Annotated in this window: 47 protein-coding genes (1 of these 47 only partly in view); 23 read left to right on the top strand and 24 right to left on the bottom strand. The window is 73.5% G+C overall.

Features of this window, described 5'->3' with window-relative positions; genetic code table 11:
- A protein-coding gene (locus FKN01_RS11545) for a LysR family transcriptional regulator (RefSeq protein ID WP_143619270.1) crosses the window boundary here: on the top strand, positions 1-220 show its final stretch. The gene continues 743 nt to the left of window position 1, outside the view; only the last 220 of its 963 coding nucleotides appear in the window; its start codon lies beyond the left edge, outside the window; the stop codon is at positions 218-220.
- Positions 221-230: 10 nt separating this feature from the next.
- Here the strand turns inward: FKN01_RS11545 and FKN01_RS11540 are convergent, their stop codons facing one another.
- Positions 231-536 (bottom strand): 4a-hydroxytetrahydrobiopterin dehydratase, encoded by a 306-nt coding sequence (locus FKN01_RS11540; RefSeq protein ID WP_143619268.1) that lies wholly within the window; start codon positions 534-536, stop codon positions 231-233.
- A gap of 63 nt (positions 537-599) precedes the next feature.
- Here FKN01_RS11540 and FKN01_RS11535 point away from each other — a divergent pair, with 63 nt between their 5' ends.
- On the top strand, positions 600-1,409 hold the full coding sequence (locus FKN01_RS11535) for a helix-turn-helix domain-containing protein (RefSeq protein ID WP_143619266.1): 810 nt from the start codon (positions 600-602) through the stop codon (positions 1,407-1,409).
- Between the two features lie 50 nt (positions 1,410-1,459).
- On the opposite strand, the gene secD is transcribed toward FKN01_RS11535, so the two are convergent.
- From secD to FKN01_RS11505, 6 genes are all read right to left on the bottom strand, one after another.
- Positions 1,460-3,757: a protein translocase subunit SecD gene (gene secD, locus FKN01_RS11530; protein ID WP_143619264.1), complete on the bottom strand. Its 2,298-nt coding sequence runs from the start codon at positions 3,755-3,757 to the stop codon at positions 1,460-1,462.
- A 44-nt stretch (positions 3,758-3,801) separates the two neighbouring features.
- Positions 3,802-5,037: a hypothetical protein gene (locus tag FKN01_RS11525; RefSeq protein ID WP_143619262.1), complete on the bottom strand. Its 1,236-nt coding sequence runs from the start codon at positions 5,035-5,037 to the stop codon at positions 3,802-3,804.
- A complete protein-coding gene (locus tag FKN01_RS11520) occupies positions 5,034-5,846 on the bottom strand; it encodes a rod shape-determining protein (RefSeq protein WP_260696851.1) in 813 nt (270 codons plus the stop codon). Before FKN01_RS11520 ends, FKN01_RS11525 begins: the two co-directional genes overlap by 4 nt.
- A gap of 163 nt (positions 5,847-6,009) precedes the next feature.
- A complete protein-coding gene (gene ligA / locus FKN01_RS11515; protein ID WP_185992813.1) occupies positions 6,010-8,109 on the bottom strand; it encodes an NAD-dependent DNA ligase LigA in 2,100 nt (699 codons plus the stop codon).
- Positions 8,110-8,174: 65 nt separating this feature from the next.
- Positions 8,175-10,262 (bottom strand): phage holin family protein, encoded by a 2,088-nt coding sequence (locus FKN01_RS11510; protein ID WP_143619260.1) that lies wholly within the window; start codon positions 10,260-10,262, stop codon positions 8,175-8,177.
- A gap of 91 nt (positions 10,263-10,353) precedes the next feature.
- Positions 10,354-10,758, bottom strand: coding sequence for a hypothetical protein (locus FKN01_RS11505; protein ID WP_143619258.1), 405 nt, complete (start codon positions 10,756-10,758; stop codon positions 10,354-10,356).
- Between the two features lie 231 nt (positions 10,759-10,989).
- Between FKN01_RS11505 and FKN01_RS11500 the strand changes: the two genes are divergently transcribed.
- Positions 10,990-11,772 (top strand): MBL fold metallo-hydrolase, encoded by a 783-nt coding sequence (locus FKN01_RS11500; RefSeq protein ID WP_143619256.1) that lies wholly within the window; start codon positions 10,990-10,992, stop codon positions 11,770-11,772.
- On the top strand, positions 11,769-12,395 hold the full coding sequence (locus FKN01_RS11495) for a DedA family protein (RefSeq protein ID WP_143619254.1): 627 nt from the start codon (positions 11,769-11,771) through the stop codon (positions 12,393-12,395). Before FKN01_RS11500 ends, FKN01_RS11495 begins: the two co-directional genes overlap by 4 nt.
- Positions 12,396-12,458: 63 nt before the next feature.
- On the opposite strand, the gene FKN01_RS11490 is transcribed toward FKN01_RS11495, so the two are convergent.
- The 3 genes from FKN01_RS11490 to FKN01_RS11480 form a co-directional block, all read right to left on the bottom strand.
- Entirely contained in the window at positions 12,459-13,490 is a 1,032-nt protein-coding gene (locus tag FKN01_RS11490; protein WP_143619252.1) for an MBL fold metallo-hydrolase, read from the bottom strand.
- Between the two features lie 71 nt (positions 13,491-13,561).
- Complete coding sequence (locus FKN01_RS11485; RefSeq protein ID WP_143619250.1) at positions 13,562-14,812, bottom strand: aminotransferase class I/II-fold pyridoxal phosphate-dependent enzyme; 1,251 nt, start codon at positions 14,810-14,812, stop codon at positions 13,562-13,564.
- 73 nt (positions 14,813-14,885) lie between these two features.
- Positions 14,886-15,659 (bottom strand): IclR family transcriptional regulator, encoded by a 774-nt coding sequence (locus FKN01_RS11480; RefSeq protein ID WP_143619248.1) that lies wholly within the window; start codon positions 15,657-15,659, stop codon positions 14,886-14,888.
- A 116-nt stretch (positions 15,660-15,775) separates the two neighbouring features.
- Between FKN01_RS11480 and FKN01_RS11475 the strand changes: the two genes are divergently transcribed.
- From FKN01_RS11475 to FKN01_RS11465, 3 genes are all read left to right on the top strand, one after another.
- Positions 15,776-17,272 carry a bifunctional phosphatase PAP2/diacylglycerol kinase family protein gene (locus tag FKN01_RS11475; RefSeq protein WP_143619246.1) on the top strand — a complete coding sequence of 499 codons (1,497 nt, stop codon included), beginning with the start codon at positions 15,776-15,778 and terminating at the stop codon, positions 17,270-17,272.
- Between the two features lie 164 nt (positions 17,273-17,436).
- Positions 17,437-18,246, top strand: a complete 810-nt coding sequence (locus FKN01_RS11470; protein ID WP_143619244.1) for a class I SAM-dependent methyltransferase — start codon at positions 17,437-17,439, stop codon at positions 18,244-18,246.
- A 55-nt stretch (positions 18,247-18,301) separates the two neighbouring features.
- Positions 18,302-18,655, top strand: a complete 354-nt coding sequence (locus FKN01_RS11465; protein WP_143619242.1) for a VOC family protein — start codon at positions 18,302-18,304, stop codon at positions 18,653-18,655.
- 10 nt (positions 18,656-18,665) lie between these two features.
- Here FKN01_RS11465 and FKN01_RS11460 read toward each other — a convergent pair whose 3' ends face one another.
- Both FKN01_RS11460 and FKN01_RS11455 read right to left on the bottom strand, forming a co-directional pair.
- The gene (locus FKN01_RS11460) at positions 18,666-19,202 is read right to left on the bottom strand and encodes an ATP-binding protein (RefSeq protein ID WP_143619239.1); all 537 of its coding nucleotides are present in this window, start codon (positions 19,200-19,202) and stop codon (positions 18,666-18,668) included.
- Between the two features lie 15 nt (positions 19,203-19,217).
- Positions 19,218-21,185, bottom strand: coding sequence for a DUF5107 domain-containing protein (locus tag FKN01_RS11455; protein WP_143619237.1), 1,968 nt, complete (start codon positions 21,183-21,185; stop codon positions 19,218-19,220).
- 185 nt (positions 21,186-21,370) lie between these two features.
- Here FKN01_RS11455 and FKN01_RS11450 point away from each other — a divergent pair, with 185 nt between their 5' ends.
- Positions 21,371-21,706: a DUF6204 family protein gene (locus FKN01_RS11450; RefSeq protein ID WP_143619235.1), complete on the top strand. Its 336-nt coding sequence runs from the start codon at positions 21,371-21,373 to the stop codon at positions 21,704-21,706.
- Positions 21,707-21,814: 108 nt separating this feature from the next.
- Positions 21,815-23,683: a transketolase gene (locus FKN01_RS11445; RefSeq protein ID WP_143619233.1), complete on the top strand. Its 1,869-nt coding sequence runs from the start codon at positions 21,815-21,817 to the stop codon at positions 23,681-23,683.
- A 14-nt stretch (positions 23,684-23,697) separates the two neighbouring features.
- Here the strand turns inward: FKN01_RS11445 and FKN01_RS11440 are convergent, their stop codons facing one another.
- The 7 genes from FKN01_RS11440 to FKN01_RS11410 all read right to left on the bottom strand — a co-directional run bounded on the left by FKN01_RS11440 (position 23,698) and on the right by FKN01_RS11410 (position 30,928).
- Positions 23,698-24,246 carry a GNAT family N-acetyltransferase gene (locus tag FKN01_RS11440; protein ID WP_143619231.1) on the bottom strand — a complete coding sequence of 183 codons (549 nt, stop codon included), beginning with the start codon at positions 24,244-24,246 and terminating at the stop codon, positions 23,698-23,700.
- A 68-nt stretch (positions 24,247-24,314) separates the two neighbouring features.
- Entirely contained in the window at positions 24,315-24,554 is a 240-nt protein-coding gene (locus FKN01_RS11435; protein WP_143619229.1) for a DUF1049 domain-containing protein, read from the bottom strand.
- 121 nt (positions 24,555-24,675) lie between these two features.
- Positions 24,676-25,620: an LD-carboxypeptidase gene (locus tag FKN01_RS11430; RefSeq protein ID WP_143619227.1), complete on the bottom strand. Its 945-nt coding sequence runs from the start codon at positions 25,618-25,620 to the stop codon at positions 24,676-24,678.
- A complete protein-coding gene (locus tag FKN01_RS11425) occupies positions 25,617-27,605 on the bottom strand; it encodes a prolyl oligopeptidase family serine peptidase (protein WP_143619225.1) in 1,989 nt (662 codons plus the stop codon). The genes FKN01_RS11430 and FKN01_RS11425 overlap by 4 nt, the downstream gene beginning before the upstream one ends.
- A 24-nt stretch (positions 27,606-27,629) precedes the next feature.
- Complete coding sequence (locus FKN01_RS11420; protein WP_143619223.1) at positions 27,630-28,973, bottom strand: M20/M25/M40 family metallo-hydrolase; 1,344 nt, start codon at positions 28,971-28,973, stop codon at positions 27,630-27,632.
- Entirely contained in the window at positions 28,966-29,799 is an 834-nt protein-coding gene (locus FKN01_RS11415) for a M55 family metallopeptidase (protein WP_143619221.1), read from the bottom strand. The genes FKN01_RS11420 and FKN01_RS11415 overlap by 8 nt, the downstream gene beginning before the upstream one ends.
- Before the next feature lie 127 nt (positions 29,800-29,926).
- The gene (locus tag FKN01_RS11410) at positions 29,927-30,928 is read right to left on the bottom strand and encodes an aldo/keto reductase (RefSeq protein WP_143619219.1); all 1,002 of its coding nucleotides are present in this window, start codon (positions 30,926-30,928) and stop codon (positions 29,927-29,929) included.
- Between the two features lie 120 nt (positions 30,929-31,048).
- On the opposite strand from FKN01_RS11410, the gene FKN01_RS11405 reads away from it, so the two are divergent.
- Complete coding sequence (locus FKN01_RS11405) at positions 31,049-31,939, top strand: LysR family transcriptional regulator (RefSeq protein ID WP_143619217.1); 891 nt, start codon at positions 31,049-31,051, stop codon at positions 31,937-31,939.
- Positions 31,940-31,973: 34 nt separating this feature from the next.
- On the opposite strand, the gene FKN01_RS11400 is transcribed toward FKN01_RS11405, so the two are convergent.
- The 4 genes from FKN01_RS11400 to FKN01_RS11385 all read right to left on the bottom strand — a co-directional run bounded on the left by FKN01_RS11400 (position 31,974) and on the right by FKN01_RS11385 (position 38,485).
- Positions 31,974-32,693 carry a class I SAM-dependent methyltransferase gene (locus FKN01_RS11400; protein WP_143619215.1) on the bottom strand — a complete coding sequence of 240 codons (720 nt, stop codon included), beginning with the start codon at positions 32,691-32,693 and terminating at the stop codon, positions 31,974-31,976.
- 98 nt (positions 32,694-32,791) lie between these two features.
- Positions 32,792-35,236, bottom strand: a complete 2,445-nt coding sequence (locus FKN01_RS11395; protein WP_143619213.1) for a SpoIIE family protein phosphatase — start codon at positions 35,234-35,236, stop codon at positions 32,792-32,794.
- Positions 35,237-35,391: 155 nt separating this feature from the next.
- Positions 35,392-37,857: an MFS transporter gene (locus tag FKN01_RS11390; protein ID WP_143619211.1), complete on the bottom strand. Its 2,466-nt coding sequence runs from the start codon at positions 37,855-37,857 to the stop codon at positions 35,392-35,394.
- A 184-nt stretch (positions 37,858-38,041) separates the two neighbouring features.
- Positions 38,042-38,485 carry an SRPBCC family protein gene (locus FKN01_RS11385; RefSeq protein ID WP_143619209.1) on the bottom strand — a complete coding sequence of 148 codons (444 nt, stop codon included), beginning with the start codon at positions 38,483-38,485 and terminating at the stop codon, positions 38,042-38,044.
- A gap of 147 nt (positions 38,486-38,632) precedes the next feature.
- Between FKN01_RS11385 and FKN01_RS11380 the strand changes: the two genes are divergently transcribed.
- Together FKN01_RS11380 and FKN01_RS11375 are read left to right on the top strand one after the other, a co-directional pair.
- Complete coding sequence (locus tag FKN01_RS11380; RefSeq protein WP_143619207.1) at positions 38,633-39,679, top strand: Rv2578c family radical SAM protein; 1,047 nt, start codon at positions 38,633-38,635, stop codon at positions 39,677-39,679.
- Between the two features lie 117 nt (positions 39,680-39,796).
- Complete coding sequence (locus FKN01_RS11375; RefSeq protein ID WP_143619205.1) at positions 39,797-41,380, top strand: alpha/beta hydrolase; 1,584 nt, start codon at positions 39,797-39,799, stop codon at positions 41,378-41,380.
- A 49-nt stretch (positions 41,381-41,429) separates the two neighbouring features.
- Here FKN01_RS11375 and FKN01_RS11370 read toward each other — a convergent pair whose 3' ends face one another.
- The gene (locus FKN01_RS11370) at positions 41,430-42,005 is read right to left on the bottom strand and encodes a HEAT repeat domain-containing protein (RefSeq protein ID WP_143619203.1); all 576 of its coding nucleotides are present in this window, start codon (positions 42,003-42,005) and stop codon (positions 41,430-41,432) included.
- Between the two features lie 335 nt (positions 42,006-42,340).
- Between FKN01_RS11370 and FKN01_RS11365 the strand changes: the two genes are divergently transcribed.
- From FKN01_RS11365 to FKN01_RS11315, 11 genes are all read left to right on the top strand, one after another.
- Entirely contained in the window at positions 42,341-44,122 is a 1,782-nt protein-coding gene (locus FKN01_RS11365) for a 3-hydroxyacyl-CoA dehydrogenase family protein (RefSeq protein WP_143619201.1), read from the top strand.
- Between the two features lie 91 nt (positions 44,123-44,213).
- The gene (locus tag FKN01_RS11360) at positions 44,214-45,029 is read left to right on the top strand and encodes a TetR family transcriptional regulator (RefSeq protein ID WP_143619199.1); all 816 of its coding nucleotides are present in this window, start codon (positions 44,214-44,216) and stop codon (positions 45,027-45,029) included.
- Positions 45,030-45,102: 73 nt separating this feature from the next.
- Positions 45,103-45,915: a GNAT family N-acetyltransferase gene (locus FKN01_RS11355; protein WP_143619197.1), complete on the top strand. Its 813-nt coding sequence runs from the start codon at positions 45,103-45,105 to the stop codon at positions 45,913-45,915.
- Between the two features lie 391 nt (positions 45,916-46,306).
- A complete protein-coding gene (gene ccrA / locus FKN01_RS11350; RefSeq protein WP_143619195.1) occupies positions 46,307-47,704 on the top strand; it encodes a crotonyl-CoA carboxylase/reductase in 1,398 nt (465 codons plus the stop codon).
- A 9-nt stretch (positions 47,705-47,713) separates the two neighbouring features.
- Positions 47,714-49,726 carry a protein meaA gene (locus FKN01_RS11345; RefSeq protein ID WP_143619193.1) on the top strand — a complete coding sequence of 671 codons (2,013 nt, stop codon included), beginning with the start codon at positions 47,714-47,716 and terminating at the stop codon, positions 49,724-49,726.
- Complete coding sequence (locus tag FKN01_RS11340) at positions 49,723-50,688, top strand: CoA ester lyase (RefSeq protein WP_143619191.1); 966 nt, start codon at positions 49,723-49,725, stop codon at positions 50,686-50,688. The genes FKN01_RS11345 and FKN01_RS11340 overlap by 4 nt, the downstream gene beginning before the upstream one ends.
- 1 nt (position 50,689) lies before the next feature.
- Positions 50,690-51,217 (top strand): MaoC family dehydratase, encoded by a 528-nt coding sequence (locus FKN01_RS11335; RefSeq protein ID WP_143619189.1) that lies wholly within the window; start codon positions 50,690-50,692, stop codon positions 51,215-51,217.
- A gap of 2 nt (positions 51,218-51,219) precedes the next feature.
- A complete protein-coding gene (locus tag FKN01_RS11330) occupies positions 51,220-52,425 on the top strand; it encodes an acyl-CoA dehydrogenase family protein (RefSeq protein ID WP_143619187.1) in 1,206 nt (401 codons plus the stop codon).
- Positions 52,426-52,606: 181 nt separating this feature from the next.
- Positions 52,607-53,254: a phosphatidylserine decarboxylase gene (locus FKN01_RS11325; RefSeq protein ID WP_018100353.1), complete on the top strand. Its 648-nt coding sequence runs from the start codon at positions 52,607-52,609 to the stop codon at positions 53,252-53,254.
- Entirely contained in the window at positions 53,247-54,095 is an 849-nt protein-coding gene (gene pssA / locus FKN01_RS11320; protein ID WP_143619476.1) for a CDP-diacylglycerol--serine O-phosphatidyltransferase, read from the top strand. The genes FKN01_RS11325 and pssA overlap by 8 nt, the downstream gene beginning before the upstream one ends.
- Before the next feature lie 233 nt (positions 54,096-54,328).
- Positions 54,329-56,689, top strand: a complete 2,361-nt coding sequence (locus FKN01_RS11315; protein WP_143619185.1) for a discoidin domain-containing protein — start codon at positions 54,329-54,331, stop codon at positions 56,687-56,689.
- The last annotated feature ends 137 nt before the right edge of the window (positions 56,690-56,826 follow it).

Here is a 56,826-nt window from a genome sequence, read left to right as displayed (position 1 = left end):
GACGTTCCCGCCGGCACCGGGCGTGGTGACGCGCCCGGTCGCCGGGGCCCCGCTCAGCTGGCGCCACCTGCTGGGCTGGCATCCGCGCTCGGCCGCCGCGTCGGCGGCGGCCGGAGCGGTGAGCGGTCACACCCGGGCGGCGTACGCCCAGGCGGTGGAGCGCAGCGAGAGCTACACGCGCTGGCTCGCCACGCACCCCGGGTTCGGGTCCTCGGTGTGAGCGAAAGCGGCTACTCCGCCCCGTGCCCCGGCGCCACCGCCGCGACCCGGGCGGCCAGGCCCAGGTCCTTCTCGGTGACCTTGCCGCCCGCGTCGTGGGAGTTCACGGTCAGCGCGACCGTGTTGTAGCCGAGGGTCAGGTCGCTGTGGTGGTTCAGCTCGTCCTGGATCGCGGCGACGTGCATCGCGAGGGCGGCGGCGGCGAGGTGCGAGGGCAGCCGGTAGGTGCGGGCGATCCGGTCCCCCTCCAGCGTCCAGCCGGGCAGCTCGCGCAGCCGGTCCTCGATCTCGTTCCGCGACAGCGGTGCGGCGGGCATGGGGCGGCTCCCTCACTGGTGGTCGATGCCGGTCGGCGGTGCCGGTGACGTTACGGTCTCCGTATGACAACTGTCGCGCTCGACACGGGGGTAGGGCCGCTGCTGCGCAGCTGGCGGGAGCGGCGCCGGGTCAGCCAGCTGGAGCTCGCGCTGCGGGCCGGCTCCTCGGCCCGGCACATCTCGTTCATCGAAACGGGGCGCTCGCGCCCCAGCGAGGAGATGGTGCTGAGGCTCGCCGAGCACCTGGACGTGCCGGTACGGGAACGCAATGCCCTGCTGGTGATGGCGGGTTACGCCCCGCACTACGCGGAGACCGCGCTCGACGACCCGGCGATGGGGGCGCTGCGGGACGGCCTCGACCGGCTGCTGCGGGGCTACGAACCGTATCCGGCGTTCGTCGTGGACGGGACGTACACGGTGGTGGCGGCCAATCGGGGGATGACCCGGCTGCTCGACGGCGTACCGGAACACCTGCTGGCGCCGCCGCTGAACGCGATGCGGCTCACCCTGCACCCGGAGGGCCTGGCTCCGCGCATCCGGAATCTGCGCGAGTGGCGGGCGGACCTCCTCGCGCAGATGGAGCGCCAGATCGCCCTGCTGCGTTCGCCGGAGCTGCGCGAGCTGTACGAGGAGGTCGCGGGCTACCCGCTGCCGGCGGGGCCGGACGGGGGCGAGGTCCGGCGACCGCCCTCGTCGCCGGTGCCGTTCGCCCTGCCGCTGGTCATCGAGCACGACGGGCACGTGCTGTCCTTCGTCGCCTCGATCGCCACCTTCAACACGCCGATGGACGTGACGGTGGCGGAGCTGGCCATCGAGACGCTGTTGCCGGCCGACGCGGACACCGCCGCGTATCTGCGCTCGCCGTCGCCCTGAGGGCGGGCCGGGCCCGTGTCCGCCCGTCGGGTGACACGGGCCCGTCCGCGCTACACCCGCGCCCCGTTGTCGTGCGGGTCGCGGCGTCCGGCGCCCTGCCGGGGGCGCGGGGCCCGGGTGCGGGCGGGCGGCGGGACCTTGCTGGTGCGTTCCAGCAGCAGCGCGGCCGGTACGGCGGTCATCACCGAGGAGTACGTGCCGATGACGATGCCGATGAGCAGGGCGAGCGCGAAGTCCTCCAGCGAGTCGCCGCCCAGGACGGCGAGGGCGGTGAGGATGAACAGGGCGCCCATCCCGGTGTTCACCGTCCGGGGCACGGTCTGCAGGACCGCCCGGTTCGCCACCTCGGCGAGGGGTTTGCGGCGGGCCTTCGCCCACAGCTCCCGCACCCGGTCGAAGACCACCACCGAGTCGTTGACGGAGTAGCCGATGACGGTGAGGAGCGCCGCCAGGAAGATGCCGTCGATGGTGCGTCCGAGCCAGGCGAAGGTCCCGATCAGGATGATCACGTCGTGCACGAGCGCCCCCACCGAGGCGACGGCGAACGTCCAGCGGAACCGGACCGCCAGATAGGCCAGTTGCACGAGTACGGCGATGGCCAGGGCGATCAGGGCGTTGCGCCGCAGTTCGTCGCCGAGGCTGGGGCCGATCAGCTCGTCGCGGACCTTGGTGGTCTCGCCGCCCTCGGCGGCCAGGGCGGCCCGCAGCGCGTGTTCGCCGTCGTTGTCGAGCTCGCCGGTGCGCACGGAGATGTCGCCCGCGCCGGCCGTGGTGACTTCCGCGTCCCCGAACCCGGCGCCCGCGAGGGCGGTGCGCGCGGCCTCGACGTCCACGGGGCGGCTGGTGGAGTACTCGACGAGGCGTCCGCCGGTGAACTCGACGCCGAAGTTCACCCCGCGCACCACGATGCCGGCGACGGCCACCGCGATCAGCACGGCGGAGACCGTCAGCCAGCGGCGCGGGAAGCGCATCGGCTGCGGGTCGCGCCGGGTGAGCCAGGTCCGCACCCGGCCCGGGATCGCGATGCCGTTGACGCCCCGGTAGTTCGCGACGAACCGGGAGCGGGCGGCGGTCTCGGTGAGGGCGCGGGCGATGACCAGCGCGGAGAACATCGACGCCAGGACGCCGATGGCGAGCGTGACACCGAAGCCCTTGACCGGTCCGGAGCCGAGGAAGAACAGCAGCCCGGCCGCGATGAGCGTCGTCACGTTGGAGTCGGCGACGGCCGTCCAGGCGCCCTTGAACCCGGCGGCGAGCGAGGCCCGCAGGCTCTTCCCGGACCGCCCCGCGTACTCCTCCCTGGCCCGCTCGAAGACCAGCACGTTCGCGTCGACGGCCATGCCGATGGCCAGCACGAAGCCGGCGAGGCCGGGCAGGGTCAGCGTGACGCCGAGGGCGACGAGGGTCGCGTACGAGATCACTCCGTACGCCGCGAGCGCCACGGCGGCGAGCGCGCCGAAGAGGCGGTAGATCACGATGATGAACAGGGCGGTGGCCGCCGCCCCGATCAGGGCGGCCCGCGCGCTGGCGTCGATCGCGGCGGCGCCGAGCGTCGGGCCGACCGTCCGCTGCTCCACGATCTCGACGGGCACGGGCAGCGCGCCGCCCTCGATCAGCAGCGCGAGCTCGCGGGCCTCGTCCGCGCTGAACGAGCCGGTGATCTGGGTGGACCCGGAGGGCAGGCCCGTGCCGCAGGAGACCGTCGGCGAGACCTGCGGCGAGGAGATCACCCGCTTGTCGAGCACGATGGCGACCCGGCGCCGCTCGTCCTGCACCGGGTGGCAGGCCGCCTCGCCGGTCAGCCGGGTCCACTCCCGGCCGGCGTCCTTGTGGAAGTCGAGCGACACGGTCCAGCCGGCGCCCTGCTGGGCGTCGAAGGACGCGGACGCCTCCTTGACCCCGGCGCCGGAGAGCGCGGCGGGTCCGAGGTCCAGTTCGCGGCCCTGTTCGTCGGGGAGGGTCAGCCCCTTGCCGTCTCCGGCGGCCTTCTCCTTCCCCGGGCCCTGGACGGCGTGGAAGGTCAGCTGGGCGGTCTTGCCGATGACCTCGGCGGCCTTGCGGGGGTCCTGGACGTCCGGGAGCTCCACGATGATCCGGTCCTCGCCGGACCGGGTGAGGACCGGCTCCGTCACCCCGAGCGAGTCGATGCGCCGGCGCAGCACCTCCAGGGTCCGGTCGGTGCTCTCGCGGTCGGCCTTCGCGGTGTCGGAGTCCTCGGCCTGGAGCACCATCCGGGTGCCGCCCCGGAGATCGAGGCCGAGTCTGGGGGACATGGTCAGCGTGATGAACACGGAGACGAGCAGCACGGCCGCAGCCAGAACCGCCCGCACCGTGGTGGCGCGCGTCATTACGGGTTTCCTCCGAGGGGGCGCCGGGCGCGCCCCCCACCCGGTCAGGACGGCGGGAACGGCACGGCGTTGCTGGATTGCGGGACCGGAAAGCGGTCCCCGGGCCGGTGGACACCGGCGCTCGGAGGCCCGCGCACGCCGGGCAGCGCCACGCTCGGGCACTGGACGGCGAGGACGGGGGCGGTACGGACGGGCCAGGGGACGGAACGCGGGAGCGGGGCCCGCGCGGGGCACGGGACGAGCCCGCCGGGGCCGGGCGGCGGCAACTGGTGTGCGGTACGGGGGTGCTCGGCGGCAGCCCACGGTGTGGGGTCGGGGCCCCGGTCAACGGTGGCGGCCGACGGGACGGCCGGGGCGGGCGGGGCGGTACGGGGCCCGGTGGCCGGGGCGGGCGGGGCGATACGGGGCACCCCGGTGGCCGTGACCGGCCGGGCGGTACGGGGACCGGCGGCCGGGGCGGGCGGGGCGGTACGGGGCACCCCGGTGGCCATGACCGGCCGGGCGATGCGGGGCCCGATGGCCGCGGCCAGCGAGGCGGTGCGGGACCCGGCGACCGCGGCCGGCGGGGCGATGCGGGGCCCGATGGCCGTGGCGGGCGGGGCGGTGCGGGGCTCGGCGGCCGGGGCGGGCGGGACGGTGCGGGACCCGGTGGCCGTGGCGGGCGGCGCGGTACGGGACCCGGCGGCCGGGGTCGGCCGGGCGGTGCGGGACCCGATGGCCGTGGCGGGCGGGGCGGTGCGAGGCCCGGTGGCCGTGGCGGGCGGCGCGGTACGGGACCCGGCGGCCGGGGTCGGCCGGGCGGTGCGGGACCCGGCGGCCGAGGCCGGCGGGGCGATACGGGACCCGGCGACCGCGGCCGACGGGCCGGTGCGGGACCCGGTGGCCGTGGCGGGCGGGGCGGTACGGGACCCGGCGGCCGGGGCGGGCGGGCCGGTACGGGACCCGGCGACCGCGGCCGACGGGCCGGTACGGGACCCGATGGCCGCGGCCGACGGGGCAGTACGGGGCCCGGCGGCCGGGGCCGGCCGGGCGGTGCGGGGTGCTCCGGTCGCCGTCGGCTCGGCGGGCCGGTCGGCGGTCGGCTGCCGCGCGGCGGGGCTGTGGGCGGGCGTCGCGGGAAGCGCCGCCGTCGCGCGTACGGGCAGGCTCGCCCCGGCCGCGGCGGGCGCGCCGCCCACGAGGGCGAGCACGGCGAGGAGCAGTGCGAGGAGGCAGTGCCGGGCGGCGGGCGGGCGCCCCGGGTGCGCGTTCCCCGGGGGCGGCCCCGGGAGCGGGGTCACCGGGGGCGGCCGGGCAGGGCGGGCGCCGCGGCGTGGCGGAGGACGGAGCTGAGGACCAGTCCGGCCCCGCGCACCACCGTGGTCGCCGGGTCGTCCGTGCGCCGGACCGGGACGCCGAGGCGGACCGCTATCCGGTTGGTGACGTCGGGGCGCAGCGCACCGCCTCCGGCGAGCAGCGGCCCCCTGCGCAGGGCGCCGAGCAGCGCGCCGTGCGGGTCCTGGCGCCACATGGCCATGACCATGTCCAGGACGGCGCGGACGGCGGCGGTGGGCGGTTCGCCCGGGTCCAGGTCGCTGAGCCCGGTCTCGGCGAGCCGTGCGTCGCGCACCAGGCCGTCCACGAGCAGGGTCGCCTCGGTCAGCTCCGCGCCGATGTCGAGGACGAGGAGCGGGCCGCCGCCACCCGGCCCGGCGCACGCGGCGGCGGCGCGGGCGCTGTCCAGGACGATGACGTCCGAGGGGCCGAGCGTGCGGAGCAGGTCGCGGGCGGCGGCCCGGTGTCCGGGGCCGGCCAGCACGGGGTGGCTGAGGACGATGACCGTGTCCTCGCGCCGCTCGCCCAGGGCCCGGTCGGCGATGCCGGCCAGCATCCGGCCGCACGCGTCCGGGTCCACGATGCGCCCGCGCCGGACGGGCCGGCCGGAGCCGTGCTCGCCGGCCTGGTGGACGGTGTCGGCGACGAGGCCCCGGCCGGGCACCCAGGCCCGGGTGCGGGAGCTGCCGAGGTCGAGGGCGAGGCCCCGGGTGGCGCCCCGGTAGTGCCGGTGGACGGAGCGGTCGTGCCGCCGTCCGTCGCGCAAAGAACGCATCGCCCCTCACCCCCGGCACGCAGCCGCGGCCGTACACACACCCAGTGACCCGCTGATCGCGAGGCATGGCCGAGCCCTCACTATGCAATAGGGAGGCAAAGAAAGCCACTCCCGCGCAAAATCGAAGGACGCGGCCCGGCCCCGCGCACCGTGGGCGTGACGCTCAGGCGTCGACCGGCAGGAACTGCGCTATCAGCTCCGCGAACTCCTCCGGCGTCGCGATCCGCACCCCCAGCTCCTCCGCCTTGGCCCGCTTGGAGCCCGCCTTCTCACCGGCCACCAGCAGCGTCGTGCGCTTGGAGACGCTGGAGGAGGACTTGCCGCCGGCCCGCTCGACCAGCTCGTTCATCTGATTGCGCGACAGCTTCTCCAAGGCGCCCGTCATGGCTCCGGTGACCACCACGGTCATGCCGGCCAGCGGAGCGCCCTCGGCGCCGGCGGCCGTCTCCTCGCCGGCCTCCTCGCCCGGTGCGGGCGGCGGGGTCGCGCCCGGTTCGGTCATGTTCACCCCGGCGGCGGCCAGCTTGTCGATGAGCGGTGCGAGCTCGGCCAGCTCCGCGACCACGCCGGCCGCCTTCTCCTTGCCTATGCCGTCGACCCGCTGCAACTCCTCCTCGTCGGCGGCCCTGATCCGGTCCATCTCCGCGAAGTAGCGGGCGATCCGGCGGGACATGGAACGCCCGGTGCCGCGCACGCCGAGGGCGCAGAAGACCCGGGACAGCGGCTGCGAGCGGGCCGTGTCGATCGCGGCCAGCAAATTGTCGGTGCTGGTCTCCCCCATCCGGTCGAGCGTGAGCAGCTGTTCGCGCTCCAGCATGAACAGGTCGGCGAAGTCGGCGACGAGACCGGCGTCGACCAGCTGGACGACGCGGGTCGTACCGAGCCCCTCGATGTCGAGCTGGTCGCGCCCGGCGGCGTACGAGACGGAGGCGACGACGCGGCAGTCGCGGCCCCGCACACAGCGCCAGCGCTGCTCGCTGCTGTCGATCTGCGAACCGCACTGGGGGCACGCCTCGGGGAAGACGATCGGCTGCTCGTCGCCGGTGCGCAGATGGGCGACGGGCGCCTCGATCCGGGGGATGATGTCACCCGCCTTGTAGACCATCACGTGGTCGCCGATGCGCAGGTCCCGGCGGGTGATGTCGGCCGGGTTGTGCAGGGTGGCGTAGCCGACGGTCGAGCCGTCGATCTCGACGGGCTCCAGCACGGCGCGCGGCGCGATGATGCCGGTGCGGCCCACGTTCCACTCGACGCCGAGGAGGCGGGTGACCTTCTCGACGGCGGGCAGCTTGTAGGCGATGGCCCAGCGCGGGGCCCGGGAGCCGGAACCGGCGTCGCGCTGGTCGGCCGCCAGGTCCGCCTTGACGACGATGCCGTCGATTCCGAACGGCAGCGCGGCGCGCCGCGCGGCGACTTCCTCGATCCGGGCCTGGACCTCCTCGACGGTGGCGGCGGTGCGCGGCGCGACGTCCGTGTCCGCGGCGGTGTGCACGCCGAGCTCCGCGACCCGGGCGAGCACCCGGCTGTGCGGCAGTTCGGCCAGCTCGGCGGCGAGGGCGCCGGAGTCGGGCAGCGGAAGGGCTCCATAGGCAAAGAACGTCATCTCCACCGTGTACGCGCGGTCCTTGGCGCGCAGGGTGCCCGCCGCGCCGTTGCGCGCGTTGGCGAAGGGGGCGCCGCCGTGCTCGGTGCGGACGCTGTTGGCCTGCTCGAACTGCTCGGTGGTCATCAGGATTTCGCCGCGTATCTCGATCGTGACCGGCTCCGCGAGCTCCGCGGGGAGCCCGACGACGGTCCCGGCGGCGTGGGAGACGTCCTCGCCGGCGGTCCCGTCGCCCCGGGTGATCAGCCGTTCGAGCCGGCCCTCGCGGTACCGCGCGGCGACCGCGAGCCCGTCGAGCTTGGGCTCGACGCTCCAGGCGCTGACGGGCCGTTTGATCCGGCGCTCCAGGGAGGCGGTCCAGGTGGCGAACTGCTCGGCCGAGAAGACGTTGTCGAGGGAGAGCATCGGCACGGTGTGCGGCACGTCCCCGAGGGCCGCGCCGCCCGCCACCTTGCCGGTCGGGGAGGCGGGCAGCACCTCCTGCGGGTGCTCCCGCTCGTAGGCGGCGATGCCGCGCGCCAGGCGGTCGTAGGCGTCGTCGTCGAGCGTGCTCTCACCTGTGGCGTAGTACGCGGCGGCGGCCTGCGCGGCCTCCTCGACGGCGGCGGCGTAGGAGGCGTGGTCGGCGAGCCCGACTGCTGAGTTCGTCATGTCCTCCATCCTGCCGCCCACCACTGACAACGCCCCGGGAAGTCCGTGCGAGGCCGGAGGACGCCGCCGGGGTGTCAGGGGAGACGGTGTCCCGACGCCACCGGCACCTGGGGCCCCGACGCCTCCTGGAGCCAGTGCCGGAGGACCCGGTGCACGGCCTCGGCCCCGACGAGTTCGTCCGGGCGCTCTCCGTCCTCGCCGGTGACGGCGTCCAGCGGGTCCGTCATGGTGCGTGGCCACAGCAGGAACGGCCGGGACTGGTCGCCGCCCAGGCCGCCGTGCGAGCCGATCTGCTCCTCGAAGGCGTGCACGGTGCCGGTGGCGGGGTCGTACATGGAGTTGACCATCACGTCCGCGACGTGCGGGAAGGTGTCCGTCCGCCGGATCGCGTCGGCGGCGCCGGGACCGTACACGGCCAGCGGCCCCTGGCCGTCGGCCAGCTCCGCCACGGGCACCCGTACGCCGTCGCGGGCCAGCACCACCGAGCCGTGGTGCTCGCTGCGGACCAGCAGGAAGCCGATGCCGGGGTGGTTGGCGAGCGTGGAGAGCAGCGCGGGGTGGCGGCGCTCCAGCTGCTCCTGGGACGCGCGGCCCTCGATGTCGGGGAAGGAGATCAGGCCGAGATTGCCGGAGGCCAGGACTATCGGGTCGGACGGGACCGCGACGTGTTCCTCCGGTCCCTCCGCGACCGGCCGGCGCAGCGCGATCCGGACCGCGTCGCGCGCCTCGGAGGCGCTGCGGGTGCGCTGCGCGCGCCGGGGCACGGGCAGTCCGCTGCCCGCCCGCACGAGGTCCTTGAGCGTCAGCCCGTACACCCCGGCGAAGGTGTCCCCCGGGCTCTGGCCGTGGTCGGACAGGAGCACGATGCGGTAGGTGCGGGGCGCCTGCTCGGCGACCTCGGCGATCAGGGCGAGCGCCCGGTCGAGGCGGGCGAGCACCTTCTCCGCGTCGCGGCTGCGCGGTCCGGAGTGGTGTGCCACTTCGTCGTACGCGACGAGGTCGGCGTAGACGGCGGTCCGGCCGGCGAACATGTCGCCGATGACGGCGGCGACCACCACATCGCGCTCCACGACGGTCGCGAAGGCGCGGATGAAGGGGTAGAGGCCGCCGCGCTTGATGCGGGGCGTCTCCTTGCGCAGGCGGGAGCGGGTCGACTGGGCGATCTCGCGGCAGACCTCCGCGGCGAAGGAGCCGGCGGTGCGGACGGCGTTGGCCGGGTCGGAGAAGTAGGCGAAGTACCCGGCGCGTGAGCGGCGGCCCTTGCCCAGTCTGGCGGCCATCGAGAGGACGAGCGCGAGCTGGGCGGCGCCGCCGCTGAAGAGGTTGCCCCGGCTGGCGCCGTCGAGGGTGAGCAGTCCGCCGTCCCGGGTGCGGGCGATGGCCCGGCGCTGCATCTCCAGGGCGCTGGCGGGCTTGCTGGAGACCATGACGAGGCCGGTCTCCTTCTCGTACCAGCGGAAGGCGGGCACGTCGTGGTTGCTGCCGTGCAGGATGCCGAGCTGGCTGGCGCCGGTCTGGCTGGACCAGTCGGTGCGCCAGGGCATGAGCCGGTGTCCTGCGGGGTCGGCCAGCCAGTGGGCGACGGTCGGCATGACGCCGGCCGCGGCGGCTGCGACGAGGGCGTCGTGGCCGACCCCGTCGAGCTGGATGAAGACGGTGCCCGGCGGGCCCCCGCGCGCGTCGTCTTCCGTGCCGCTGCGCCGGCGGCGCCGGTCGGCCAGGCGGGAGAGGCGGCGGCGGTAGGCGTTGTCGTCGCGCACGGCGAGGGCGGTGGAGGTCGCGGAGGCGACGGCGGACATCACGGCCGCGACGGCGACCGCGGTCTCCGGGGCCGCGGCGCCCCGGCCGTCCGGGATCAGCCACAGCGCGATCAGCAGCAGCGAGCCGTTGAGGAAGAAGACGAGCGCGCCGAGGACGAGGGCCGGGACGATGAGCAGGGCCCGCACCAGTACGGGCCAGACCAGCGCGGAGAGCAGTCCGAAGGCGCCCGCGCCCCAGGCCGCGGTGAAGGCGGTCTTGGTGATGCTGTCGCCGTCGGGGGCCTGGAGCCGGAAGTCGGGGAGGATGCCCGCGAGCGCGAGCATGGTGAGCGTCGAGACGGCCCAGACCGCGATCACGCGCATCAGCGCCGCGCCGGTCCGCCGCCATCGTCTGTCGCCCACGCCCTCGTCACCTCACGTCCGGGCCCTGCCGTTCGGGGCCCTGTCCCAGCGTCCCAGCCTTTCACAGCGGGCCGGACGGTCCCGAGGCCGGTCAGCAGCCGTCGTATCCGGCGGTCGGCATGGAGAGCCGGCGGTGCACGCCCGCCTTGCCGTCGGCGGTGTAGGACGGCTCGGCGAGCCCGGCGATCTCCAGCCGCACGCCGCGCCGCTCGCATTCGGCGGTGAACTCCGGCACCGACGCCAGAGCGCGGGCGAGGACCCGGTCGCAGGGGGCGACGAACAGCTCGACCTCGCCGCTGTCGATGTCGCACCAGAGCGCCGGGTGGTCGGGGCGCAGCCCGTAGAGGCGCAGCTGCCGGGTGACGACATAGCCCTGGTCGGCGGCCCAGCGGGCGCACATGGCGTGCTGGCCCCGGGTGTCCACGAGGAACGGATCGCTGTCCAGTTCCTCCAGCGGCGTCAGGCTGGCGATGGCCGCCACGCGTACGTCCCCCATGGCCCGTCTTCTCCCGTGCTCGTCGTTCCCCCGGCCCGACCCTATGCGCCCGTTCGGGCAGGTCGGAGGAGCGTTCCGGGGCGGCGAGGGGGCGCACGGGGGCACGGGGCCGGACCGGCGGTCCTCGGGTGCGCCGGGGTGCGCCGACGGCCGGGCGCGAGTGGCCGTAGGCTCGCTGGGGCAGGTGTCGAGGGGTCCGAGGGGTCCGGTGAGCACAGGAGGAGGCGTCGCGTGCCGGTGGAGATCACTTGGTGGGGGCATGCCACGTGCACGATCGAGGACTCCGGGGTCCGTTTCCTGACCGATCCGCTGTTCGTACGGCGCTTCGCGCATCTGCGGCGCCGCCGCGGCGAGCTGCCGGGTCCGGACGCGGCCGTGGCCGATGTGGTCCTCATCTCGCATCTGCACTCCGACCATCTGCACCTGCCGTCGCTGGCGCGCGTCGCCCCGGGGGCGCGGGTGCTGGTGCCGCGCGGTTCGGTGCGGTCGGTGCCGGGACTGCGGCTGCTGCGCCGGGCGCGCCGGCTGCGGATCACCGAGGTGGCCGCGGGTGACGAAGTGCGCACGGGCGGAGTGCGGGTCCGGGTGGTGCCGGCGCTGCACGACGGCCGGCGGCTGCCGCTGGGCCCGCACCGCTCCCCCGCGCTCGGTTACGTGGTGGAGGGCGCGGCGCGTACGTACTTCGCCGGGGACACCGGGCTCTTCGACGACATGGCGCGGGCGGTCGGCCCGGTGGACGTGGCGCTGCTGCCGGTCGGCGGCTGGGGGCCGTATCTGGGCCACGGGCACCTGGACGCGGGGCGGGCGGCCCAGGCGCTGACCCGGCTGAGGCCGCGCGCGGCGGTGCCGGTGCACTACGGCACGTACTGGCCGATCGGGATGGACGGGGTCCGGCCGCACGAGTTCCACGCGCCGGGCGAGGAGTTCGTGCGCAAGGCGGCGCTGGTGGCGCCCGAGGTCGCGGTGCACCGGCTGGCGCACGGCGAGCGGGTGCGGCCGGAGGGCCGCGCGTGATCGAGTTCCTGCGCCAGACGGCGCAGCTGCCCGCCGAGTCGACACAGCAGGCGGTCGGTTATCCGTCGCTGTTCCTGCTGGTGGCGCTGGGCGCGCTGGTGCCCGTGGTGCCGACGGGCGCGCTGGTGAGTTCGGCGGCCGTGGTGGCGTTCCACCAGTCGTCGCCGTTCTCGCTGCTGGTGGTGTTCGCGGTGGCGTCGGCGGCGGCGTTCCTCGGGGACATCTCCCTGTACTGGCTGGGGCAGCGAGGGGTGCGGTCGAAGAACGGCTCACGGTGGCTGCGGGCCATCCGGGACCGGGCGGCGCCGGATCGGCTCGAACAGGCGCAGCGGAAGCTGGACGAGCACGGGGCGACGGTGCTGGTGCTGTCCCGGCTGGTGCCGGCCGGGCGCATCCCGGTGATGCTGGCGTGCCTGCTGGGCCGAATGGAGCTGCGGCGGTTCGCCAGGGGCGACGTGCCGGCGTGTCTGGCGTGGGCGGCGACGTACCAGCTGATCGGCATCCTGGGCGGTTCGCTGTTCCCGGAGCCGTGGCAGGGGGTGGTCGCGGCGGTGGGTCTGACGCTGCTGATCAGCGGGGCGCCCGCGGTGTGGCGCCGGACGCGGGCGTGGTGGGCGCGGTGACGCGGGCCGGCCGGGAGCGGCGGGGGTGCGCGCGACGGCGTCGCGCGCGGCGGACGGAAGTCGTCAGACGGGCCCCAGCAGGCGGGAGCCGCCGATGGGCAGGTCCCACAGCCGGTCGCGGGCGTGCCCGGCGCGCTGCCAGGCGGTACGCAGCCGGGTGAGGGGTTCGAGGACCGGTTCGGCGGACAGCAGGAAGGTCGCCCAGTGCATCGGGGCCATCGCGTGGGCGCCGAGGTCCTCGTACGCGCGCACGGCCTCCTCCGGGTCCGTGTGGACGTCGCCGAGCCACCAGCGGGGCTCGTACGCGCCGATCGGCAGCAGGGCGAGGTCGAGGCCGGGGTGGCGGCGGCCGATCTCGGCGAACCAGCGGCCGTATCCGGTGTCGCCGGCGAAGTAGATCCGGCTGCCCTCCCCCGGCCCGGTGGTGTCCTGGAGAATCCAGCCGCCCCACAGCGAGCGGCAGGTGTCGGTGAGGGTGCGCCGGGACCAGTGGTGGGCGGGCACGAAGTCGAAGCGGACCCCGTCCAGCTCGGCGCACTCCCACCAGTCGAGTTCGGTGACGCGGGTGAAGCCCCGGCGGCGGCACCACTGGCCGAGCCCGGCCGGGACGAACAGCGGGGTGTGCCGGGGCAGCCGGCGCAGGGTGGGGGCGTCCAGGTGGTCGTAGTGGTTGTGGCTGATGACGACCGCGTCCACGGGCGGCAGGTCCGCCCAGCGGACCCCGACGGGCGTGATCCGGGCCGGGGTGCCGAGGATGCGGCGGGACCAGACGGGGTCGGCGAGGACGGTGAGGCCGCCGGTGCGGATGATCCAGCTGGCGTGCCCGGCCCAGGTGACGCACGCGGCGCCCGCCGGGACGGGCGGCAGGGGCTCGGGGGCGTACGGCAGCCGGTGGATGTGGCGCAGGCCCTCCGCGTCGGGCCGGACGGCGTGCTCGCGGGCCAGCCGGGTCATGCCCCGGACGCCGGGGAGCGGGGCGGTGAGCCGGTCGGCGAAGCTGCGGGGCCAGGTGCGGGCCTCGCCGAGAGGGCGCGGGCCGACGACTTCGCCCCGGACGGCGGGGGGTGCGGCCGGGGGCTCGGTCCGGTCCGTCATCGGGGCTCCCGTCCTGGAGGGCGCCGGCGCGGTGGGTCGGCGCGGTGCGTCGAGGGCTGCTCGGGACACCCTCAGCGCGGTGCGTCGAGGGCTGCTCGGAACATGCTCAGCGCTGCCGCGATGTGCGGCAATTCGAGCGGGTCCGGGGCGGTGAGCGCCTCGGCCTGCCGCTCCGGGTCCGTGCCGAGGAGCGAGCCGGTGCCCAGGCGGACCCGGAGCGCGCCGAGTTCGTCGCCGAAGCGGTGGCCGCCGGGGGCGGGGGTGCCGAGCCGGCCGGACAGGTACTCCTCCAGTTCGAGCGAGTCGGTGACGCCCCGGGCGGCGAGCCGGGAGCGGAGCGGGCCGAGGTCCGCGTAGAGGTGGCGGCCGGCCTGCGGGGGCCGGGCGAGGGCGCCCCAGCCGAGGACGGCGCGGTGCGCCTCGGTGGCGAGCCGGGCGTACAGGGCGGCGGCGCGGCGGGCGCGTTCGGTGACGGCGTCCGGTTCGCGCAGCGCGTGGGCGGCGGCCACCGCGACCGGTCCGGCGACGAAGGCGCCGAGCGCGGTGAGGACGTCGAGCGTACGGGCGTGGCGGGCGGCGGAGCGCGCGGTGTCCGGGAACCGGGCGACGGCGACCGGCCAGGCGGCCGGGGTCAGCGCGCCGTACAGGCCGCAGACCACCGTCACGTCGTCGGGGCACATCTCGGCCGGGCTGACCAGGACCGTGTCGTGCGGGCGGTGCAGGGTGTCGCGCCAGGTCTCGTCGCTGACGATGTGCAGCCCCTCGTCCACGGCGGCCTCGCACGCCTCGCGCACGAGTTCCGGCGGGGCCAGGGTGGCGGTGGGGTCGTCGGCCACCGAGAGCAGCAGCAGCCTGGGCCGGCCGCCCTCCGCGCGCACCCTGCGGACGGTTTCGAGGAGGGCGTACGGATCGGGCACCCCGCCGCTCTCGGCGGGCGTGGGCACCTGGTAGGCGGGCCGGCCGAGCAGCCTGGCCTGCGGTATCCAGGCGGCGGGGCAGGGGCGCGGCAGGAGCACGTCGCCCCCGTGCGCGGCGATGAGGGCGAGGAGCAGCGGCGCGGTGCCGGGGGCCGCGGCGACGCGCTCGGGGCCGCCGCGCAGTCCGCGCCGGTCCCAGTAGGCGCAGGCGGCCTCGCGCAGGGCGGCCGATCCGCCGGCGGGTTCGGGGGTGGCGCGGCCCGCGGCGGAGGCCAGCACCTCGGCGAGTTCCGGCAGGACGGGCAGGCCCGGCCAGGGGGCCGGCGGCCCGTACCGTACGGGGCCCCGGTCCTCGCGGACCGCGTCCGTGCCGTGCTCGTGCCGCCCGGTCCGCTCCCGGCCCATCGGGCCCCCTTCGCCGTCCGTCCTCCGGACCTTTATACGAGGGAACGGGACGGGGCGCCTGCCCTGGTGCGGCTCACACCCCGCTTTGGACGTGTCCGAGGCGGCCGGACAGCTCGTCGGCGCCCTCGACGGCGAGGCCGGCGAGTTCCCGCTCGCGCTCCGCGCTCCAGCGGATCATCGGGACCGAGACGGAGAGCGCGGCGACGACCCGCCCCGACCGGTCGTGCACGGGGGCGGCGACACAGCTGACGCCGGGGCCGGACTCCTGGTGCTCCGTCGCGACACCCCGTTCCCGTACGGCGTCGAGGGCGGCCCGCAGCTCGCGCTCGCCGGTGAGGGTGTGCGGGGTCAGTGCGGCCGGTTCGAGGCCGTCGAGCCGGGCGTCGAGCTCCGGAGCGGGCAGTGAGGCCAGGAGCATCTTGCCGGCGGACGTGCAGTGGGCGGGCAGCCGGTGGCCGGCCGCCGACACCGTGCGGACGGCGTGGGTGGAGTCGGCCTGGGCCACGCACACGGTGTCGGTGCCGTCCAGGATCGTCACGTGCACGGACTCGCCGCACCGCTCGGCGACGCGCCGGGCGACCTGGCGGCCCTCGGCGGCGAGGTCGAGCTGTTCGGCGTACCGGCTGCCGAGCTGGTAGGTGCGCACGCCCAGCCGGTAGCGGCCGGGCCGGTCGGGGTCGGTGACCAGGTACGACCGGGCGGCGAGCGTGGTGAGCAGCTCGTGGACGGTGGTGCGGGGGAGCTGGAGCTTGCGGGTCACCTCGGGGGCGGACAGCGTGCCGTCGCCCTGGAGGAAGAGTTCGAGCACGTCGAGCGCCCTGGTCACCGCGGGGACGAGTCGCCCCATGGCCGTGCACCCCCCTCTCCTGTCCGGCGTCCAGGCCGGTGACCGGTATGACGATCACAGGCTACCTTCGGCGTGGCCGCTGGTTCGGGGCGGCGATCCGGGGTATCCGCTGTCGCATGTCGTCAGCGAGCAATGCTTCCGTCCCGTCCCGGACCGCCGGGCTGCGCGACCGGTTCCACCGGCGCGATCTCGCGGTGTTCCAGAACCTGGCCCAGCGGCACTGGCCGGCCGCGGGCCCGGTACTGCCCCGGCTGAGCCGCAGCGCCAACCACGGGCTCCTGTGGTTCGGGGCCGCGGCCGGTATGGCCGCCTTCGGGGGCAGTGCCCGGGCCCGGCGGGCCGCGCTGCGGGGCATCGCCTCGCTCGCGGTGGCGTCGGCCGCGATCAACACGGTGGGCAAGGGGGCGGTCCGCAGGCAGCGGCCGGTCCTGGACGCCGTGCCGGTGATACGGCGGCTGAAGCGGCAGCCGGTGACCACGTCGTTCCCGTCGGGGCACGCGGCGTCGGCCGCCGCGTTCGCCACCGGGGTCGCGCTGGAGTCGCGGGGCTGGGGGGCGGTCGTCGCGCCCGTCGCGCTGTCCGTGGCGGCGTCCCGCGTGTACACCGGGGTGCACTACCCGAGCGATGTGCTGGCGGGGGCGGCGCTGGGCGTGGGGGCGGCGTTCGCCCTGCGGGGGGTGATACCGACGAGGGGGCAGCTGCCCGCGCCGGGCCGGCCGCCCGCCGACGCGCCCGCCCTGCCCGGGGGCCGGGGCCTGGTGGTGGTCGCCAACCAGGAGTCGGGGACGGCGACCGCGACGGCCTCGCTGATCAGGAGCGCGCTGCCGCAGGCGGAGATCGTGGAGTGCCCGCCGGGCCGGCTCGCCTCGGAGCTGGCGCAGGCGGCGGACCGGTGCACGGCGCTGGGGGTGTGCGGCGGGGACGGCACGGTCAATCTGGCGGCGTCCGTGGCGGTGGAGCACGGGGTGCCGCTCGCGGTGTTCCCCGGCGGGACCCTCAACCACTTCGCGTACGACCTGGGCATCGAGACCGTCGCCGACGCCTGCTCCGCGCTCGTCGGCGGGAGCGCGGTGCGGGCGGACCTGGGCCGGTTCCGGCCGGGGCCGGACGGCGCCGAGGGCTACTTCCTGAACGCCTTCAGCCTCGGTGTGTACCCGGAGCTGGTGCGGATGCGGGAGCGCTGGTCGCCCCGTATCGGCGGCTGGCCGGCGGGGGTGCTCGCGGCCTTGCGCGTGCTGCGCGGCGAGCGCCCCCTGGAGGCCGAATTCCAGGGCCGGTGCCGCCCGTTGTGGCTGCTGTTCGTCGGCAACGGCCTGTTCCAGCGGGTGGGCCCGGCGCCCGGGCGGCGGCACAACCTCGCCGACGGACTGCTCGACGTGCGCGTGGTGCACGGTGGCCGGACGCCCGGTCTGAGGCTGCTCGCGGCGGCGGTCGCGGGCCCGCTGACCCGCTCCCCCATGCACGCGGCGGTGCGCCGGCAGCGGGTGCGGATCTCCGGGCTGAAGCCGGGGACGCCGTACGCGTACGACGGTGAAGTCGCGCACAGCGAGAGCGAGTTGCTGATCGACAAGCTGCCGGAGGCGCTGACGGTCTACTGTCCGCGCCCGGTGTAGGAGAGCCGGTCAGGGGCGGTCGGCACGGAGCCGGCCGCCCCTTCTCGCGGCCCGTCGTACGTCCACATCGCAAGATACCCATCTCATTATTCGGCGAGAGGCCTTACGGTGGTCCTACCGATCAGCGCTTTCGCGGATCGCGCTTCGAGAGAGGATGCACGGCCATGCCGAAGGAGACCGCCGTCTACACCCACGGCCACCACGAGTCGGTGCTGCGCTCGCACCGGTGGCGCACCGCCGCCAACTCCGCGGCCTACCTCCTCGGCGAACTGCGCCCGGGGCTGGACGTGCTGGACGTCGGCTGCGGCCCCGGCACCATCACCGCGGACCTGGCCGCACTGGTCGCCCCGGGCCGGGTGACCGCTGTCGACACCACCGACGACATCCTGGCCCAGGCGGCCGGGGTCGCCGCCGAACGCGGCCTGGACAACGTGGAGTTCGCCGTCGCGGACGTCCACGCCCTGGATTACCCCGACGACTCCTTCGACGTGGTCCACGCCCATCAGGTCCTCCAGCACGTCGGCGATCCGGTCCAGGCACTGCGCGAGATGCGCCGGGTGTGCCGCCCGGGGGGCGTCGTCGCGGCGCGCGACAGCGACTACGCGGCGATGACCTGGTTCCCGCAGTCGCCGGGCATGGACCGCTGGGCGGACCTGTACGGCAGGGTGGCCCGCGCCAACGGCGGCGAGCCGGACGCCGGGCGCCGGCTGCTGTCCTGGGCGCGGCGGGCCGGGTTCACCGACATCACGCCCACGGCGGGCTCGTGGTGTTACGCGACGCCGGAGAGCCGGGCGTGGTGGAGCGGGCTGTGGGCCGACCGCACCGTCGGATCGGCGTACGCCGGGCGCGCGGTGGACGGCGGGCACGCCACGGAGCGGGAGCTGGCGGAGATCGCCGAGGCGTGGCGCGAGTGGGGCGGGCAGGACGACGGCTGGTTCATGGTGCCGCACGGCGAGGTGCTGTGCCGCGTCTGAGCGCGGCCGAACGGATCACATGGCGGCGGGCGGCCGACTGGCTATCCTGGCCGCCATGGAGATCCTGGGAACCACGCTGCGTATCTGCGTCGACGACCTGGAGGCCGCGGTGGGCTTCTACGAGCAGCTGACCGGCGCTCGGGCCCTCCGCTTCGAGCGCGGCGGGGTGTCCGTCGCTGCGATCAGCTGCTTCCTGCTGATGAGCGGCCCCGAATCGGAGCTGGAGATCCTGCGCAGGGTCACCGCGACCATCGCCGTGAAGAACGTGGACGAGGCCCACGCCTCCCTGACCCGGGTCGGCGCCCGCGTCCTGGCGGGCCCGGTCCCGACCCCGGTCGGCCGCAACCTGATCGCGGTGCACCCGGACGGCTCGGTCTTCGAGTACGTCGACCGCAACCTCCCCGTCTAGCCGAGACCGGTTAGCCGAGACCGGTCCGCGCCAGCACCTGGCCGGCCAGCTCATCGGTGGGCAGTTCGCCGTCGAGCACCACCGTGTCCTCCCGCAGACTGCCCACCGCCGCCACGCACTCGGCGATCCGCGCCTTCCCCCAGCGCCGCGCCGCCTCGTCGCGCTCCGGGTCGCCGGGGACCAACACCCGGTCGTGCAGACGCCGTTCGAGCACGGGCGCGGAGACGTCGAGGAAGAAGTGGCGGACCGGGACGCCCGCCTGCTCCAGGGCCCCGAAGATCTCGTCGGCGTACGCCCTGCGGACCACGGTCATCGGTGCCAGGACCGGCCGGCCGTACTCCTCGGCCAGCCCCCGGGCCAGCGAGGCCACCTGCTTGCGCCACAGCGGGATGTTCTGGAAGTCGCCGCCGGGCACCTCCACGATCTCGCGCAGCAGGAAACCGACGTGCTCCGGGTCGAAGAGGAGGGCGCCCGGCAGTCGGCGGTGGAGTTCGGCGGCCAGGGTGGTCTTGCCGCTGCCGAAGGCCCCGTTGATCCAGATGATCATGTCGTGCTCCTGCTGTCAGGCCCGCGGGCGCATCCGGTAGTCGTACGCGTCCGGCAGCGGTTCGTCCGTGAACCGGTGCCACACCTCCTCGAGGATCTCCGCGCCCTCGCGCAGATCGGCCACCTCGAAGCCCGCGTCGAACACGGCCTTCGCGGCGTCCTTCCGGCCCTCCGCGATCAGCAACTGGGCCTCGAGCAGCCGGAACCGGCCGCGCGTGCGGACCTCCGGGGGCAGACCCGTCCACACCGTGCGGGCTGCCTCGGCGCGTCCGGCCGTGAGCAGCGCCTCGATCGCCTCCCGGCCCAGCGCGGCGGTGGCCGCCGTCCACGCCTCGTCGTCGGTGCGGCGCTCCGCGCTCAGCCCCTCGAACGCCTCCGCGTAGTGATCGGCGGCCAGTTCCCGCTGTCCGCTCACCAGGGCGGCGACGGCCAGGCAGCGCAGCAGCGGCCAGCGGGTGGCGGCCGCGGCCAGACCGCGTTCCCAGCTCCGGACCGCCTGCGCGCGGTCACCGGCGTGCCACTGCGCGATGCCGAGGTGGTATTCGGTGTGCGGTTCGGCGGGGGCCGTCTCCAGCATGTCCCGCCAGTGCCGGGAGACCAGCGTGGGCCCGGGGACCGTGCTCTCGGGGCCGGGGAAGGTGCCCTGGTCCAGCAGTTCGAGCCAGGGGGCCTGCTCCTCGCCCAGCGTGTCGTCGGTGAACGGGGTGCCGGGCAGCTCGTACCGGCCGCGCCGCACCTCCAGGGCGCCCCAGCCGGACCCGGTGGCGAGGCGTTCACCCGGTTCGGTGTCGGCGTGGGCGCGCCAGGCGGTGAACGCGGCGTCCACCTCGGCGCGCGGCAGGGCGTTCGCGAGCCGCCGCTCGGTCTCGGCGCGGGCCGCCGCCCAGTCGTCGCCGTGCACGGCGCGGGGGTCGGCGGCGAGCGGCCCGTAGGACTCCAGCCAGCTGAACTCGCCGCCCGGTTCCAGCGGCACGTGTTCGAGCTGGGTGCGGGCCAGTCCGGCCTGGATCTCCGCGTAGCGGCCGGTGCCGGGTTCGGTGAGCCATTCCTGCCGGCGCCGCCCGCCGGGCCCGCTGCCCCAGAGGAAGAGCTTCCGGCCCCGCAGGAGATCGGTGGAGGTCTGGACGAGTCCGTGGCCCCGCTCGTCCAGGGCGGCGATCCAGCGGCGGGCGCCGTCGGGCACCTCGTAGAAGTAGTCGGCGGGGTACGCGCCGCGCTGCGGGTACGTGCGGTCGGTGCCGCCGCTCCCGGGGACCGGGACCCGGGTCAGGGTGCGCTCGTACCCGAAGTGCCACGCCTCGTCGGCCGGGGCGATCACCCGGGTGCCCGCGTCCTCGGGGACGGCGGTGTTGGACCACCAGTAGACGGGCGCCAGCTGCTCGTGCGGGTTGCGTATCCGTACCCCGACGTGCAGGAACGCGGAGTCGGCGGGGAGCCACAGGTCCACCTGGAACGGCAGGTCGCGCAGCCGCTCCCACTCCCAGAGCCGGAGCATCTCGCCGCCGTCGGGCGCCGGGACGAGCGCCGCGTGCACCGGGGCGCAGGAGAGCGTGGTGTGCCCGGTGGCGCCGGTGTTCCACTCGATGCCGCCGGAGAACCAGGCGCCGTTGAGCGCGAAGCCGGCGGGCTGGAGCACCGGGTTGGCGTAGACGAGGCCGCGGCCGGACGGCTTGTGGACGAGGGAGTGGACCCGGCCGCCGAGGCCGGGGAGCACGGTGACGCGCAGATGATCGTTCTCGATGACGATCGCGTCGAGGTCCGTGGGGACGCGCTCGCGCCCGTAACCGTCGAGGAGGCGGACGGGCAGGACCGTGGTCAGCGGGGCGTGGCCGAGCTGACGGGCCATGTCGCGCGGGAGTCCGGACCGGTCCCGTTCCCCGATGACGTGCGTCTCGTCCAGTGGCCGCAGCGCGGGCAGCGGGTTCTCCGGCCCGGTCGCCGCCGCGGGCAGGGTCAGGACGGCACGTCGTACGGTGGTGGCCAAGGCAACCTCGCTCCCTCGCGCGGGCCGCCACAGGTCCGGCCGCCCCCCGATGACCATGGAACACGCCGGTCGCCGCCCGGACAAGGGGTGTCTCGGCGCCCGGAATTCCGTTTCCGTCCCGCTCACCGCCCCCGTACGCTCGCTGCGGAAACCGGACGCGGCAGACGAGAGGGACAGCGCGACAGATGAGTACGCAGCACACCTACCGGGTGATCGTGCGCGGCACGTTCCAGGACCTGACGGACGCGGCGCGCGAGCGGCTGCTGGCCGAGGTCGAGGAGCACGGTCTCGCCGCGATGCAGTTCACCGAGGAGGGTTCGCTCACCTACGACCGGGTCCTGAAGCACTTCAGCTTCCGCTATGTGGTCGTCTCGGACGCCGAGGACGGCGAGGAGATGGCCGGTGTCATCGCCGAGGACCGGGCGCGGACGGCGCTGAGCGAGGCCGGGTACGGCCACGGGGAGCTGCGGTCCACGGCGACGGACATGGACACGATGAAGATCAATTACAAGCGGCGCTGACGCCGGGCCGGGCGCCCGATGGGGGGCAACCTGCCCCCGGGAGGTGATGGACCGCGCGGATCCGGGAACCCGTTCCGTCGTCCCGCCCCCACGCGAAAGGCCCGGCCCATGACCAGCGAACAGACCAGCACGCTCGGCCCCGACAGCGATCTCACCGAGGTCTTCGAGCTCGCCCAGCAGCTGCGGGTGGACTCGGTGCGAGCCAGCACCTCGGCGGGGTCCGGCCACCCCACGTCCAGCCTGTCGGCGGCCGATCTGATGGCGGTCCTCATGACCCGGCATCTGCGGTACGACTGGGACGCGCCCGAGAACCCGGCCGGTGACCACCTGGTCTTCTCCAAGGGCCACGCCTCGCCGCTCCTCTACGCCATGTTCAAGGCCGCCGGTGCCGTCACGGACGAGGAGCTGATGACGACGTACCGCCGCTTCGGCCACCGGCTCCAGGGCCACCCCACGCCCGAGCTGCCCTGGGTGGACGTGGCGACCGGCTCGCTGGGCCAGGGCATCGCCTACGGCGTGGGCATCGCGCTCGCCGGGCGGGACCTGGAGGACCAGCCGTACCGGGTGTGGGTGCTGTGCGGGGACAGCGAGATGGCCGAGGGGTCCGTCTGGGAGGCCCTGGACAAGGCCGGCCGGCACCAGCTGGGCAACTTCATCGCGATCATCGACGTCAACCGCCTCGGCCAGTCCGGCCCGACCGAGCTGGAGTGGGACACCGCCGCCTACGCGCGCCGGGTGGAGGCGTTCGGCTGCCGGGCCCTCGTGGTCGACGGCCATGACCTGACCGAGGTCGACCGGGCCCTGAAGACGGCGGCGGACGGCAGCGGCCCCACCGTGATCGTCGCGAAGACGGTCAAGGGGCGCGGGGTGAGCGAGGTCGCCGACAAGGAGGGCTGGCACGGCAAGCCGCTCCCCGAGGACCTGGCCGGGCGCGCCATCGAGGAGCTGGGCGGCGTCCGCGACCTGCGGGTGGAGGGCCCCCGGCCGCCGGAGGCCGCGCCCGCCGCCAGGCGCACCGGCGGGGCCGTGGAGCTGCCGCGCTTCGAGAAGGGCGACGAGGTCGCCACCCGGGTCGCCTTCGGCAAGGCGCTGGTGGCGCTCGGGGTACGGCCCGAGGTCGTGGCGCTGGACGCCGAGGTCGGCAATTCCACGCACTCGGAGGACTTCGCGAAGGCGTACCCGGACCGCTTCTTCCAGACGTACATCGCGGAGCAGCAGATGGTCGCCGAGGCCGTCGGCATGGCCGTGCGCGGCTTCCGCCCGTACGCGACCACCTTCGCGGCGTTCCTCACCCGGGCGCACGACTTCATCCGGATGGCGGCCGTCTCGGACATCACGATGGCGCTCTGCGGCACGCACAGCGGGGTGGAGATCGGCGCGGACGGGCCCTCCCAGATGGGTGTCGAGGACCTGGCGATGATGCGCGCGGTGCGCGGTTCGACCGTCCTCTACCCGAGCGACGCGACCTCGGCCGCGGCCCTGACCGTGGCCATGGCGGACATCGACGGGATCTCGTACCTGCGCACCACGCGCGGCGCCTACCCGGTGCTGTACGGGAGCGAGGAGACGTTCCCCGTGGGCGGCTCCAAGACGCTGCGCCACGGCGACGACGACCGGGTCACCCTGGTCAGCGCCGGGGTCACGCTGCACGAGTGCCTGGCCGCCGCCGACCGGCTGGCGGAGGAAGGCGTACGGGCCCGGGTCATCGACGTCTACTCCGTCAAGCCGCTCGACGCGGAGGCCCTGAACCGCGCGGCCCGGGAGACGGGGGCCATGGTCGTGGTGGAGGACCACCACCCGGAGGGCGGTATCGGCGAGGCGGTGCTCTCGGCGCTGGCGGCGTCCGGCAGCCACCCCGCGTTCGCCCACCTCGCGGGGAGCGACCTGCCGGGGTCGGGCACCACGGCGGAGCTGCTCGACGCGGCGGGGATCTCCCGCGACCACATCGCGGACGCGGCCCGCCGCCTGGTCGGGTAGCCGGCGTCGAGCCGTCAGCGCATCTCCGTGGTGATCGCCCAGCGTTCGTGGTCGCGCCAGGCGCCGTCGATGTGCAGGAAGTCCGGTGAGTAGCCCTCCAGCCGGAAGCCCGCCCGGCGTACGAGCGCGGCCGACCTCTCGTTGTCCGGCTGGATGTTGGCTTCGAGGCGGTGCAGGGCGAGCGGGCCGAAGGCGTGGTCCAGGACGAGGCCCAGCGCCTCGCCCATGAGGCCGCGCCCGGCCGCGTGCGCGAAGGCTCCGTAGCCGAGGGCGCCGCAGCGGAAGGCGCCGGCGACGATGTTGTTGATGTTGATGAATCCGGCGATCGCCCCGGCCCCGCCCGCCGGGTCCCGCTCGCACACGAGGAATCCGGCCCGTGCGGGGTCCTCGATGAGCGTCCCCGCGTAGGCGGCGTACGTCTCGGGCGTGGTGGGCGGGAAGAGCCAGGGCCGGTGCAGGACGGTGCTCTCGCGGGCCCTGGCGGTGAACTCGTCGGCGTCGCCGGGGGTGAAGGGGCGGATCGCCGTGCGCGGCCCCTCGGCGAGAAGGCGGGTGTCGGACATCGCCCCAGCGTAGAGCGGCCGTGCGGGCAGGGCCTGTGCACCCTGTCCGCACGGCCGCCGCCGCGCCGCTACTTGGACCGCCTGCGGAAGACATAGGCGCCGCACGCCATGCCTGCCAGGAACATCACGACCAGCCATACGTAGAGCGGCGCCGTCACCAGCGGGACGATGAGGCGGACCTCGACGTCCTTGGTGTTCTCCACGATGAACACGATCGACAGGACCGCGATCACGAGGACCAGGATGCGGGCCGGGGTGAAGGCCCCGCTTCCGCTCTTCCCGCTGCTCGACACGTCCTTCGGGCTCATGAGCAGCCCCTTTCCCGGCCCTGGTACGGCCGTCGCCCCGGGGCTCCAGCATGGCCCCGCCCCCGCCCCCACCGGCGGAGTTGTTCGGCCGTTCGGGTGACGGGGGCGGGGCTTCGGCAGGTCAGAGCAGTGCGGGCACCTCGACCGTGAGGGTCGCCGGCCCGCCGTCCGCCGGGGCGTCGAGCACGGCCGGCACCCCGAGCGGGACGGTGAGCCCGGTGGGCCCGTGGCCGAAGCCCAGCTCCTCCACGACCGGCACGCCCAGCGCGCCCAGCCGGTCGGCGAGCACCGCCCGCACCCGCTCGTACGGCCCGCACCCCGCCCACGATCCGCAGGCCACCCCGGCGACCCCGTCGAGCGCCCCGGCCCGCAGCAGCTGGGTGAGGATGCGGTCCAGGCTGTACGGGTCCTCGGTGGTGTCCTCGATCACGAGCAGCCCGCCCCGGGCCGAGCGGCGGGCGTGCGGGGTGCCCAGGTCGGCGGCGAGCAGGCTCACGCAGCCGCCGTAGGTGATGCCGCGCGCCCGCCCGGGCACCAGCGCCCTGGCGTCTTCCAGGCCCAGGGTCCGCTGTGTCTCCGGCTCGAAGAGCGTGGCCCGCAGGGACTCCTGGGTGCGCGGGTCCTTGAGGAAGGCCTCGGTCCCCGTCATCGGCCCGTGCAGCGTGGCGAAGCCGGCCCGCAGCGCGAACGCCTCGTGGAGCACGGTGACGTCGCTGTAGCCGACGAACGCCTTGGGCCCGGCCGCGCGCACCGCCGCCCAGTCCACCAGGTCGGCCATGCGGTGCGCCCCGTACCCGCCGCGCGCGCAGATCACCGCGTCCACGGCCGGGTCGCACCAGGCGTCCTGGAGGTCCCGGGCCCGGGCCTCGTCCGTACCGGCGAGGTAGTCCAGGTCCCGGTGCACGTCCAGCACATGGGGCATCGGCACCGGGTCGAGGCCCCAGCCGCGCAGGATGTCCAGGCCGGATTCCAGCCGGTCCGCGGGGACCGGCCCGCTCGGCGACACCACGGCGACCCTGGCCCCGGGGCGCAGCCGCGCCGGGCGGGTCAGCGGGGCGAGGGTCACCGCTTCAGCTCCAGGGTGGCCACATCGGGCCGGTCGAAGCCGAAGACCTGGGCGTACAGGGAGAGTTCGGACTCCAGCGCGTCGATCATCGTGCCGGCGCGGCGGAAGCCGTGGCCCTCGCCCGGGTAGCTGCGGTACGCGTGCGGGATGCCGCGCCCCTCGACGGCGGCGAGGAAGCGCTCGCACTGCACGGGCGGGCAGATGGGGTCGTCCTCGCCCTGGAGCAGCAGGAACGGCGCGGTGAGCCGGTCGGTGCGGCCGACCGGGGAGCGTTCCCGGTAGCGCTCGGGGACCTCGGCGAGGGGGCCGACCAGCGATTCCAGGTACTGGGACTCGAAGTCGTGGGTCTCGTCGGCGCCCCAGCCGGCGAGGTCGAGGATCGGGTAGATGATGGTGCCGCAGGCGTAGACGTCGGTGCCGGTCAGCGAGGCGGCGCTGGTCCAGCCGCCGGCGCTGCCGCCCCGGATGGCGAGCCGGTCCGGGTCGGCGGTGGACTCGGCGGCGAGCGTCCGGGCGACGGCGGCGCAGTCCTCGACGTCCACGACGCCCCACTGCTCGCGCAGCCGGTTGCGGTACGCGCGGCCGTATCCGGCGGAGCCGCCGTAGTTGACCTCGGCGACGCCGATGCCGCGTGAGGTGAAGTAGGCGATCTCCAGGTCCAGGACGAGCGCCGCGTGCCCGGTGGGGCCGCCGTGGGCCCACACCACGTAGGGCGGCAACTCGTCTTCGGGACCGGTGTGTCCGGGGTTGCGCGGCGGGTAGATCTGGGCGTGGATCTCGCGTCCGCCGGGCCCGGTGAAGGTGCGCAGGACGGGCTCCGGGTAGTACGCGGGATCGACGGCGTCCTCGTGCGGGGCGCCGATGATCCTGGTGTGCCCGGTGGCGGTGTCCAGCTCCACGATCTCGTAGCCGCTGTGCGGGCCCGCGGCGACGCCGGTGACCCGGGAGCCGTGCACCGTGAGCGTCGGCACCCACTCGGTCCAGGGGCCGGCGACATCGACCAGCTCGCAGGTCTCCGGATCGAGTATGCCGAGGGTGGTGGTGCCCTTGCCGTGGAGGACTGCGACCAGCCCGCTGTCCAGGGGGCGGAACCAGACGAGCCCGATCTTCCAGAGCGGCCCGGCGAACTCCTCCTCGCGCGGGCACAGTTCCCGGCTGTCACCGGTGTCGGGGTCGACCCGGCACAGGTTCCACCAGCCGCTGCGGTCGCTCGCCAGGAGCAGCCGCCCGTCGGCGGTCCACTGGACCTGCGGCACGGATTCCTCGGCGCCTCCGGCGACGGCCCGGGCACCCTGGAAGGTGCCGTCCTCGCCGATGTCCGCGACCAGCACCTCGGTGCCGTCCCAGGGCATGCGCGGGTGGTCCCAGCCGATCCAGGCGGCGCGCCGCCCGTCGGGCGACACCTCGGGGCCGGTGACGAACCGGTGCCGCCCGTCGCTGAGCTCGCGTACGGCGGACCGGTCGCCGGCCGCCGATCCGTCCAGCGGCACGGCGGCGAGCACCCGGCGCAGCGCGGTGGGCGCCTGGCCGGTGAACTCCTCCAGGACGCACCACACCTCGCCGGCCGCGCCCCGGTCCGGGTGCACGCGCGGGTCCACCCAGCGCAGCCCGCCGCCGACGGCGGAGATGGGGGTGAGCGGCCAGGGTTCGCGTGCGCCGTCCGGCTCGTAGGCGTACAGCCGCTGGTCGGCGAAGTGGACGAAGACGATCAGCGGGCCGCCCTCCGCCCGCTCGGTGCCGGCCCAGGGCTGTCCGCCGTACTCGATGACCCGGCTGCGGACGTCCCAGGGGGCGGGCAGTTCGGTGGTGGTGCCGTCGGCGGTGCGGCGGACCAGGGCGCGCCGGCCGGCTTCGGCGGGGCGCGGTTCGGTCCACCACAGCTCGTCGCCGACCGCGCCGGTGTATTCGGGCCGCCCGTCGTGGGAGGCGGCGAGCGCGGCGTCGATCGGTGAGGGCCAGCTGCCGTGGGGCTGTGCGGTGGGCATGGGTTTCGGTCTCCCCCGAGTGGTTCAGGCGGTGCGCAGGTAGTGGTCCAGGACCCGGACGCCGAAGTGCAGCGCGTCGACGGGGACGCGTTCGTCCACGCCGTGGAAGAGGGCCTGGTAGTCGAAGCCGACGGGCAGCTTCAGCGGCGAGAAGCCGTAGCCGGTGATGCCGAGCCGGGAGAACTGCTTGGCGTCGGTGCCACCGGACATGCAGTAGGGCACGACGTGCCCGTCCGGGTCGAACCGCTCGACGGCGGCCCGGAGCTTGCCGTACGTGGGTGAGTCGACCGGGGCCTGGAGGGCGACCTCGCGGTGGGCGAACTCCCAGTCGACCGAGGGGCCGGTGAGCCGGTCCAGGGTGGCGTGGAACTCCTCGTCGCCGCCGGGGACGGTCCGGCCGTCGATCTGGGCGGTGGCGTGGCCCGGGATGACGTTGACCTTGTAACCGGCGTCCAGCATCGTCGGGTTGGAGCTGTTGCGGACGGTCGGGGCGACGAGGGCCGCGGCCGGTCCGATCTTGCCGAGGAGTTCGTCCACGTCGAAGCCGGGGGCGTCGAGGTCGGGGTGGATGCCGTGGAGCGCGGCGAGCTCGGTGAGCGCGGCCCGGACCGTGGGGGTGAGCCGGACCGGCCACTCGTGCTCGCCGATGCGGGTGACGGCGGCGGCGAGCGCGGTGACCGCGTTGGCGCGGTTGACCTTGGAGCCGTGGCCGGCCTTGCCGTGGGCGGTGAGCTTCAGCCAGCCGGTGCCGCGTTCGCCGGCGCCGATGGGGTAGAGCGCCATGTCCGGCCCGGCGTGGAAGGTGAAGGCGCCGGACTCGCTGATGCCCTCCGTGCACCCTTCGAAGAGGGCGGCGTGCCGGTCGGCGAGGAAGCCGGAGCCGTCCTCGGCGCTGGCCTCCTCGTCGGCGGTGTACGCGATGACGATGTCGCGGCGGGGGCGGATGCCGGCCCTTGCCCAGAACCGGACGACGGCCAGGACCATCGCGTCCATGTTCTTCATGTCGATGGCGCCGCGCCCCCACACGGTCCCGTCCCGGACCTCGCCGGAGAAGGGGTGCACGGTCCAGTCGGCGGCCTCGGCCGGCACCACGTCGAGGTGGCCGTGGACCAGGAGGGCGGGGGCGGACGGGTCGGTGCCGGGAATCCGGGCGACCACGTTGGTGCGGCCGGGGGTGCGTTCCAGGAGCTCGGGTTCCAGGCCGGTGGCGGCCAGGCGCTCGGCGACGTACTCGGCGGCGGGGCGTTCGCGGCAGTCGCCGTCGCCCCGGTTGGTGGTGTCGATGCGGATCAGTTCGGAGGTGAACGTCACCGATTCGTCGAGCGCGAGGGCGTCGACGGAGTCCTGGGGGGCGGTCGCCTCAGCCATACTGCTCCTCCACGGCGGACGACACGATCGTCGTCACCGCCTTGAACGTGCGAATACCTTCGTACATCGTCGCGCTGGTGTAGGAGACCCGCCTCTCGCCGCTCGGCGCCACCCCGGGTACGACGGTGGCCGCCGCGGCCAGGTGCTCGGCGTCGAATTCCAGCTCCACGGTGAAGGGGCCGCCCTCCACCGGTGTGCGGCGCCCGGCCAGGGAGACGGCCCGGGCGGCGGCCGCCCGGATGTCGGCGGCGGTCCGGGCGGGGGTGCGGCAGACGGCGGCGTACCGCGACACGTAGTCCTTGACGGCGACCTTCGCCGCCTCGGGGGCGTATCCCTCGGCGTCCGCACAGGTCAGGTCGTCGCCGGTGACGAGGACGACGGGGACGCCGTACTCGGCGGCGACATGGGCGTTGAGCAGGCCCTCGCTGGCCCGTACGCCGTTCAGCCAGACCCCGGTGATGGAGTTGGCGAGGTAGGTGTGGGCGAGGACGCCTTCCGTACCGGCGCCGGTGTGGTAGCCGACGAAGGCGACCGCGTCGACGTCTCCGTGCTGGATGCCCTCGACCATGCTGAGCGACTTGTGCTTGCCGGTGAGCATCTGGACGCGGTCGTCCAGTCTCTCCAGGAGCAGGTTGCGCATGGTCCAGTGGGCCTCGTTGATCAGCACCTCGTCCGCTCCCCCGTCGTAGAAGCCGAGGGCGGCGGCGTTGACGTCGGAGGTGAACAGGGAGCGGCAGCGCTCCCACTGCGGCGTGCCGGGCAGCACGTCGGCCGGCCAGGTCACGCCGGTGGCGCCTTCCATGTCGGCGCTGACGAGGATCTTCATGCGGCCACACGGTACGCGCCGATGAACGCCCAGGCCAGGGGTGCCGGGTACGCCACAGGTCCAAACCACTGACGCCCCCGGCGGCCGGTGCGGGCCGCCGGGGGCGGGGCCGAGGGGGCCCAGGTCGTCAGCCGCGCTTGGCGCCCTTCAGCAGCTTCTCGATCCGGCTGAGTTCCTTGTCGGTGAAGTCCAGGTTCCGGACCGTTGCGACGTTGTCCTCCAGCTGGGCGACGCTGCTCGCGCCGACCACGGCGGAGGTGACGCGCCCGCCGCGCAGCACCCAGGCCAGGGCCAGCTGGGCGAGCGACTGGCCGCGCGCGGCGGCGAGTTCGTTCAGCTCGCGCAGCCGGGACACCAGGTCCGGGGTGACCGCCTCGGCCGACAGGAAGGGGCTGCTGCCGGCGGCGCGGGAGTCCTCCGGGATGCCGTCGAGGTAGCGGTCGGAGAGGATGCCCTGCTCCAGCGGCGAGTACGCGATGGAGCCGACGCCCAGTTCGTCCAGGGCGGTGAGCAGCCCGTCCTCGGGGCGGCGGTCGAGCATCGAGTAGCGCGGCTGGTGGATCAGGAGCGGGGTGCCGAGCTCCTTCAGGATGCGGGCGGCCTCGCGGGTCTGCTCGGGTGAGTAGTTGGAGACGCCGACGTAGAGCGCCTTGCCCTGGCGCACCGCCGCGTCGAGCGCGCCCATGGTCTCTTCGAGCGGGGTCTCCGGGTCGGGCCGGTGCGAGTAGAAGATGTCGACGTAGTCCAGGCCGAGCCGGGTGAGGCTCTGGTCCAGCGAGGCGAGCAGGTTCTTGCGCGAGCCCCACTCGCCGTACGGGCCGTCCCACATCAGGTAGCCGGCCTTGGTGGAGACGATGATCTCGTCCCGGTGGGCGGCGAAGTCCGTGGCGAGCGCCTTGCCCATCGCGGTCTCGGCGGAGCCGGGCGGCGGGCCGTAGTTGTTGGCCAGGTCGAAGTGGGTGATGCCGAGGTCGAAGGCCCGGCGCAGGATCTCGCCCTGGGTCTGCGGTGTCCGGTCCCCGCCGAAGTTGTGCCACAGGCCGAGCGAGAGGGCGGGCAGCTTCAGACCGCTGCGCCCGGTGCGCCGGTAGGGCATGTTCGCGTAGCGGTCGGCGGACGGGATGTACATACGGGCTCCATGGGAGGGGTCTGCTGGCCACGACCGGCCGGACTCCCCAAGGCTGGCCCACTTCGATCCAGTAGTCCAACAGGAGATTCCGCTTGGATTCAGGGCCTAGAGTTCTCAATCATGGAGTTGCGCCAGCTGGAACATTTCGTGGCCGTCGCCGAGGAACGGCATTTCACCCGCGCGGCGGAGCGGGTCGCGGTCTCGCAGTCCGGGCTGTCCGCCTCCGTACGGGCGCTGGAGCAGGAGCTGCGGACGCCGCTGTTCAGCCGGACCACGCGCAGCGTACGGCTGACCGAGGCGGGGCGCGCCCTGCTGGTCGAGGCGGAGCGCACCCTGGCCGGGGTGCGGGCCGCGAAGGAGGCCGTCGACGCGGTACGGGGGCTGCTGCGCGGGACCCTGTCGGTGGGCGTGGAGCAGTGCGTGGCCGGGCTGCGGCTGCCCCGGCTGCTCGCCGCCTTCCACCGCGCCCACCCGCACATGGAGATCCGGCTGCGCCAGGAGGGCACGGCGCGGCTGGTGGACGGGGTGGCGGGCGGCCGGCTCGACATCGCGTTCGCCGCGACGGTGGACCCGGCGGGGTGGCGCGGGGAGCTGGTCCCGCTGGCCCGGGAGCCCATGGTGCTGCTGTGCGCGCCGGGCCACCGGCTGGCGGGGGCGGACCGGGCGGCCTGGGCGGAGCTGGCGGGTGAGCCGTTCATCGACTTCCACCCGGACTTCGGTCCGCGCCGCGCGGCCGACGCGGCGTTCACGGCGGCCGGGGCACGGCGCACGGTGGCGCTGGAGGTGACCGACGTGCACAGCCTCCTGGAGCTGGTGCACGAGCAGCTGGGCGTCGCGCTCGTGCCGCACCACTTCTCCCGCAAGCCCGAGGCGCGCGGACTCGTCGCGGTGCGGCCCGAGGGTGCCGGTGAGGCGTACTACGAGAGTGCCGTGGTGCTCCCCGAGGCGCGGGCGCTCAGCCCGGGGGCGCGGGCGCTGATGGCGCTGCTGCGGGACGGGTCGGGGAGCTGAGGCCGGGGGCGGGTGGCGCCCCCGGCGTCCGGTCTCAGCCCGCCGCCAGCACGAACCACCTCGCCGGCAGGTCGATCCTGGTGCCGTCGGGCAGGTTCTCGGTCTGCGGCAGGACCGTGCCGCCGCTGTCCAGTACGGTCAGCCCGGCCGCCGCCAGCAGCCGCGGGACCTCCTCGTCGGTGGCGCTCGCCGGTTTCAGCCCGTGCTCGAAGACCCGGCGCAGCTTCGGACCCGGCCCGTCCGGGCCCTGCGCGGCGCGTTGCAGGACGTCCTTGGATGCGGGGGTCAGCTCGGCGACGAAGGCCCGGCCGCGTGCGCCGAGGAGCGTGGCGACGGCGGCGGCGACGGCCGGGCGGGCTTCGGGGTCGCTCTGGTGGATCACCGCCCGCATGTAGACGTTCGCGTCGCCGACGCGCTCGTGCAGGGCGCGCACGGCGTCGGCGTCGGTGAGGTCGAGCCGCTCGTACGCGGCGGTCTCCTCCGGGTCCGCCTTCCGCGCGTGCTCGATCGCCGCTTCCGAGAGGTCCACGCCGAGGGCGCGGGGGAAGAGGGTGGCGAGGTGGCGGGTCTGTGTGCCGTTGCCGCAGCCGAGGTCCACGACGGGCAGGGTGGTGTCGGCGTGCGGCAGGAGCAGCCGGCTGTACGGTTCGGCGCTCAGCTCCGGGCCGGAGTCCCAGATCGCGTCGCCGGGCTCGTGGGAGGTGGCCGCCCAGTAACCCTCCCACGCCTCGCGGTATTGCCGTGTCACACCCATGCGCACTCCAAGGTCCCGTCGTACCGGCTTGTTCTGCTCAGCCAGGGACTACTGCCCAGGGGTGCCGGGGGGCAAGGGTGCGGAAGGACACAACCTCCTTACGGACGGCGGCTGTTGGTGCGGGTCCTGGGCGCCCGGGGCAGGGCCAGCTCGAACCAGACGGTCTTGCCGCGCGCGGTGCCGCTGGTGCCCCACTCCCTGGCGAGGGCGCTCACCACCATGAGGCCCCGGCCGAATTCGTCGCTGTCGGTGACACCGAGGAGCGAGGCGGGGGCCGGTTCGTCGTCGCTGACCTCGCACAGCAGCGCGTCGGTGCGCACGAGGCGGAGCCCGATGTGGTGGGTGCGGCCGTGCTTGAAGGCGTTGGTGACCAGCTCGCTGACCATCAGCTCGGCCGCCTCCACCGCGTCCGGCAGCTCCCAGTCGAGGAGTTGGCCGCGCACCATGTGGCGGGCCCGGGACACCTCGCGGGGGTCCAGGGCGAGCTGCCATTCGGCGACGTCCTCGTCCGCGATGCCGTTGAGCCGGGCCATGAGCAGGGCGACGTCGTCCTTGCGCCCGCCACCGGTGTTCAGGGCGCGGATGATGGTGTCGCAGGCGTCGTCCATCGAGGCGGCGGGGTGGGCGGCGGACGCGCAGAGCGCGGCGAGCCCGGCCCCGATGTCCTGGCCGCGCACCTCCACCAGCCCGTCCGTGCACAGGACGAGCCGGTCCCCGGGGCGCACCCGTACGCCCGCGGTCTCGAAGGCGACCCCGCCGACGCCGATGGGCGCGCCGGTCGGCAGGTCGAGCAGTTCGGCCCGGCCGTCCTCGGCGCGGACCAGCACGGGCGGGATGTGACCGGCGTTGGCGATCTGGAGCTCGCCCGCGATCGGGTCGTAGACCGCGTACAGGCAGGTCGCGAGGTACTGCTCGCCCAGGCGCTGGGCCAGGTCGTCCAGGTTGCGCAGGAGCTGGGCGGGCTCCATCTCCATGGTGGCCATGGTCAGCACCGCCGTGCGCAACTGGCCCATCATGGCGGCCGAGTTGAGCCCGTGGCCCATGACGTCGCCGACGACCAGCGCGGTGCGCGAGCCGGGCAGCTTCACCGAGTCGAACCAGTCGCCGCCGATCCGCCCGAGCCGGGTGCCCGGCAGATAGCGGGTCGCGATGTCGCAACCGGCCATGCGGGGCTCGACCTTGGGCAGCATGCTGTCCTGGAGCGTCTCCGCGACGTTCTCCTGGTACGTGTACATGCGGGCGTTGTCCAGGACGAGCCCGGCCCGCGCGGCGAGTTCGGCGCCGGTGGTGCGGTCCATGTCGTCGAAGGGCTCGCGGCCGGGACGGCGCATCAGGACCATGAAGCCGAGGACCACGTCGCGGGCCTTGAGCGGCACGATGAGCAGCGAGCGGTGCGTGATCAGGGGGCGCAGGTCCCGCTTCTCGAACTCGCCGGAGATCCGGTTGCTCAGCTCCTCGCTGACGTGGGGCACGAGCACGGGCTCGCCGGTGACCATGCACTGGAAGAACGGGGTGTGTTCGGGGAAGGCGATCGCCTCGCCGACGGGCACGGTGTCGTCCCAGCGGCCCGGTTCGTCGTTGTGCTCGACCCAGACGCGGTGCCAGACGGTGGTGACGTCGGGCGGTCCGTCGGGGAAGCCCTCACCGGCCAGGACGGCGGCGCGCAGATGCGTGCCGGCGAAGTCGGTGAAGCGGGGGACGGCGGCGCTGGTGACCTCGCGGATGGTGCGTTCCAGGTCGAGGGAGGTGCCGATGCGGCCGCTCACCTCGTTGAGGAATTCCAGCCGTTCGCGGACCGCCGCGTATTCGAGGTCGAGCTCGGGGCGGGGTGCCGTGCGCGGCGGGACCGGCACCGCGTCCCCGTCGTATCGCTCCGCCCGCACCGACGGCGCTCCGGCGCGCCTGGGCACGCCCCAGTCCGGGGTGACGGGGATGCGTTCGTGGTGGCTGAACTCCAGGACCGGGTAGCCGAGTTCCAGCACCTGGGCGACGATCCCGGTCGCTTCCTGGACGCTCATGTTCGGCAGGATCTCGGGCAGCCGGGCGGACAGCTCGGGGTGACCCGGGAAGTCGGTGTGCAGGGCGAAGCCGGGGGCGATCGTACGGGCCGGCCGGTCGTCGCCGTCCTGCGCGTCGTCCAGATGCGCGCAGTCGGCGGCGAGCACCAGGAGCCGGGCCGGTCCGGGGCCGGCGAGCGGATAGGCCCACCACAGCACGTCGATCCGGCCGCGGCCGGGCTCGTCGAGGCGGGCCCGGCCCGAGGCCGGGTAGGGGAAGTCCCCGCTGAGCGAGCTGTCGAGCGCGGGGCCCTCGTCGTACTGAGCGGGAGCGCCGTCCGTCCCCAGCACACCGGAGACGGGCAGGAGTTCACCGGCGGGGCAGCCGACCGCGTCCTCGCGGGCGACGCCGAAGAGCCTTCTCGCCCCGGTCGACCAGTGCGAGACGAGCCCCTCCGCGTCGACCACGGCCACGGCGAGCGGCACGCGGCCCGCCGCGCCGTCACGCGGGTGTGGTGTCCTCTGCGGCGGCACACCGAGGTCCATGAGGGGAGGGCTCCTTCCTCACCGCGGCATTCCGCGGCGCGTGACTCCACGGTACGGGGCCGCGACCGGCGTCCGCGGGCCATCGGCGGAATCCCCCTCGGGGGTGGTGCGCCCCGCGCGCTGCGGGGCGCAACGGCTGCCCGGGCCCCGGGCGTTCAGTCCTCGTGGCCCAGCTGGAGGTCGCGCTCGGTGCGTCCGCCGCCCGCGACCTGGAGGACCGTGGCGACGGGCGGGTAGCCGGCCGCGATCACGGTGTACTCGCCGGTGGACAGGTCCACGAAGCGGAACGCGCCGTCCGGCCCCGTGGTCACGGTGTCCACGACGTTGCCCGCCGCGTCCAGGAGCGTGACCCGGGCGTCCTCGACGGGCCGGCCGGCGGTGGCCCGGACGATCCCGCGCAGCACGGCGCCGCCGGCCAGTTCGATGTCCTGCCTGGTCTCCCGGGCCGCCTGCACGCTGACCGGGAGCGCGGCGGGCCGGAAGGCCGGGGCGGAGGCGGCGAGGGTGTACTCGCCGGCGACCAGTTCCGTGATCACGTAGCCGCCCTCGCGCCCGCTGCGCGTGGAGGCGACGACCTCGCCGCGTACGTCGGTGAGGGTCACGGCCGCGTCCCGCACCGGCACTCCGTCCGCCGTGACGACGGTGCCCGCGAGCCGGCCGGCGCCGCCGAGCACCACGTCCAGCTCGACCGGGCGTTCGCCGACGGTGACGCTGACGGCCTGCGGCTGGTGGCCCCCGGCGGCGGCGATCAGGACGTACGAACCGGCGCCCGGCACGCTGAGCGCGTACCGCCCCTCGTCGCCGCTGGCGCCCCGGCCGACCTGCTGGCCCTGGACGTCGATGAGGGTGAGGGCGGCGCGCGGCACCTTCGTACCGTCGGAGTGCTGGACGCTGCCGGAGACCGGGACGCCGGAGAGGTAGCCGGCGGACGGCACGGCCGCGTCGGTGCGGGCGGAGGGGATCGGGGTGTACTCGGTGGTGGCTTCGGGTCCTGCGGTGGTTTCGGGGCTGTGGGACACCAGCGGTTTCTCCTTGAGGAAGAAGGCGAAGAACAGGCCGAGCACGAGGACCGGCACGAGGTAGAGGAAGATCCGGGGCATCGCGTCGGCGTACGCCTGGATGTAGGCGTCCCGCAGCGCGGGCTCCATCGCGTGGACCAGCTGCGGGCTGATCGACTCCGGGTCGGGGAGGTCCGCCCCGGCGGGCAGCCGGACGGCGAGCGCGTCGGCCAGCCGCCCGGCGAACAGGGTGCCGAAGACGGCGGCGCCGACGCTGCCGCCGATCTGCCGGAAGTAGTTGTTGGCGCTGGTGGCGCTGCCCAGGTCGGCGGGGCGCACGGAGTTCTGCACGGCGAGGACCAGGACCGGCATGATCAGCCCGATCCCGAGGCCGAGGACGGCCTGCGCGATGCCGTATTCGAGGCGGGGGGTGTCGGTCTCCAGCCGGGACAGCAGCCACATGCCCACCGCCGAGACCGCGCTGCCCGCGATCGGGTAGACGCGGTAGCGCCCGGTGCGGGAGATGAGCTGGCCCGAGACCACGGAGGCGCCGACGACGCCGCCCATCATCGGGAGCATCAGCAGCCCGGACTCGGTGGCGGTGGCCCCGTCGACCATCTGGAGGAAGGTGGGCAGATAGCTGGCCGCGCCGAACAGCGCCACGCCGACGACCGCGCCGACCAGGGCGGTCACGTTGAAGATCGAGTCGCGGAACAGCCGGAGCGGGATGATCGGTTCGGCGGCGCGCCGCTCCACGAGCAGGAACAGCAGAGTCGTTCCGGCAGCTCCGGCGCCCAGCCCCAGGATGGTGCCGGAGCCCCAGGCGTACTCCGTGCCGCCCCAGCTGGTCAGCAGCACCAGGCAGGTGGAGGAGGCGGCGAGGAGGGCGGCGCCGAGGATGTCGAGCCGGGGGCGCACGGTGGGCCGGGGGAGCTTGAGGACGACGGTGATCACGGCGAAGGTGATCAGGCCGAACGGCACGTTGATGTAGAAGCACCAGCGCCAGGAGGCGTGGTCCGTGAAGAAGCCGCCGAGCAGCGGCCCGGCCACCGAGGCGAGGCCGAAGGCGGCGCCGATGAGGCCCATGAACCGGCCGCGTTCGCGGGGCGGGACCACGTCCGCGATGATCGCCTGCACACCGATCATCAGCCCGCCGCCGCCGATGCCCTGGAGCGCCCGGAAGGCGATGAGCTGGTCCATGGTGCGGGACCAGCCGGCCAGCGCGGAGCCGACGACGAAGACGATGATGGCGAACTGGAAGACGCTCTTGCGCCCGAAGAGGTCACCGAGCTTGCCGTAGATCGGGAGACCGATGGTCGAGGCGAGCAGATAGGCGGTGACCGCCCAGGACATCTTCTCCAGGCCGTGCAGCTCACCGACGATCTTGGGGAGCGCGGTGGCGACGATCATCTGGTCGAGCGCCGCGAGCAGAAGCGTGAGTATCAGCCCGACGAAGATCAGCCGGATGCTGCGGGGGTCCGTCGAGATGTCGTCGGACGGGTCACCGGCGGCGCTCTCCGTCGCGGCGGGGGGCGGCGGGGGCGGGGCGGGCGCGGGCGCCGCCTCGGCGTCCCCCGGGCCGCCCGGCTCGTCCCCCTCCAACAGTGTGATGCCACCCACCACGTGCCGCTCCCCTCGTCGCGCTGCCGCACATTTCTCGCACCATGCGACAAGTGAGGGCAAACGCGACGAGGGGCTCCGGCGGCGCACTCAGGGGGCGTAATCCCCGGTCGGAGGCGCTACGGCGCACAACCGCCCCGCCGCAAAGACCACCCGAACCGGTGAGCCGGGCGGAGGCGACGCAGCGTCAGTTCTCCACCTCCGCGGCGAGGTTCGCCAGGAGCTCGTCGTAGATGCGAGCGAGGCCCTTGGGCGCGAAGGCCTTCTCGAAGAAGCCGCCGATGCCGCCGGCGCCGTTCCACACGGTCGTGACGACGGCCTTGGACCTGCCCTCGCCGGCGGGGGTGACGGTCCAGGTGGTGACCATCGAGGAATTGCGGTCCTTCTCCACGAGCTGTCCGTCGGTCGGCTCGGTGACCTCCAGCAGGCAGTCGCGCACCCGCTTGCTGGTGGCCTGGAGCTTCCAGTGGACGAGGGTGCCCTCGCCGTCGCCGCCCTCGCGCACCTCGTACTCGCTGTAGTGGGCGGGGAGCACCTTGCCGCGGACGTCCTTGTAGTCGGCCAGCGCGTCGAACACCGCCTCCGCGTCCGCCGCGATGATCCGCTCCGTCGTGGCTTCGACCTGCGCCATGCCTGCTCCTCCAGCACTCGGTTCTTCGGGTGTGCCGAGCCAATCACCTTGTGTGTCCGGCTCAAAATCCGGGCCGGGACGAAGGGGAGAAAACGATCACGGGAACACATGTTCTATTCTCGGTCCGGAACTACCGAGGAGGCGTCCATGCGCTGGGACAATCTGGCTGAAGACAACGCCAACCACCCCACGAGCGGCACGGGTGCGCTCTTCGCCGCCGCAGCGGTGACCACCCGCACCTTCGACACCCCGGAATTCCGGGGTGTCACCTTCCACGAGGTCCGGGCCCGCTCGATCGTGAACCGGGTGCCCGGTGCCTCCCGCATGCCGTTCGAGTGGACGGTGAACCCGTACCGCGGCTGCACACACGCCTGCGTCTACTGCTTCGCCCGCAAGACCCACAGCTATCTGGACCTCGACACCGGCCTCGGCTTCGACTCGCAGATCGTCGTCAAGGTCAACGCCCCGGAGCTGGTCCGCCGCGAGATCGCCTCGCCGCGCTGGCACGGCGCGCACATCGCGATGGGCACCAACGTCGACTGCTACCAGCGGGCGGAGGGCCGCTACCGCCTGATGCCCGGCATCCTGAGCGCCCTGCGCGACCACGCGAACCCGTTCTCGATCCTGACGAAGGGCACGCTGATCCTGCGCGACCTGGAGCTGCTGCGGCAGGCCGCCGAGGTCACCGAGGTCGGCGTCTCGGTCTCGGTGGGATTCACCGACCCCGAGCTGTGGCGGACCGTGGAGCCCGGCACGCCCTCCCCGGAACGCCGCCTCGACGTCGTACGGAGGCTGAGCGAAGCGGGCATCGGCTGCGGGGTGCTGATGGCGCCCGTCATCCCGCACCTCGGCGACAGCCCCGAGCAGCTGCGGGCCACCGTCCGCGCGATCGCCGCCGCCGGAGCGACGTCGGTGACCCCGCTCGTGCTCCATCTGCGCCCCGGCGCCCGGGAGTGGTTCATGCGGTGGCTGGGCCACCACCACCCGCACCTCGTACGGCGTTACGAGCGGCTGTACGCGGACGGCGCCTACGCACCCACCTGGTACCAGCGGCGCGTCACCCGTCACGTGCACGAGCTGGCCGCCGAGTACGGCATCGGGCCCTCGCACCGGGGCACCGCCCGCAGGCTCCCCCGGCGCGACCCCCGCCCGCCGCTCGACGGTCCCGGGCCGACCCAGCTCACCCTGCTCTGAGCGGGCGGGCAAACGGGTCATCTCTCACCACAACGGGTCCTTCCGGCGCCGATTGCGGGGAACATGCGGCGGGGGCTGCCCACCGCGCAGCCGTGTTCCGCCGTTCCGGGAGGCCATATGACGAACCGTTCCGTACTGCTGTGCGCCCTCGGGGCGACGGTCGCCGGTCTGGTGACCGCCGCGCCGGCCGCGGCGGACACCGCGACGCCGCGCGCCGCACCGCTCGCCTGGAAGGACTGCGGTACGAAGTCGTCGCCGACGCTGCAGTGCGCGACGGTGCGCTCGCCGCTCGACCACGAGGACCCGGCGGGCCGCCAGGTCACCCTGGCCCTGACGCGGGTGCCGCACACCTCGAAGACCTTCCAGGGCCCGCTGCTGGTGAACCCGGGCGGCCCCGGCGGCAGCGGCCTGTCGCTGGCCGCCTTCGTCGCGGCCTCGCTGCCGAGGGCGGTCGCCTCGCAGTACGACGTGATCGGCTTCGACCCGCGCGGCGTCGGGAAGAGCCGCCCGGCCCTGGACTGCCTGCCCGGGTACTTCGACCCGGTCAGGCCCGACCCCGTGCCCCAGTCCCTCGGCGGCGAGCGGGTCAGCCACAACCGGGCCCGTGACTTCGCGGCGGCCTGCGGCGAGAAGTACCCGGACCTGCTCCCCCACATGGACACGGTGAGCGCGGCCAAGGACCTGGACGTGATCCGCCGCGCGACCGGGGCGCGGCAGCTCAACTACCTCGGCTACTCCTACGGCACCTATCTCGGCGCGGTGTACGCCAAGCTCTTCCCGGACCGCGTCCGGCGCCTGGTCCTCGACTCGAACGTGGACCCCGAGGGCGTCTGGTACGAGGACAACCTCGCCCAGGACTACGCGTTCGACACCCGGCACAAGGCGTTCGCGGCCTGGGTCGCGAAGTACGACGCCACCTACCGCCTGGGCGCCGGCCCGGCACAGGTCGAGGCCGCCTGGTACCGGATGCGGGACGCGGTGAAGAAGCGTCCGGCGGGCGGGAAGGTCGGCGCGGGCGAGCTGGACGACACCTTCCTGCCGGGCGGCTACTACAACGGCTACTGGCCGGTGCTGGCCGAGGCGTTCGCCGCGTACGTCAACGACCGGGACGAGAAGCCGCTCGTCGCGGCGTTCGAACGGTTCGGCGCGGTGGACGCGGAGGGCGACAACGGGTACTCGGTCTACACGGCCGTGCAGTGCCGGGACGCCTCCTGGCCGCGCGACTGGAACACCTGGCGGAGTGACACCTGGCGGGTGCACGCGAAGGCCCCGTTCATGGCCTGGGGGAACACCTGGTACAACGCCCCGTGCGCCGACTGGCCGGTGGAGCCGCTGAACCCGGTGCGGGTCTCCAACCGCGCCCTGCCCCCGGCGCTCCTCTTCCAGGCGACGGACGACGCGGCCACCCCGTACGAGGGCGGCGTCACCCTGCACCGCAAGCTGCGCGGCTCCCGCCTGGTGGTCGAGCAGGGCGGCGGCAACCACGGGATCACCCTGAGCGGCAACGCCTGCCTGGACCGCTATCTGGCGGACTACCTGGCGAAGGGCGCCCTCCCCCGCGCCGGCCGGGGCGACGTGGACGCGGTCTGCGCGAAGACCCCCGACCCGGAGCCGGAGACCGCCAAGTCGGCCCGCCCGGCGGTGCGTCCGGACGCGGACCGGGGCAGCGTGCTGCACGGGCTGCTGGGGTTCCGGGGCTGAACCCGGGCACCGAGGGGCGCACGCGGGACGACCGCGTGCGCCCCTGCGCTCATTCGCTCCCCAGCCGGCCGAGCGCCTCCCGGGCCGCCTCCGCCAGGCGTGGCCGGGGCAGTGCCGCCTCCAGGACCGGGCGGGCGCGGGCGTCCCCCAGGGTGCCCAGGCCCTCCACGCAGGCCAGGGCGACGCGCCAGTGCGGTTCGTCCGGGGTGAGCAGGCGGGACAGGGTCTCGATCAGGGCGGGTACCGACTCCGGGGCGTTCAGCGTGGTGAGCAGGCGGACCGGGTGGAGGGCGTAGGCGGTGCGCAGCGGGTTGGTCGCGAGGGCGGCGGCGGCCCGGGGGGTGCGGGGGTCGGCCAGCCGGGCCAGGGCGTGGGCGGCGCTGACGCAACGGCCGGGGTCGCGGTGGTTGAGGAGGAGGACCAGGGGTTCGAAGGCGCGGGGGTCACCGGCGCAGCCCAGGCGGAACGCGGCGATCTCGCGGGCCCAGAGCGGGCGTTCGGGTGCGACGAGGACCCGGGCCAGCTCTTCCTCGTCCTCGGTGGCGAGCAGGGCGCGGTAGGCCGCCGGCTCCCCCGCCTCGTCGGCCAGCCGGTGCGCGAGCGACCGGAACTCCTCGTCGTCCATGACCGTCAGCGTATCGGCGGACACGGTGTGTGCCGACGGGCCCCGGAAATGTGGTGCGGCCCACAACTGACCGGGGCTGGCGCGCTCGTTACTCGCTGGTTAAGCTCAGTTGAGCGGGATCTGATCCCGCCGCTCCGCTGGCCTGGTGACGCAGCCACCCGGAGTGTTGTCGGTTCGGCAGCTGTACGAGACGCGGCCCCGGGACAGGGTCCGTCGCTCATTTTCCGGTCCCGTGCGTGGATCACGCCCGGTGGTCGAACACCACGACAGGCACCTTCCGCGCGCCTCGCGCGCCGTGCGTTCTCCCAGTCGTCACTCACCCCTGGAGTCCCGTGATGGACACCCCTCTCTCCACCATCGCCGTCGTCGGCCTCGGCACGATGGGCACCGGAATCGCCGAGGTCCTGGCCCGTTCCGGCCGCGAGGTCATCGGCATCGACACCGACGAGGCCGCCGCCCGCCGGGCCGTCGCCTCGCTGGAGGCGTCCACCGCCCGTGCCGTGGAGCGCGGGCGGATCACCGAGGAGGAGCGGCGCGACGCCCTGGCCCGCTTCCGTACGTTCTCCGACCTCCAGGCGGCCGCCGACGCGGAGCTGGTCATCGAGGTCGTGCCGGAGTCGTACGAGATCAAGCAGCAGGTCTTCCGGGAGCTCGACACGATCGTCTCCCCGGCCACGATCCTCGCGACCGGCACCAACGCCCTGTCGGTGACCCGCCTCGCGGCCGAGTCGCAGCGCCCGGAGCGGGTGCTCGGCCTGCACTTCTTCAACCCGGCCCCGGCGATGAAGCTGGTCGAGGTGGTCTCATCGGTGCTGACCGCCCCGCCCGCCGTGGAGGCGGTCACCGAGCTGGCGCGCCTGCTGGGCAAGGAGCCGGTGGCCATCGGCGACCGGCCCGGGTTCGTCGCGGACGGCCTGCTGTTCGGCTATCTCAACCAGGCCGCCGCGATGTACGAGGCGAACTACGCCACCCGCGAGGACATCGATGCCGCGATGAAGCTGGGCTGCGGCCTGCCCATGGGTCCGCTGGCCCTGCTGGACCTGATCGGCATCGACACGGCCCGCACGGTCCTGGAGGCGATGTACTCCGCCTCGCACGACCGCCTGCACGCCCCCGCGCCCGTCCTCGGCCAGCTCGCCGCCGCCGGTCTGACCGGGCGCAAGGCGGGCCGCGGCTTCTACACCTACGCCGAACCGGGCGGCCAGACCGTGGTGCCGGACGCCCTGACCCCGGCGCCGCCCGCCGAGGAGGCCGCCGGGCGCACCGTGCGGTCGGTGGGCGTCGCGGGCTCGGGGACGATGGCCTCCGGGATCGCGGAGGTCTTCGCCAAGGCCGGCTACGACGTGGTGCTCGCCGCGCGCGGCCAGGAGAAGGCGGACCTCGCCAAGGCCCGGATCGCCAAGTCGCTGGACCGGTCGGTGGCCAAGGGGCGGCTGAGCGACGAGGCCCGGGACGCGGCGCTGGGCAGGATCACCCCGGCGGCCTCGCTGGACGCCTTCGCGGAGGTGGACCTCGCGGTCGAGGCGGTCGCGGAGGACCTGCTGGTCAAGCAGGAGCTCTTCGCCACGCTGGACAAGGTGTGCCGGCCGGGCGCGGTGCTGGCCACGACGACCTCCTCGCTGCCGGTCGTCGCGATCGCCCGGGCCACCGGGCGGCCCGGGGACGTCGTCGGGATGCACTTCTTCAACCCGGCGCCCGCGATGAAGCTGGTCGAGGTCGTGCGTACGGTGCTCACCGCCGACGATGTCCGCGCCACGGTCCACGAGGTGTGCCACGCGGTCCGCAAGCACCCGGTGGACTGCGGGGACCGGGCCGGTTTCATCGTGAACGCGCTGCTGTTCCCGTACCTCAACAACGCGATCAAGATGGTCGAGGAGCACTACGCGTCCCTCGACGACATCGACGCCGCGATGAAGCTGGGCGGCGGCTATCCGATGGGCCCGTTCGAGCTGCTGGACGTGGTGGGGCTCGATGTCTCGCTGGCCATCGAGAAGGTGCTCCACAACGAGTTCCGCGACCCGGGCCTGGCGCCCGCCCCGCTCCTGGAACACCTGGTGGCCGCGGGCTGCCTCGGCCGCAAGACGGGGCGCGGATTCCGCGAATATGCCCGCCGCTGACGCGGGAGCCGGCTGGGGCGGGCTGCTGGGGCCTTCGGGCGGCCCGCCCCCTCAGGCGCGCTCTCCCGGCCCCATGCAGTACGTTCACACCATGTCCCAGCCCGCCAGGTCCTCCCGTGTGTCCGCCGCGCCCGACGTCCCGGAAAGCGCCGTCGGCACCCGAGCCGCCGCCCAGCGGCTCAGAATGCGCCGCGAACTGGCCGCCGCGGCGATGGAACTCTTCGCGACGAAGGGGTACGAAGCGACCACGGTCGACGAGATCGCGGGCGCGGCGGGCGTGGCCCGGCGGACCTTCTTCCGCCACTTCCGCTCCAAGGAAGAGGCGATCTTCCCGGACCACGACGACACCCTCGTACGGGCCGAGGCCGTCCTCAACGCCGCCCCCGCGCACGAGCACCCGCTCGACACGGTGTGCCGCGGCATCAAGGAGGTCATGCGGATGTACGCGGCCAAGCCCGCGGTCTCCGTGGCCCGTTACAAGCTGACCCGCGAGGTGCCGACCCTGCGCCAGGCGGAGATCGCCTCGGTGGCCCGCTACGAGCGGCTGTTCACGCGGTATCTGCTGGGCCACTTCGACGAGCGCGACCACCAGCCCGGCAACGACGACCCGTTGCTGGCCGAGGTCGCCGCGTCCGCCGTCGTCACCGCGCACAACCACGTGCTGCGCCGCTGGCTGCGGGCGGACGGGCAGGGCGATGTGGAGGCACAGCTCGACCAGGCGTTCGCCATCGTGCGCGACACCTTCGGCACGGGCATCGGCGCGGGGCGCACGGCGGGCGCCGAGCCCGCGAAGCCGCCGGCCGCTTCGGTGGAGACCCAGGGCGAGGTGCTGGTCGCGGTGGCGCGTACGGACGCGCCGCTGGACGAAGTGATGCGGACGATCCAGCAGGCCCTCAAGGAGCGCTGAGCCGCCGGGAGACCCCGTTGGCCGCCGGGAAACCCCGTTGCCGGTGCGGGGCCCCGATGCTGGGGTGTGGCGCATGAACGATCATGTGACATCCGCCCCGGCCCGCCTCCTCGCCCGTTTCGACCGGGTGATGCGCGAACAGGCCCGCCCCGACGGCCCCGGCGCCCGCGCCGAACGCGTGGGCGACGTCGTACGGCTGGTGGGCGCCGCGCACGACTGGAACGGGGTGGTGTGGTCCGCGCCGGACCTGGACGCCGCCCGGGCGGACGCGGCGATCGCCGAGCAGGTGGCGCACTGCGAGCGGGCGGGCCGCGAGGAGTTCGAGTGGAAGCTGTACGGGCACGACCGGCCCGCCGACCTGGGCGCGCGGCTGTCGGCGGCCGGTTTCGAGGCCGGGGAGCCGGAGACCCTGCTGGTGGCGCGGGTGGCCGAGCAGGCCGGGCGGGTGCGGCTGCCGGACGGCGTCCGGCTGGAAGAGGTGCGGGACGAGGCGGGCGTGGAGCTGATGGCCCGCGCCCATGAGCGGGCGTTCGGCACGGACGCGTCCCGGCTGCGCCGGCAGGTCCTGGCCCGGTTGCGCGAGGACCCGGAGCGTTTCGTGGCGCTGGTGGCCGTGGCGGGCGGCGAGCCGGTCAGCTCCGCCCGGATGGAGTTGCATCCGGGCACGGGGTTCGCGGGGCTGTGGGGCGGCGGCACGGTCCCGGCCTGGCGCGGGCGGGGTGTCTACCGGGCGCTGGTGGCCCGCCGGGCGGCCGTGGCGGCGGAGCGCGGCTACGAACACCTTCAGGTCGACGCCACCGAGGACAGCCACCCGATCCTGGAGCGGCTCGGCTTCACGGCACTGACCACCACGACTCCGTACGTCTACCACCTCACACACCGCTGACCGGCCATACCAGGACGCCTTCGGGCATACCGCCGCCCGTGTTGCTCATGCGTGGCGACCGTCTGACAATTGAGGGAAATTACTGGCACCGAGTGCCTTGTCAGCTGTCACGCAGTGCCATACGTTGAAGGCATCCGGGCGGCCGGCGTGCTGGCAACTCACGTACGCCGGCTGTCCCCGCAAGCCACCGTGCCTGCGCGCCCGGGCGCCTGCGTCACCAGGCAACCCTTCTGCTCCACCGAGCAAGCAGCCGAGCACCACCCCGCCGAACCGACGGCACACCTCCAGACCCGTCCCCCTGTCCGCAGGGACCCCTCAGCGTTCCCTCAACGCTTCCCCGAGCTCTCGACTCCGCTCGAAGCCGGGGAGACCCCATCCGCCGGAGGCACCCGTGAAGGAAATCCTGGACGCGATCCAGTCGCAGACCGAAGCGAAGGGCGGCTCCGCCGCGCCCACCGCCGCCGACTTCGCGGCGCTGCCCGTGCCCGAGTCGTACCGCGCGGTCACCGTCCACAAGGACGAGGCCGAGATGTTCGCGGGCGTCGAAAGCCGCGACAAGGACCCGCGCAAGTCGCTCCACGTGGAGGACGTGCCGGTGCCGGAACTCGGCCCGGGCGAAGCCCTGGTCGCGGTCATGGCCAGCTCGGTGAACTACAACTCCGTCTGGACCTCCATCTTCGAGCCGGTCTCCACCTTCGGCTTCCTGGAGCGGTACGGCAGGGTCAGCGAGCTCACCAAGCGCCACGACCTGCCGTACCACGTCATCGGTTCCGACCTGGCGGGCGTCGTCCTGCGCACCGGCCCGGGCGTCAACGCCTGGAAGCCCGGCGACGAGGTCGTCGCGCACTGCCTCTCCGTCGAACTGGAGTCCTCGGACGGCCACAACGACACGATGCTCGACCCGGAGCAGCGCATCTGGGGCTTCGAGACGAACTTCGGCGGTCTCGCCGAGATCGCGCTCGTCAAGTCGAACCAGCTGATGCCGAAGCCCGGTCACCTCAGCTGGGAGGAGGCCGCGGCTCCCGGGCTCGTCAACTCCACCGCGTACCGCCAGCTCGTCTCGCGCAACGGCGCCGGCATGAAGCAGGGCGACAACGTGCTGATCTGGGGCGCCAGCGGCGGACTCGGCTCGTACGCCACGCAGTTCGCACTGGCCGGCGGCGCCAACCCGATCTGCGTCGTCTCCAGCGAGCAGAAGGCGGAGATCTGCCGGAAGATGGGCGCCGAGGCGATCATCGACCGCAACGCCGAGGGCTACAGGTTCTGGAAGGACGAGCGCAACCAGGACCCGCGCGAGTGGAAGCGGTTCGGCAAGCGCATCCGTGAACTGACCGGCGGCGAGGACGTGGACATCGTCTTCGAGCACCCCGGCCGCGAGACGTTCGGCGCGAGCGTCTACGTGACCCGCAAGGGCGGCACCATCGTCACCTGCGCCTCGACCTCGGGCTACAACCACGAGTACGACAACCGCTACCTGTGGATGTCGCTCAAGCGCATCATCGGCTCCCACTTCGCCAACTACCGCGAGGCCTGGGAGGCCAACCGCCTGATCGCCAAGGGCAAGATCCACCCCACGCTCTCCAAGGTCTACTCCCTGGAGGAGACCGGCCAGGCCGCCCACGACGTGCACCGCAACGCCCACCAGGGCAAGGTCGGCGTCCTGGCGCTGGCCCCGCGCGAGGGCATGGGCGTGCGCGACGAGGAGACGCGCGCCGAGCACCTGGACGCCATCAACCTGTTCCGTGACGCGCCGGCGGAGCGGACCATCAGCCACAGCCGGAACGTCTGAGGTCCGAAGATGACCCAACGTCAGAAGGACCGCCCCTGGCTCATGCGGACGTACGCGGGCCACTCCACGGCCGAGGCGTCCAACGAGCTCTACCGGCGCAACCTCGCCAAGGGCCAGACGGGTCTGTCGGTCGCCTTCGACCTGCCGACCCAGACCGGCTACGACCCCGACCACGTCCTGGCGCGCGGCGAGGTCGGCCGGGTCGGGGTGCCCGTGTCGCACCTCGGTGACATGCGCCGGCTCTTCCAGGACATCCCCCTGGAGCAGATGAACACCTCCATGACGATCAACGCCACCGCCATGTGGCTGCTGGCGCTCTACCAGGTCGTCGCGGAGGAGCAGGGCGCCGACCCCGGCAGGCTCCAGGGCACCACGCAGAACGACATCGTCAAGGAGTACCTCTCGCGCGGGACGCACGTCTTCCCGCCCGGGCCCTCGCTGCGGCTGACCACCGACATGATCACGTACACGGTCAGCCGCATCCCCAAGTGGAATCCGATCAACATCTGCAGCTACCACCTCCAGGAGGCGGGGGCCACCCCGGTCCAGGAGATCGCGTACGCGATGTCGACGGCCATCGCCGTCCTCGACGCCGTACGCGACTCCGGGCAGGTGCCCGAGGAGAAGTTCGGGGCGGTCGTCGCGCGGATCTCGTTCTTCGTGAACGCGGGCGTCCGCTTCATCGAGGAGATGTGCAAGATGCGCGCCTTCGGCCGCATCTGGGACCGGGTCACCCGCGAGCGCTACGGCATCACCGACGCCAGGCAGCGCCGCTTCCGCTACGGCGTCCAGGTCAACTCGCTCGGCCTGACCGAGGCCCAGCCGGAGAACAACGTCCAGCGCATCGTGCTCGAAATGCTGGCCGTGACCCTCTCCAAGGACGCCCGGGCCCGCGCGGTCCAACTGCCCGCCTGGAACGAGGCGCTGGGGCTCCCCCGGCCCTGGGACCAGCAGTGGTCGCTGCGCATCCAGCAGGTCCTGGCGCACGAGAGCGACCTGCTGGAGTACGAGGACATCTTCGCCGGTTCGCACGTCGTCGAGGCCAAGGTGGACGAGCTGGTCGCCGACGCGCTGGCCGAGATGGACCGGATCGAGCGGATGGGCGGCGCCCTGGCGGCCGTCGAGTCCGGCTACCTCAAGTCCGAGCTGGTCTCCTCGCACGCCGAGCGGCGGGCCCGGATCGAGGCCGGCGACGAGAAGATCGTCGGCGTCAACGTCTACGAGACGACCGAGCCCAACCCGCTCACCGCCGACCTCGACGGGGCGATCATGACGGTCGACCCGGCGAACGAGGCGCAGGTCGTCGCCGCGCTCCACGCGTGGCGCGACAACCGCGACGAGCCCCGGGCCACCGAGGCGCTGGCCGCCCTGAAGAAGGCCGCCGCCGGCACGGAGAACCTGATGGAGGCGACCGTCGAGTGCGCCCGTGCCGGGGTGACCACCGGCGAGTGGGCCTGGGCGCTGCGCGACGTCTTCGGGGAGTTCCGGGCGCCGACCGGGGTGTCGTCCGCGCCGGTCGCGGTCACCGCCGAGGAGGGTTCGCCGCTCGCCCTCGTACGCGAGAAGGCGGCGCGGACCGCCGCGGACCTGGGTGTCGGGCGGCTGCGGCTGCTGGTCGGCAAGCCGGGCCTGGACGGGCACTCCAACGGCGCCGAGCAGATCGCGGTGCGGGCCAGGGACGCCGGCTTCGAGGTCGTCTACCAGGGCATCCGGCTGACGCCCGAACAGATCGTCTCGGCCGCCGTCGCCGAGGACGTGCACTGCGTCGGCCTGTCCATCCTGTCCGGCTCGCACGCCGAGCTGGTGCCGGACGTGCTGGCCCGGCTGCGCCGCACCGGGGCCGGCGACATCCCGGTCATCGCCGGCGGCATCATCCCCCCGGCCGACGCCGAGGCCCTGATCGGGGCGGGTGTCGCCGCCGTGTTCACCCCGAAGGACTTCGGCATCACGGAGATCATCGGCCGTATCGTCGACGAGATCCGCAAAGCGAACGAGCTCGACCCTCTGGAGGTCCCCGCATGACCACGCCCGTCAACCGACTGCGCCCGCGCCGCTCGTGTCTCGCGGTCCCGGGAAGCAACCCCCGGTTCCTGGAGAAGGCCCAGGGCCTCCCCGCCGACCAGGTCTTCCTGGACCTGGAGGACGCCTGCGCGCCGCTCGCCAAGGAGGGCGCCCGCCACCACATCGTGGACGCGCTCAACAACGGCGACTGGACGGGCAAGACCCGGGTGGTCCGGGTCAACGACTGGACGACGCACTGGACGTACCGCGACGTGATCACGGTCGTCGAGGGCGCGGGGCAGAACCTCGACTGCATCATGCTGCCGAAGGTCCAGGACGCCCAGCAGGTGGTGGCGCTGGACCTGCTGCTGACCCAGATCGAGAAGACGATGGGCTTCGAGGTCGGCCGGATCGGCATCGAGGCGCAGATCGAGAACGCCAAGGGCCTCGTCAACATCGACGAGATCGGCGCCGCCTCGCCGCGCCTGGAGACGCTGATCTTCGGCCCGGCCGACTTCATGGCGTCGATCAACATGAAGTCGCTGGTCGTGGGCCAGCAGCCGCCCGGCTACCCGGCGGACGCCTATCACTACATCCTGATGCGCATCCTGATGGCCGCCCGTACGCACGACCTCCAGGCGATCGACGGCCCCTTCCTGCAGATCCGCGACGTGGACGCCTACCGCGAGGTCGCCGGCCGCGCGGCGGCGCTCGGCTTCGACGGCAAGTGGGTGCTGCACCCCGGGCAGGTCGAGGCGGCCAACGAGGTGTTCTCGCCCTCGCAGGAGGACTACGACCACGCGGAGCTGATCCTCGACGCCTACGACTGGTGCACCTCCGAGGAGGGCGGCAAGAAGGGCTCGGCGATGCTCGGCGACGAGATGATCGACGAGGCCAGCCGCAAGATGGCCCTGGTCATCGCGGGCAAGGGCCGGGCGGCCGGCATGCAGCGCACCTCCAAGTTCGAAGCTCCGGAGGCCTGATATGCAGTTCGGCCGCACATACGAGGAATTCGAGGTCGGTGCGGTCTACAAGCACTGGCCCGGGAAAACCGTCACCGAATACGACGACCACCTCTTCTGCCTGCTGACCATGAATCATCACCCGCTGCACATGGACAGCAACTATGCGGAGAGCACGACCGATTTCGGCAAGAACGTCGTCGTCGGCAACTACATCTACTCGCTGCTGCTCGGGATGTCGGTGCCGGACGTCTCCGGAAAGGCCATCGCCAACCTGGAGATCGAGTCACTGAAGCACGTGGCGCCGACCTTCCACGGCGACACGGTCTACGGCGAGACGACGGTCCTGGACAAGACGCCGTCACGGTCGAAGAGCGACCGCGGAATCGTCCACGTCGAGACCAGGGGCTACAAGCAGGACGGCACGCTCGTCTGCGTGTTCCGCCGCAAGGTCATGGTCCCCACCGAGACGTACATCAAGGAGCGGGGCGGGGAGCAGCCCGGCCGCCCGGAGCCCAGCCAGCCCTCGCAGAAGAACGTGGAGAAGTAGCCATGACGCGACTCGCCCAGACGGCCGGGCTCACCGAGGTCCAGCGGGAGATCCTCTCGACGGTCAGGGACTTTGTCGACAAGGAGATCATTCCGGTCGCGACCCGGCTGGAACACCGGGACGAGTACCCCACCGAGATCGTCGAGGGGCTGAAGGAACTCGGCCTGTTCGGCCTGATGATCCCCGAGGAGTACGGCGGGCTGGGCGAGTCGCTGCTCACGTACGCGCTGTGCGTGGAGGAGATCGCCCGGGGCTGGATGAGCGTGTCGGGCATCATCAACACGCACTTCATCGTGGCGTACATGCTCAAGCAGCACGGGACGCAGGAACAGAAGGACACCTTCCTGCCGCGCATGGCGCTGGGCGAGGTGCGGGGCGCGTTCTCGATGTCGGAGCCGGCGCTCGGCTCGGACGTGTCGGCGATCAGCTCGAAGGGCGTCCGGGACGGCGAGGAGTACGTCCTGAACGGCCAGAAGATGTGGCTGACGAACGGCGGCACGTCGTCGCTCGTCGCCGTCCTGTGCCGGAGTGACGAAGGACACCCCGAGGGCACCGCGCCGCACAAGTCGATGACGACGTTCCTGGTGGAGAAGGAGCCGGGCTTCGGCGAGGTCCGTCCCGGGCTCACGATCCCCGGAAAGATCGACAAGATGGGTTACAAGGGGGTCGATACCACCGAGCTCATCATGGACGGACTGCGAATTCCGGCCAATCGCGTACTGGGGGGTGTCACCGGCCGGGGGTTTTACCAAATGATGGACGGAGTCGAGGTGGGCCGGGTCAATGTGGCCGCCCGTGGCTGCGGTGTCGCACAGCGTGCTTTCGAACTGGGCGTTTCCTACGCACAGCAGCGCCAGACCTTCGGAAAGCCCATCGCTCAGCACCAGGCGATCCAGTTCAAGCTGGCCGAAATGGCCACCAAGGTCGAGGCCGCCCATGCGATGATGGTAAACGCGGCACGCAAAAAGGACTCCGGGGAGCGAAACGACCTGGAGGCAGGGATGGCGAAGTACCTCGCCTCCGAGTACTGCAAGGAAGTCGTCGAGGACGCCTTCCGTATCCACGGCGGCTACGGCTTCTCCAAGGAGTACGAGATCGAGCGCCTCTACCGCGAGGCCCCGATGCTGCTGATCGGTGAAGGTACCGCCGAGATCCAGAAAATGATCATCGGGCGCCGGCTCCTCGAGGAGTACCGTTTCCAGGGTTGATCGTCCCTTTCGTGGTGATTTCGCCGCGAAGAAGATCACACTCTGTCATCCTCAACCGGTGCCTTCCAGACGTCCGACTCGGCTGCTGGCTTGCCCAGTTGCGGTCAGCAACCGATAACATCGCCGGAAAAGCCGCCGTCCCCCGTTGCCAGCGCGGCTCAATCCGCTACGAAGGTCATCCATGCCCGACAGCCATACCTCTGCCTCACGCGGCCGGGTCCGCATCGCACGCGGAGCTTCGCCGTGGCTCCTGCCGACCGTCGCCACCGCCGCCCTCAGCCTGACCCGCGCCCGCCGGTCCGGGCGCTGGGCGGCCGTCGCCGTGCCCACCACCGCGCTCGCGGCGGGCATGCTCTGGTTCTTCCGGGACCCGGAGCGCGAGATCACCCGGGGGCGCGTCATCTCACCGGCCGACGGCGTGGTGCAGAGCATCATGCCGTGGAAGGACGGGCGGACCCGCGTCGCGATCTTCATGAGCCCGCTGAACGTCCATGTGAACCGCGCGCCGCTGGCCGGCACGGTGACGTCGGTGGAGCACGTGCCCGGCGGCTTCGTCCCCGCGTTCAACAAGGAGAGCGAGAACAACGAGCGCGTTGTCTGGCACTTCGACACCGAGCTGGGCGACATCGAGATGGTGCAGATCGCCGGCGCGGTGGCCCGGCGCATCGTCCCCTACATCCCGCAGGGCACGAAGGTGGAGCAGGGTGAGCGCATCGGGCTGATCCGCTTCGGCTCCCGCGTCGACATCTACCTCCCGGAAGGTGTGGACGTCGCGGTCGAGGTCGGCCAGGCCACCACCGCGGGGGTGACTCGCATTGACCGTGATTGATCCGGACACGCAGACCGGCTGGGTCCCGGAGGCGGAGACGGAGGACGACGCCGACGACATGCCGCTCTCGCTGCGGCTGTCGATAGCGGACACCCTCACCCTCGGTAACGCCACGTGCGGGTTCATGGCGGTGTACTTCACCACCACGGGCATCCTGATCCCGCACCTCACGGGCAGTGACGAGAGCGGCATGGCGCGCCACTCCGCGGCCACCGCCGTGATCCTCATGCTCATGGCGGCGATCTTCGACCTGTTCGACGGGCTCGTCGCCCGCAAGCTGCGTTCCTCGCCGATGGGCGCCGAGCTGGACAACCTCTCGGACCTCATCAGCTTCGGGCTCGCCCCGGCGTACTTCGTCCTCGTGTACGGCATGGTCGCGGACGACGCACACCAGCGGGTCTCGGCGCTCGCGGCGATCGTGGTGCTGCTCGCGGTGGTGCTCAGACTCGCGCGGTTCTCGTGCGTGACGATGAAGGACGGCATGTTCCAGGGCATGCCGAGCCCCTTCGGAGCGCTCACGGTCATCTCCATCGTGCTCCTGGAGCTGCCGTTCGTCCCGACGCTGCTCGCCATCATCGGGGTGGCGTGGCTGATGGTCAGCCGGGTCGAGTACCCGAAGCCGCGGGGTGTCCTCGCGGTGGCGATGCTCGGCTGGATCGTCTCCGCGATGGGGCTCCTGGCGGCCTGGGCGCTGGACGCCCCCGGCGGTCAGCTGCTCCTGCAGACCGGCTGCGCGCTCCAGGTGGTCCTGGGCGCGGTCATCCCGCTCTTCGCGACCGCCCGCCGGGTGAACACCTTCCGCGGCAACCGCCGCGAGGCACGCGCGGCGCAGCTGCCGTAGCGGACCGCACGAACGATACGAGGGCCCGGATGCCGGCAAGGCATCCGGGCCCTCGTGCGTGCTCCGGCGCTTCGCCCGCAACCCCCGCACAGCGCACATTCTTCCCATGCAGGCGTCGATTATTTGAGTTCGTGCGACGAATTCTTGCGCAGCACCGTGGACTTCCTTGCGAAGGTGCTTCTAGCCTGTGGGGCGTCCGAAGAGCCCCCACGAGCCGCAAGGACGACTTCGACGTGACTTCCCCACCCCGCCGCCCACTGCTCAGGCGGTCCCTGTCCGCCTCCCTCTCACTGGCACTCGCCGCCTTCGGCACCGCCGCCGCCGTGGTGCTGACCGGCGCACCGGCCGCCCAGGCCGCCGGTGTCCCCGCCCCCTCGCCGCTCGCCGTTCCCGGCCGCGGCGCGACCGTCCCGTTCAAGGAACAGGAGGCCGAGTACGCGGCCACCAACGGCACCCTGATCGGCCCGGACCGCCTCTACGGCACCCTCCCGTCCGAGGCGTCCGGCCGGCAGGCGGTGACCCTGGACGCGGTCGGCGAGTACGTGGAGTTCACGCTCACCGCCCCCGCCAACGCGATGTCCTTCCGGTACTCGCTGCCGGACAACGCCGCCGGGACGGGCCGGGACGCCTCGATCGACGTACGCGTGAACGGGGCCTCGCCCAAGGCGGTGCCGGTGACCTCCAAGTACGGCTGGTACTACGGGGGGTATCCGTTCAACAACAACCCGGGCGACACCAACCCGCACCACTTCTACGACGAGGCCCGGACCATGTTCGGGTCGACGCTGCCGGCCGGTACGAAGGTCCGGCTCCAGGTGTCGTCCACCGCCGCCTCCCCGTCGTTCACCATCGACCTGGCGGACTTCGAGCAGGTGGGCGCGCCCATCGCCAAGCCCTCCGGCGCGCTGGACGTCGTCTCCGACTTCGGGGCCGACCCGACCGGGGCCGCGGACTCCACCGCCAAAATCCAGGCGGCGGTGGACGCGGGCCGGGCGCAGGGCAGGGAGGTGTACATCCCGCGGGGCACGTTCCAGGTGCGCGACCACATCATCGTGGACCAGGTGACCCTGCGCGGCGCCGGACCCTGGTACTCGGTGCTGACCGGGCGCGACCCGTCCAACCGGAGCAAGGCCGTCGGCGTCTACGGCAAGTACGCCGGGGACGGCGGCAGCAGCGACGTCACGCTCAGGGACTTCGCCATCATCGGTGACATCCGCGAGCGGGTGGACAACGACCAGGTGAACGCCATCGGCGGGGCGATGTCCGACTCGACCGTCGACAACGTCTGGATGCAGCACACCAAGTGCGGGGCCTGGATGGACGGCCCGATGGACAACTTCACCATCAAGAACAGCCGCATCCTGGACCAGACCGCCGACGGGGTGAACTTCCACTACGGCGTGACCGACTCGACGGTCACCAACACCTTCGTCCGCAACACCGGTGACGACGGGCTGGCGATGTGGGCGGAGAACGTCCCGAACGTGAACAACGAGTTCACGTTCAACACGGTGATCCTGCCGATCCTGGCCAACAACATCGTCACCTACGGCGGCAAGGACATCACCCTCTCCGACAACGTCATGGCGGACACCGTCACCAACGGCGGCGGCCTGCACATCGCCAACCGCTACCCCGGCGTCAACTCCGGCCAGGGGACGGCCGTCTCGGGCACCACCACGGCCGCCCGCAACACCCTGATCCGCACCGGGAACAGCGACTACAACTGGAACTTCGGAGTCGGCGCGATCTGGTTCAGCGGGCTCAACGAACCGGTCAACGGCGACATCGACATCACCGACAGCGAAGTCCTGGACAGCTCGTACGCGGCGATCCACCTCATCGAGGGCGCGACCAACGGGCTGCACTTCAAGAACATCAGGATCGACGGCACCGGCACCTACGCGCTCCAGATCCAGGCCCCCGGCACGGCCACCTTCGACAACGTCACGGCGACGCACATCGCGCAGTCGAACCCGATCCACAACTGCGTCGGCAGCGGCTTCCGGATCACCCGGGTCTCCGGGAACTCCGGCTGGTACGCGGACCCGCCGGCCTGCACCGGTGTCTGGCCCGCCCCCGTGTGGACCAACGGCGGCGTCCCGGGCGGCGGCACCGGCCCGACCGACCCGCCGACCGACCCGCCGACCGACCCGACCGACCCGCCCGAGGAGACCGGCAACCTCGCCCAGGGCCGCCAGGTCACCGAGTCCGGCCACGCCGACGTCTACGGCGCGTCCAACGCGGTCGACGGCAACGCGAACACCTACTGGGAGAGCACCAACCACGCCTTCCCGCAGTCCATCACCGTGGACCTCGGGGCGGCCAAGTCCGTCAAGCGGCTCGTCCTGAAGCTGCCGCCGTCGTCCGCCTGGGCGACCCGCACCCAGACCCTGGGCGTATCGGGCAGCACCGACGGCAGCACGTACACCCCGCTGAAGGGTTCGGCGGGTTACACCTTCGATCCGTCGAGCGGCAACCAGGCCACGGTCACATTGCCCGGTACGCCGGTCCGCCATCTGCGGCTGACGTTCACCGCCAACACCGGCTGGCCGGCCGCGCAGCTCTCGGAACTGGAGGCGTACACCGGCTGACCGCCGCGAGGCACCCGGCCGGGGGGGGGGGGGGGGGGGGGGGGGGGGGGCCGGGGGGGGGGCGGGGGGGGGGGGGGCGGGGGGGGGGGGGGGGGGGGCGGGGCGGGGGGGGGGGCGGGGGCGGCGGCCGGGGCCGC

This window comes from Streptomyces sp. 130 (assembly GCF_007096885.1).
Lineage (GTDB): Bacteria > Actinomycetota > Actinomycetes > Streptomycetales > Streptomycetaceae > Streptomyces.
This window is presented reverse-complemented; position numbering and strand designations above follow the sequence as displayed.

What these genes read in the sequence shown, in the direction of transcription:
- FKN01_RS11355 (WP_143619197.1), top strand. Translation starts at nt 45,103, where the DNA reads ATGAACGATCATGTGACATCCGCCCCGGCCCGCCTCCTCGCCCGTTTC.
- FKN01_RS11400 (WP_143619215.1), bottom strand. Translation starts at nt 32,693, where the DNA reads ATGGGTGTGACACGGCAATACCGCGAGGCGTGGGAGGGTTACTGGGCG.
- FKN01_RS11435 (WP_143619229.1), bottom strand. Translation starts at nt 24,554, where the DNA reads ATGAGCCCGAAGGACGTGTCGAGCAGCGGGAAGAGCGGAAGCGGGGCC.
- FKN01_RS11475 (WP_143619246.1), top strand. Translation starts at nt 15,776, where the DNA reads ATGTCGTCAGCGAGCAATGCTTCCGTCCCGTCCCGGACCGCCGGGCTG.
- FKN01_RS11460 (WP_143619239.1), bottom strand. Translation starts at nt 19,202, where the DNA reads ATGATCATCTGGATCAACGGGGCCTTCGGCAGCGGCAAGACCACCCTG.
- FKN01_RS11535 (WP_143619266.1), top strand. Translation starts at nt 600, where the DNA reads ATGACAACTGTCGCGCTCGACACGGGGGTAGGGCCGCTGCTGCGCAGC.
- secD (WP_143619264.1), bottom strand. Translation starts at nt 3,757, where the DNA reads ATGACGCGCGCCACCACGGTGCGGGCGGTTCTGGCTGCGGCCGTGCTG.
- FKN01_RS11335 (WP_143619189.1), top strand. Translation starts at nt 50,690, where the DNA reads ATGCAGTTCGGCCGCACATACGAGGAATTCGAGGTCGGTGCGGTCTAC.
- FKN01_RS11325 (WP_018100353.1), top strand. Translation starts at nt 52,607, where the DNA reads ATGCCCGACAGCCATACCTCTGCCTCACGCGGCCGGGTCCGCATCGCA.
- FKN01_RS11385 (WP_143619209.1), bottom strand. Translation starts at nt 38,485, where the DNA reads ATGGCGCAGGTCGAAGCCACGACGGAGCGGATCATCGCGGCGGACGCG.
- FKN01_RS11470 (WP_143619244.1), top strand. Translation starts at nt 17,437, where the DNA reads ATGCCGAAGGAGACCGCCGTCTACACCCACGGCCACCACGAGTCGGTG.
- FKN01_RS11465 (WP_143619242.1), top strand. Translation starts at nt 18,302, where the DNA reads ATGGAGATCCTGGGAACCACGCTGCGTATCTGCGTCGACGACCTGGAG.
- FKN01_RS11445 (WP_143619233.1), top strand. Translation starts at nt 21,815, where the DNA reads ATGACCAGCGAACAGACCAGCACGCTCGGCCCCGACAGCGATCTCACC.
- FKN01_RS11480 (WP_143619248.1), bottom strand. Translation starts at nt 15,659, where the DNA reads ATGGGGCGACTCGTCCCCGCGGTGACCAGGGCGCTCGACGTGCTCGAA.
- ligA (WP_185992813.1), bottom strand. Translation starts at nt 8,109, where the DNA reads ATGGAGGACATGACGAACTCAGCAGTCGGGCTCGCCGACCACGCCTCC.
- FKN01_RS11520 (WP_260696851.1), bottom strand. Translation starts at nt 5,846, where the DNA reads ATGCGTTCTTTGCGCGACGGACGGCGGCACGACCGCTCCGTCCACCGG.
- FKN01_RS11395 (WP_143619213.1), bottom strand. Translation starts at nt 35,236, where the DNA reads ATGGACCTCGGTGTGCCGCCGCAGAGGACACCACACCCGCGTGACGGC.
- FKN01_RS11365 (WP_143619201.1), top strand. Translation starts at nt 42,341, where the DNA reads ATGGACACCCCTCTCTCCACCATCGCCGTCGTCGGCCTCGGCACGATG.
- FKN01_RS11370 (WP_143619203.1), bottom strand. Translation starts at nt 42,005, where the DNA reads ATGGACGACGAGGAGTTCCGGTCGCTCGCGCACCGGCTGGCCGACGAG.
- FKN01_RS11505 (WP_143619258.1), bottom strand. Translation starts at nt 10,758, where the DNA reads ATGGGGGACGTACGCGTGGCGGCCATCGCCAGCCTGACGCCGCTGGAG.
- FKN01_RS11540 (WP_143619268.1), bottom strand. Translation starts at nt 536, where the DNA reads ATGCCCGCCGCACCGCTGTCGCGGAACGAGATCGAGGACCGGCTGCGC.
- FKN01_RS11380 (WP_143619207.1), top strand. Translation starts at nt 38,633, where the DNA reads ATGCGCTGGGACAATCTGGCTGAAGACAACGCCAACCACCCCACGAGC.
- FKN01_RS11420 (WP_143619223.1), bottom strand. Translation starts at nt 28,973, where the DNA reads ATGGCTGAGGCGACCGCCCCCCAGGACTCCGTCGACGCCCTCGCGCTC.
- FKN01_RS11485 (WP_143619250.1), bottom strand. Translation starts at nt 14,812, where the DNA reads ATGGGCCGGGAGCGGACCGGGCGGCACGAGCACGGCACGGACGCGGTC.
- FKN01_RS11440 (WP_143619231.1), bottom strand. Translation starts at nt 24,246, where the DNA reads ATGTCCGACACCCGCCTTCTCGCCGAGGGGCCGCGCACGGCGATCCGC.
- FKN01_RS11330 (WP_143619187.1), top strand. Translation starts at nt 51,220, where the DNA reads ATGACGCGACTCGCCCAGACGGCCGGGCTCACCGAGGTCCAGCGGGAG.
- FKN01_RS11345 (WP_143619193.1), top strand. Translation starts at nt 47,714, where the DNA reads ATGACCCAACGTCAGAAGGACCGCCCCTGGCTCATGCGGACGTACGCG.
- FKN01_RS11375 (WP_143619205.1), top strand. Translation starts at nt 39,797, where the DNA reads ATGACGAACCGTTCCGTACTGCTGTGCGCCCTCGGGGCGACGGTCGCC.
- FKN01_RS11410 (WP_143619219.1), bottom strand. Translation starts at nt 30,928, where the DNA reads ATGTACATCCCGTCCGCCGACCGCTACGCGAACATGCCCTACCGGCGC.
- FKN01_RS11415 (WP_143619221.1), bottom strand. Translation starts at nt 29,799, where the DNA reads ATGAAGATCCTCGTCAGCGCCGACATGGAAGGCGCCACCGGCGTGACC.
- FKN01_RS11450 (WP_143619235.1), top strand. Translation starts at nt 21,371, where the DNA reads ATGAGTACGCAGCACACCTACCGGGTGATCGTGCGCGGCACGTTCCAG.
- FKN01_RS11405 (WP_143619217.1), top strand. Translation starts at nt 31,049, where the DNA reads ATGGAGTTGCGCCAGCTGGAACATTTCGTGGCCGTCGCCGAGGAACGG.
- FKN01_RS11425 (WP_143619225.1), bottom strand. Translation starts at nt 27,605, where the DNA reads ATGCCCACCGCACAGCCCCACGGCAGCTGGCCCTCACCGATCGACGCC.
- FKN01_RS11490 (WP_143619252.1), bottom strand. Translation starts at nt 13,490, where the DNA reads ATGACGGACCGGACCGAGCCCCCGGCCGCACCCCCCGCCGTCCGGGGC.
- FKN01_RS11340 (WP_143619191.1), top strand. Translation starts at nt 49,723, where the DNA reads ATGACCACGCCCGTCAACCGACTGCGCCCGCGCCGCTCGTGTCTCGCG.
- FKN01_RS11360 (WP_143619199.1), top strand. Translation starts at nt 44,214, where the DNA reads ATGTCCCAGCCCGCCAGGTCCTCCCGTGTGTCCGCCGCGCCCGACGTC.